This is a genomic window from Caballeronia temeraria (genome assembly GCF_001544795.2).
GTDB classification, from domain to species: domain Bacteria; phylum Pseudomonadota; class Gammaproteobacteria; order Burkholderiales; family Burkholderiaceae; genus Caballeronia; species Caballeronia temeraria.
Map to the genome: position 1 here is coordinate 55,609 of NZ_FCOI02000010.1, position 57,671 is coordinate 113,279.

Consider the following 57,671-nt stretch of genomic DNA (forward strand, 5'->3'; position numbering starts at 1 on the left):
CGCGTAACTGCGACGCGAGCGGCCAGCCGAGCGCAATGCGCCGGCCGAGCGCGGAGCGCAGCGATCTCACCACGTCGATGTTATTCGGCGTGCCTTCCGCCGCCCAGCCCGCGCGGACGTTCTTCCATGTCGGCACGGCGAGCAGTTGGGTTTTGACGAGGCGCGGCAGTTCGAGGTCGTCGAAGAAGTACTGCATGAATTCTTCGCGCGAGAGTTCGAAGACGAAATCGTCCTGCCCTTCGCCCTCGTTGCTGGCGCTCTTGCCGCCGCCGCCCGCGCCGCCGGGCGGACGCGGAATCTTGTCGCCGCGAATGTAATCGGCGTTGCCCGGATGGACGTACTCACGCTTGCCGCCCGGTCCGTGACGGAACGATGGCTCGGAGATGTCCTTCTTGGGAATGGTGATGCTCTGAGTGCTTTGAATGTCTTTGATGCTGCGATCGCGCACCGCGTCGGACACCGCGCGGCGAATGTAACTCTTGACGCGTCGCAGGAAGCGCTCGCGATTGGCGATGCTCTTGTTCTTGCCGGCTAACCTGCGGTCGATGATTTGGTGCAGCACATCCAGTCTCCCGCGTTATTGGCGAGGTTGTGAGACGCTGCGCGAGCCGACGGCTGAGCGCGGCGTCTTCCGTTCTCGCAAAGTGTCCATTGTGCGCTCCGGTTGCAATTCACGCGCCCGAAACGCACGGACATCCTGACTATCGCTTTGCGCGGGACCGGAGTCGAGCGCCGCGAGCGCCGACTCCCGTCTTGCTTACATCACGACGACTTGCGCACGCGCAGATACCAGTCGCACAGGAGCCGGACCTGCTTCGGCGTATAGCCCTTCGCGACCATGCGATTGACGAAGTCTTCGTGCTTGCGTTGCTCTTCGGCCGATCCCTTCGCGTTGAACGAAATCACCGGCAGAAGTTCTTCGGTGTTGGAGAACATCTTCTTCTCGATCACCACGCGCAGCTTCTCGTAGCTGATCCACGCGGGATTCTTGCCGCCATTGGCCGCCCGCGCGCGCAACACGAAGTTCACGATCTCGTTGCGGAAGTCCTTCGGGTTGCTGATGCCCGCGGGCTTCTCGATCTTCTCCAGCTCGGCGTTCAATGCCGCGCGGTCGAAGCTCTCGCCGGTGTCGTGATCGCGGAACTCCTGATCCTGAATCCAGAAGTCCGCGTACGTCACATAGCGGTCGAAGATGTTTTGCCCATACTCCGAATACGACTCCAGATAAGCGGTCTGAATCTCCTTCCCGATGAATTCGGCGTAGCGCGAAGCCAGTACGTCCTTGATGAACGACAGATACTTTTGCTCCGTCTCCGGCGGGAACTGCTCGCGCTCGATCTGCTGTTCGAGCACGTACATGAGATGCACAGGGTTGGCCGCGACTTCGCTCGAATCGAAGTTGAAGACGCGCGAGAGAATCTTGAACGCGAAGCGCGTCGAGACGCCCGTCATGCCTTCATCGACACCCGCATAATCGCGATACTCCTGATACGACTTCGCTTTCGGGTCCGTGTCCTTCAGGTTCTCGCCATCGTAGACCTGCATCTTCGAGAAGAGGCTCGAGTTTTCCGGCTCGTGCAGACGCGTGAGCACGGCCATCTGCGCCATCATCTTGAGCGTGCCCGGTGCGCAAACCGCCTCGGCGAGGGACGAATTGCGCAAGAGCTTCTCGTAGATCTTGATCTCTTCACCGTAACGCAGGCAGTAAGGCACCTTCACGACGAAGATACGATCGAGCAGTGCTTCGTTGTTCTTGTTGTTGCGGAACGCCTTCCACTCCGACTCGTTCGAGTGCGCGAGGATGACGCCATCGAACGGAATCGCACCGAAGCCTTCCGTGCCCTTGAAGTTGCCTTCCTGGGTCGCGGTGAGCAGCGGGTGGAGCACCTTGATCGGCGCCTTGAACATTTCGACGAATTCCAGCAAGCCCTGATTGGCGAGGCACAGGCCACCGGAATAGCTGTATGCGTCAGCGTCGTCCTGCGAATAGGTTTCGAGCTTGCGGATATCCACCTTGCCGACGAGCGACGAGATGTCCTGATTGTTCTCGTCACCCGGCTCCGTCTTCGCGATGCCGATCTGACGAAGGATGGACGGATAGCGGCGCACCACGCGGAACTTGCGGATGTCGCCGTTGTACTCGTGCAGGCGCTTCACGGCCCACGGCGAGAGGATGCTCTTCAGATAGCGGCGCGGAATGCCGTATTGCTCTTCGAGGACCGGACCGTCTTCGTCGTAGTCGAAGAGACCGAGCGGCGATTCATTGACGGGCGAGCCCTTCAACGAATAGAACGGCACGCGCTCCATGAGTTGCTTCAGCCGTTCGGCGATCGACGACTTGCCGCCGCCCACCGGACCCAGCAGATACAGGATCTGCTTCTTCTCTTCCAGACCCTGCGCCGCGTGCCGGAAGTACGACACGACATTCTCGATCACTTCCTCCATTCCGTAGAACTCGCGGAATGCGGGATACACCTTGATGACCTTGTTTGCAAACACACGCGATAAACGCGGGTCGAGGCGAGTGTCGACCATTTCCGGTTCCCCGATGGCCGTCAACATGCGTTCGCCCGCTGTTGCATATGTGGCAGGATCTTCTTTGCAGAGCGCGAGATACTCTTCGAGAGAAAACTCCTCCTCGCGAGTTTTTTCGAAGCGGGTCGCGAAACTGCTGTAGATATCCATGCTACCTCCTCGCCGAAGTCAGAAAGCTATGCCGTGCGCAACGCGCGTAATCGAAACGACATCGCTTGAATTCATCCTAAACCCTTTCGAATTTTTTTTCACGCACTTGCGTTGCTCATTTGCTTCGAAGAATTCCTAGCTTGGTGCGCTATTTTCGTTCACCTACAATGTTCATCCCAATGTCGCTATCCTCTTGCTCGACATCGTCGCTGCCTGTTCGCTTCCGCCCGCACTTGGCTACTTATTCACTGCTTCTGTCCGCCAATGCGACGTGCGCCGCACATGCGCGTTCATGCACGAATACGTGCGCACGTGCTCATGAGATGCAATACATCGAAGATGCCGATGCTCCGTGCGACATCATCAATAATCGTTCCCGATGCATCGCCTTCGCGCGTCATGCGAGCACCAGTTCCAGTTCGCCGATGCGGTCGATCGCGCCATGCAGCATGCCCGGTCCATCGACGCGATACGCGCCCGTATAGGACCCCGTGGTGATGGTCCAGAACGGCTCGACCGTCAAACCCATACGGGAACAATGGTTGACGAGCCACGGCAGCAGTTCGCGCGGATCGCCCGCCGGATTGCCGAGCGCGGCCGGCGCGATCGATACGCCGTCGAGCGTGAATTCCAGTCGCGGGGTCAGAAAGTCGAAGCCGGGCGCGACGACGTCGTAAGGTTCCATGCCCGATACGACGAGTGCGCCGTTGTTCTGCGAATCCGCGAGCTGGGCGAGCGGATCGAGATTGGGCCATTGCGCGAAACGGCTGTCGACGACTTCGAGCGCGACCGCAATGCCGCCGATCGCGTCGAACACTTCCTCGCGCGTGTATGGATCGCTGCGCGCGGGCAGCGCATAGGCGAAGCGGAACGCGACTTCGAGTTCCACCAGCACGCGGAAGAACGATTGAAAAGGCAGCCGCGCGGGCGAAACGTGGACGAGCGCGGCATCGATGGGCGCGCCCGTGGCGAGCGCATCGGGCGCGCGGGCGCCGATCTTCCAGGCGCCGATGCGCGCATCCGATTCCCTCAGCATCTCGTGCTGGATCGCGTAGGCGGTGGGCGCGTCGGCCGGAATGTCGGCGTGTTCCAGCGTTTCGATCAGCTGATGCCGGCGGCGGGCGTCCGCGAGTTTCGCGGCGAGTGTCGATCCGGTCATGTCGATATCCTCGTGTGAGCGATGACGCACCCATCAGTGTACGGGTTACCGGATCGGCGTTGGTCGCGCGCGTGTGCATTCGCGCGCATTCATGGCTCGCGCGTTGCTCAGAACGTTTCCCAGTCGCCGCCTGCATCCGCGGTCGCGGGCGCTTTCGGCGCGGGCGCGGGCGCGGCAGCCGCGCGTTTCGAAGGCGACGTCACGGCAGGCTTCGCGATAACACGCGCCGCCACCGTTGCACGCGATGCAACTTTCGCCGCCGGCGCGGATGGGACTGCACCAGCCGCACCAGCCGCACCAGCTGCTCTGGCAGCAAGCGGCGCGCCGTCCGCCACCTGAAACACCGCGACGGCTTGCCGCAGCCGCGCGGCCTGATCTTCGAGGGACTGCGCGGCCGCCGCCGCTTCCTCGACGAGCGCCGCGTTCTGCTGCGTCACTTCATCCATTTGCGTGACGGCGCGCGACACTTGTTCGATGCCGCTCGACTGCTCTTCCGACGCCGCCGCGATTTCGCCCATGATGTCGGTGACACGCTGCACCGCGCCGATGATCTCGTTCATCGTGCGGCCGGCTTCGTCGACGAGCGTCGTGCCCGTGCGCACGCGCGCCACGGAGGTATCGATCAGCTCCTTGATTTCCTTCGCCGCCGCCGACGAACGCTGCGCGAGGCTGCGCACCTCGCCCGCGACCACCGCGAAGCCGCGCCCTTCCTCGCCCGCGCGCGCCGCTTCGACCGCCGCGTTGAGCGCCAGAATGTTGGTCTGGAACGCGATGCCTTCGATGATCGAAATGATGTCCGCGATCTTCGACGAACTGCCGTCGATCTCGCGCATCGTGTCGACGACCTGCGTCACGACCGCGCTGCCCTTGCCGGCGATCTCCGAGGCGTTCGCCGCGAGCGCGCTCGCCTGGCGCGCGTTGTCGGCGTTCTGGCGGACGGTGCCGGTCAGCTCTTCCATGCTCGACGCGGTTTCCTGCAGCGCCGATGCCTGTTCTTCAGTGCGCGACGAAAGATCCGTATTGCCGGCCGCGATCTGCTGCGTCGCCGACGCGATCGATTCGCTGCCCGAGCGCACCGTGCGCACGGTCGTGAGCAGACTCGTGCGCATCCTGGCGAGCCCTTCGAGCAACAGGCCCATTTCGTCGCGCGACGTGACGACGACTTCGCGGCGCAGATCGCCCGCGGCGATCGCCTCGAAATGGCCGAGCGCGGCTTCGAGCGGCCGCCCGATCGCGCGCCTGAGCGAGAACCACGCGAACACCGCCGCCGCCATGCCGAGCGCGATCGCGCCGAGGCTCAACGCGCGGAACAATTCGAAGCGGCTCTGGGTGTCGTCGTAGCTCCTTTTCGACGCTTCGGTCAGATGCTTGCGCAGCGCGTCGTTCGCGTTGGCGAGCTCGTTGTAGGTGACCTGCATCGCCTTGGCGTTCGCGATGATGCCGTCGCGATCGTTCGCCATGACCGCTGCGACGCCCTTGTCGACGATACCCTGCAGCGCGAGGCGCTTTTCCTGCGCGGCGTCGGCGAGACGCTTTTCTTCCGGCGATTGCGGCAGCGACGCGTATTCCTTCCAGTAGCCGTCTGCGCGATCGCGCATCATGCGCGCGCGCTCGACCGTCGATGCCACTTCCGGCGTGCCGGCGAGCAGCGCCGCGCGATCGAACACGAGCCGTTCGCGCGCGGCATACATTTCCGCGTTGCCGACGGCAATCGCCGCGGGCATCTGCACCGAATACGTCGCCTGGAACGCGCCATTCGAGTGGCTCATGCCGGTGAGCCCGAGCGCACCGATCGCGATGAGCAACGCACCCAGAAACGCCATCGAGATTCCGAGGCGCGCCTTGATCGACAAAGCTTTTTTCATTGAGTTTTCCTTGATGCCGCTCGCGAGCGGGGTCGTCGTTCGTGACTGCGTGCGCGAGACATCGCGCGGCCGCTTCCGATGTAAACGGCGCGAAAGCGTGGGCACTTGAGGAAATTGTTTCGTATGAAAAGAAAACGGCGCGTCGAGCGCGCCGTTTTTCAACGATTATTGAAAACTTATGCTGAAATTTCGCTGCGGTGCGGAATCGACGGCTGCGCGCCCGCGCGCGTCACCGCGATGGCCGCCGCGCGCTGGCCGAAGGCGATGGCGTCGATGGCCGCCGCGCCGCGCGCGAGTTCCGCCGCAAAACCGCCGATGAAGGTGTCGCCGGCCGCGGTCGTATCGACGGCTTCGACGCGCGGAGACGGCAGGTGAACGCCGTCATCGTCCGCGCCGTCTAGCAATGCGAGCACGCCCTGCCCGCCGAGCGTCACGATCACATTGCGCGCGCCCTTCGCCTTGAGCGCCTGCGCGGCGCGGCGGGCGTCGTCCGGCGTCTCGATGGCAACGCCGGAGAGCGTCGCGGCTTCGAGTTCGTTCGGAATCAGATAGTCGATGAGCGGAAACCAGTCCGGCGGCAGCTTGCGCGCGGCGGGCGCGGGATTGAGGATCGTCGTGCGGCTCAGGCGCCGTCCGGTGGCGAGCGCGGCGCGCACGGTATCCGGCGGCGTTTCGAGCTGGCACACGATGACATCCGCCTGCGCGAGCAGCGCCTCCTGCGCCTCGATGCGCGCGGGCGTCACTTCGGCGTTGCTGCCCGCGACGATGACGATCGCATTCTGGCTCGCGTCATCGACGACGATGAGCGCCACGCCCGTCGGCGCGCTCGCACTCGTCGAGAGCGCCGCGCAGTCGATGCCTTCCGCTTCGAGACTGCCCTTGAGCGTCGCGCCGTTCGAATCGCCGCCGACGCAGCCGATCATCGCGACCTGCGCGCCGAGACGCGCCGCGGCGACGGCCTGATTGCCGCCCTTGCCGCCCGGCACCTGCGCGAACGCGTGTCCGGCGAGCGTTTCGCCCGGTCGCGGCAGACGCGGCGCGCGCGCGACCAGATCCATATTGAGGCTGCCGACCACGGTCACGCGGCCTTGTCTGGCGCTGTCGCCCATCTTCATGTCCTGGTTGAATTCCCTGGTTACGCCTTCGCGCCGCGCGACTCGGGCACGACCGCGGTCGATTCGCGGCGCACGAGGCGCGGTGCCACCACGCGCCGGCGCGTCGTGCCGGCAAGCTTGCCGGTGATGCGGTCGATCAGCGTCTGCGCGGCCATTTCGCCGAGCGCGCGCACCGATTGTCCCACCGTCGACAAAGCCGGATACGTATAGCGCGACAGCTCGACATCGTCAAAACCGATGATCGAGCAATCCGTCGGCACGTTGATGTGACGCTCCGCCGCCGCACGCAGCGCGCCGATGCCCATCATGTCGTTGCAGGCGAAGATCGCCGTCGGCTTCATGTTGTCGAGCAGGAGCGAGGCCGCGGCGTAACCGCCCGTCGCGGAAAAATCGCTCTGCTGGATCGCGTTCGGCTCGATTTCCATGCCGCGCTCGGCCATCGCGCGGATAAAGCCGTGAAGGCGCATCGCGGACACGGCGGTCGCGACCGGCCCGGTGATGCAGCCGATCTTCGAATGCCCGAGTTGCAGCAGATGCTTGGTCGCGAGATACGCGCCCTTTTCGTGGTCGATCTGCACGAGGTCCGACTGCAGCCCTTCGATATTGCGATCGACGATCACGAGCGGTTCGCGCGCGCCCGCGAGGCATTGCGCGAGCACGGAATCCTCGCCCGCCGATGCGATCACCAGCCCGTCGATGCGCTTTTCCTGCAGCACGCGCAGATAGTTGCGCTGCTTCGCGGGATCGTCGTCGGAATTGCAGAAGAACACGCAATAGCCGTTCTTCGCGCAGCCATCCTCGACGCCGCGCGCGAGCTCGGCGAAATACGGATTCGTTGCGTTCGGCACGAGCAGGCCGATGGTCGCCGTCGAACGCGCCTTCAGCGAGCGCGCGACCGCCGACGGCACGTAGTCGAGCTCAAGGATCGCCCGCTCGACTTTCGCCCGCACGTCGGCCGACACCGGCCGCGAATTGTTCACTACGTGGGATACCGTCGTAAACGACACCCCGGCAATGGCTGCCACGTCTTTGATCGTCGCCATACATCGTCCTTCGCTTTTCTTAGGTCTTGCTGTCTTATTGGTCGTAAGGCGTCCGGCGCGCACATCATGTCATGCGCCGCTTTGCTTTCCCCGCGCCCTGTCTGCTTCGTCGTCTGCCGCCGCTGCGGCCTGTTACCGTGGCCGGCTGCGCTCTGCCCCGTGCGGTGCGCCTGCCTGCGCCGTCCCTCAATCAAACCCGCTTTCTTCTGCTGCGGTATGTGTCCAGCACCACCGCCACCACGATCACCGCGCCGGTAATGATGCGCTTGGTCGGTTCGTTCGCGCCGATCTGCGCCAGTCCCGCCGCCAGCACGGAGATGATCAACACCCCGAAAAACGTGCTGATGACCGAGCCGCGCCCGCCCATCAGGCTCGTTCCGCCGATCACGACCGCCGCGATCACCTGCAGCTCCAGCCCCGCGCCGGCGTTCGGATCGGCGGCTTCGAGGCGCGAAATCTGGAACAGCGCCGCGAGCCCCGAGAATGCGCCCATCAACGCGAAAACGATCACCTTGTACGGCCGCGGATTCACGCCCGCGAGACGCACGGCTTCCTCGTTCGTACCGATACCTACCAGATATCGGCCAAAAACCGTCCGGGTCAAGACCAGATGCGCAATTATCATGACGGCGACCGCGATCAGGAACGCGGGCGAGATGCCGAACGCGATCGGATTCGACAGAAAATCGAACGCATCGCCGATATACGCCGTGCGCGAGTTCGTCATCTGATACGCGAGCCCGCGCGCGCCTTCCAGCACGCCGAGCGACACGATGAACGACGGAATCCGCCACGCCACCGTGACGAGTCCGGTCACCGTGCCCGTGAGCGCGGCGGCCGCGAGCCCGATCAGCGCGGCCGGAAACGCCGGCCAGTGCCACTTGAGCGCGGCCACGCTCACCACCGATGCCCCCAGCGCCAGCACCGAGCCCACCGAAAGATCGATGCTCGCGATGATCAGCACGAACGTCATGCCGACCGACATCACGACGAGATCCGGAATCTGGTTCGCGATCGTGCTGAACGTGTCGTACGTCAGAAAGTGCGAGCTCAGTACCGAAAACAGCGCGATCATCGCGGCGAGCGCGCCCGCGAGACCCAGGTAGTTCGACAATCCGAGCCGCGTGCCGACGCCTTTGGTGCTCTTCGGTGCGTCGGCGGGCAGATTCGCTTCGCTCATTCAATGCTCCACGTTGTCTTCGGGCGCCTTCGCGTCCGGGACGATGGGTTCGTGCATGATCGCCTCGCGCTTCGCGTAGCCGGAGAATGCCGCCGCGAGCAGCGCGTCCTGCGTCCAGTTCGCGCGCTCGAACACACCTGTCATGCGTCCGGCCGACATCACGCCGATGCGGTCGCAAATCAGCATCAGCTCGCGCAGATCGCTCGACACGACGACGAGCGCGCGCCCTTCGCGGGCCAGTGCGCCCATCAGCCCGTAAATGTCGAACTTGGCGCCGACGTCGATGCCGCGCGTCGGTTCGTCGAACAGCAGCACCGAGCAGTCGCGCGCGAGCCAGCGGCCGATCACGACCTTCTGCTGGTTGCCGCCCGACAGCTCCGACACGGCCTGCGCCGGCCCCGACGTGCGAATGCGCATCGCGTCGATCTGCCGCTGCGCGAGCGCCGCTTCCCGGCGGTTGTCGACCACGCCGTGCCGCGCCACCGCGCTGACGTTGCCCAGTGAAACGTTCGCGGCGATCGGCAAGGTGAGCAAGAGGCCCTCGCCCTTGCGATCCTCCGTGATGAGCGCGATGCCTTCGTTCACCGCATCCGACGGCGATTGCACCGGCACGCGCCGCAGCGCCTGTCCGTTACGCGCGACGGAAATCGTGCCCGCGTCCGCACGATCCGCGCCGTAGATGAGCCGCATGAGCTCGGTGCGGCCCGCGCCGATCAGTCCGCTCACGCCGAAAATCTCGCCTGCGCGCACTTCGAACGACACGTCGCGGACCGCGGGCAGCCGCGTCATGCCTTCGACTTTCAGCGCGATATCGCCGATCCGGCGTTCGCCCAGATCGATGCGCTCGCCGATCTCGCGCCCGACCATCAGCGTGACGAGCCGGTCGCTCGTGAGTTCGTCCATCGGGCCGAGATGCACGAGGCGCCCGTCGCGCAAGACAGCCGCGCGTTCGGCGATGCGCCGCAATTCCTCCAGCCGGTGCGAGATGTACACGAGGGCGACGCCGCGCGCCTTCAGCCGCTCGACCTGCTCGAACAGCAGATCCACTTCGCGCGCGGTGAGCATCGCGGTCGGTTCGTCGAGGATCAGCACGCGGCAATCGCCGATCAGATTGCGCGCGATCTCCACCATCTGCTGATGCCCGATGCCGAGCCCGCCGACGAGCGTGTCCGGATCGATCGCGTCGAGCCCGACCTGCGCCATCGCGTGACGCGCATCTTCCGCGAGCCGTTTCCGGTCGATCCATCCGAAGCCCTTGCGCGGCAAGCGGTTCAGAAACAGATTCTCCGCCACCGACAAGGTCGGCAGCAGATTCAGCTCCTGCATCACCATGCGCACGCCGAGCGCTTCGGCCTCCGAGCGGCTCTTCGGCGCGTAGGGCTGGCCGGCGAGCGTCATCGTGCCGGTGGTCGGATCCGTCAACCCGCCGATGATCTTCGACAGCGTGCTCTTGCCCGCGCCGTTCTCGCCGGTCAGCGCGAGCACTTCGCCCGCGACGAGCGCAAGCGACACGTCCGCCAGCACCGGCTCGACATAAGTCTTGCCGATGCCCGTCACCGTCAGCACGTTTGCATCGTTCGGTCCGGTCATGGGGCGCTTCAGGGGTTCGCTGTGCATCCTCGTGGTGGTCCCGCATGGCTGCGGAAAAGGCCGCGCGCCTCGACGCTCGCGGCTTCCGGCGTGTTCCACACCTTTCGCGCGAAAAGTCCGCTGAAGTGCGCGGATCGCGTCCGCGCCGTCTGCCTTTCGCGCTCGTCAGTCTGTTATCGGCACGCCTGCCGCGAACTTGAGGCTTCGCGACGCGCTTACTTCGTCACGAGATCGACAGGCGTTTCGACGACCTGCGACAGCTCCGACTGCTTCTTGTGGCCGGCGATCGCCTTCAGCGCCACGTCGATGCCGAATACCGCCTGCTTCGCCGCGTACTGGTCGGCGGTCGCGAGCACGCGGCCGTCCTTGAGCATCGGCTTGATCGCGCCGATGTTGTCGAAGCCGACCACCTGCACCTTGCCCGCCTTGCCCGCCGCGCGAATCGCCGACACGGCGCCGATCGCCATGTTGTCGTTGTCGCACAGGAGCGCCTTCACGTTCGGGTTCGCGTTCAGGATCTGCGAGGCGACTGCGTTGCCCTTGTCGATTTCCCATTCGCCCGACTGCAGGGCAACGACCTTCATACCGGCCGCGTCCATCGCCTCCTTGAAGCCCGCGCTGCGCGCCTGCGAGTTCGTGGTGGTCGTCACGCCTTCGATGATCGCGACTTCATCGCCCTTCTTCAGCTTCGGCGCGAGATAGTCGCCGACCTTCCTCGCGCCCTTCTTGTTGTCCGGTCCGACGAACGGCACGTTCAGATCCTTCGACTTGAGCACGTCCGGATCGAGCCGGTTGTCGATATTCACGACGATGATGCCCGCGTCCGCCGCCTTCTTGATGACCGGCACGAGCGCCTTCGAATCCGCCGGCGCGATGACGAGCGCGTCGACTTTCGACACGATCATCTGCTCGACGATGCGGATCTGCGCCGCCGTGTCGGTCTCGTCCTTGATGCCGTTGGTGATCAGGTCGAACTGGTTCTTGTTGTGCGCCTGATAGTCCTTCGCGCCGTTTTCCATCGTCAGGAAGAACTCGTTGGCGAGCGATTTCATGACGAGCGCGACCTTGGGTTTGCCCGCGGTCTGCGCGAATGCGGATGACGAGGCGAACGGCAATGCGGCGCACGCGGCGAGCGCGACGCCAGCCTTGAGGACGCGTCGGCGGATGATTCGGTTCATGCGGATCTCCAGTGCTTTTTCTGGTTTGTTGGTCTTTCGAGATGCAGCGAACACGAGCAACGCGTCTTTCGATCCGCGCCGGAGGATCACGCGCCAAAGCTTTCGATCGCTCTTTCGGGCGCGGTTTCAACGTTTGCTCGCCGTCGATTCTCGTAGCACCGGCGTCGGAGGTCAATCGGGCTAACGTGTAGTGGACATGCGACAACGCCGCCGAACGGCTGCTCGACGGCGTTGATGGTTGCCAGCAGGCAAAGCGTTGCGGCGCGAATCAGAGATCCTCGACCGACTGCCCTTCCACCTTGTTGTCGATGATGTCGCGCGCGTAGTCGATGCCCGCGCGCGTGGCGTCGATCGGGCTGTCGAACGGTTCCTGCTCGGGCACGCCGAACATGACGGAGCGGCCATTGTCACCATGTGCGCTCTTCGCGATCGTCACGACGATGTCGAAATGCCGCGGGCCGTCCTCCGGGTCGTCGCGCTCTTTCGCGCGCCGCAACGCCTGCACCTTGATTTCAAAACCTTTGTAATGGTCGGACAACGGCGTGGACATGAAGCGCCTCCTGGCTGCGTGATCGCTCGCACGATCATACGTCGAGTTTTTCGCAATGCGTGTCGTGAAAGGCGTTTGCAAGCGCCGTTCCAGGCAGTCGCAGCTTGCCTCCCGATTTCACCTTATCCCACACACCGTTGATATTCGGTTTGCCATAATGCGCGGGCGGCATGCCGCTAGCGATGCGCGCCGTCGAAAAACAACCGTTACTCAAATCAGGGATCGTCACATGAAAATTCGAGCCACTGCCCTCATTGCCGTGTTGAGCCTGACGCTCGGCGCACATGCCGCCTTCGCCGCCAACAGCCAGCAAAGCAAGATGACCGACTGCAACAAGCAGGCAGGCGACAAGAAAGGCGACGATCGCAAGGCGTTCATGAAGAGTTGCCTGTCCGCCGCACCCGCCGCCGCATCCGCACCGATGACGCAGCAACAGAAGATGACCGCGTGCAACAGCCAGGCAGGCGACAAGAAAGGCGACGACCGCAAGAGCTTCATGAAGAGCTGTCTCAGCAACAAGGGCTGATCGCGCTTTTTCCGCATCCGCGCCGCGCCGTTCGCGCGCGGCGACCCTTTCCTAATTACGCTGCCTACCAGCCGATATTGCACTGCACCCAAGCTGGTGATTCGCACCGTCGTCTTTTTCTCATAAGATGACGCGAAGGCGGCCCCCTCACGAATACAAGATACAAGCCATCGGCCGCCGCCGCATCGAGCGAGGCGAAATGCCACGCATGGAGGCATCGGATGGCATGGAGACACAAAAACCGCTGGTTCAGGCGGTGGCTCGTGATAATCACGTTCTGGTTCGTGCCGGTGCTGATCGTCGCGGTGAATGAAGTGCGGGAGGAGATGGCGTACAACACCGTCGATCTTCAGAAAGCACTGTCGACGTGGGAACTGAGCGACGCGCAACGTGCCGCCGGCGCCGCCACGCGCTGCCGCGGCACGCCCGAGGAAGCGCGCGCCGCCGGCTGTCCCGCCGATGTCCTCACGGCCAACGCGCCGAAGCATCAGGAAGCCCTCGCCGAATATGCGCATCGCAAGTCGACGCTCGCGGACTATCTCTGGCATGCGTTCGTCGGTTACTGGATCGTGCCCGCCGCGTTCCTGCTGGTGGTCGGCATGTTGATCGGCGGTGTCAGACGCGCATTGCGGCGGCCGCAGCATGCGCCGGCATCGCCTGCCGCCGAAGTAAAAACGACGACCCATCCGTGAGCGGCGCTCGGGTACGGTCGTTGCTACTTCCTTTGGCGGTTTTCACGTACGACCTTAAGGCGGCGCCACGAAAATTCTGCTTGCCTTGGGGTGCGCTTCGGGCGAAAACTCCGTTTCCATTTCGGTTTGGTCGAAGCTTCGTCTACCCTTATGAAGATGCAGCGCGCGGTCGAAAGATTTGTGTAATTTAGCGTCCCGCTTCACAGTGATAGGGACGGATTCGGAGTAAGCTAGGTTCGGTTTGTTGCCCGAATGTTGCGAAGCCTGAAAACCCAAGCCTGACAAGGCTTTCGGCGCACGGGCCGGGTTCGCATTTCATGTTGCTGTGCTATAACTTGCGTGCCTCACCCTCCCGCTCTATGGGGTTTCCTAAATTCCACGATGGAGAACAATGATGCAAAGACGAAACTTCATGCTCAAGTCGACCGCCGTTCTGGCGCTGGGAGGCCTCGCGCTTGCCGGCTGCACGGCAAACCGGAACGCCGGCAGCGAAGCGGCTGCGGGCGCCGCCGATGACCGCCGCGCCATCGACGCAGATGTCGACAGCACGATTCAGCGTCTCTATGCCACCGTCGGCGGCTCGCGTGAACTCGTCGCGAAAGCGCGCGGCGTGCTGGTGTTCCCGTCGGTACTTCAGGCCGGCTTCATCGTCGGCGCGCAATACGGCAAGGGCGCGCTGCGCGTGGGCGGCAGCAGCGTCGGCTATTACAGCACGACGTCCGGCTCGTTCGGCCTGCAGGCAGGCGCGCAGTCGAAGGCGCTGATCTTCCTGTTCATGACGCAGGACGCGCTCGACAAATTCCGCAACTCGGATGGCTGGTCGGCGGGCGCGGATGCATCCGTGGCGCTGGTCAGGATGGGCGCGAACGGCGTGATCGACACGACCACCGCGACCAAGCCGGTCGAGGCGATCGTGCTGACGAACGCCGGTCTGATGGCCGACGTGTCGCTGCAAGGCACGAAGGTGTCGCGCATCAAGTACTGAGCGCGTCGCGCTTTTCGCGCGGCGAATGCAAAACCGCCGTGTGGTGCGATCTTCCGGGTCGCGCCGCACGGCGGTTTTTTGTTGATGCCGAACTCAGGTGGACGTCGCGCGATCGATCACCTTGAAGCGCGCCCGCTTTTGCGCGCGCACGACGGACTGATACGCATCGAGATATTGCCGCGCCATGCGGTGCGACGTGAAGCGTTCCTCGAAGCGCTTGCGCACGCGCTCGCGCGACAGCGTATGCAGGCGGTTCACCGCCGCCACCGCACCGATCTCATCCTCGACGATGAAGCCCGACACGCCCTCGTCCAACACTTCCGGCACGGAGCCGCGATTGAACGCGATGACCGGCGTGCCGCACGCCATCGATTCGATCATCACGAGGCCGAAAGGCTCCGGCCAGTCGATCGGAAACAGCAGCGCGTGCGCGCCCGACAGGAACTCGGCCTTCTGGCTGTCGTTGATTTCCCCGATGTATTCGACATAAGGCAGCTTCAGGAGCGGCGCGATTTCGCGCTCGAAGTACTCGTGATCCGCGAAGTCGACCTTGGCGGCGATCTTGATCGGCAGGCCGCACCGGCCCGCGATGCGAATGGCCGTATCGACGCGCTTTTCCGGCGAGATGCGTCCGAGAAACGCCAGGTATTTCTGCTCCACCGGCTGCGGCACGAAAAGCTTTTCCGGCAGACCGTGATAGACGGTGCTGACCCACTTCGCCTGCGGCAGCGGATGGCGTTGCGCATCGGAGATGGAGACGACGGGCGCCGTGTCGAAGGTATCGAACACGGGCTGCTGCTCGGGCAGATCGAGGCGGCCGTGCATCGTCGTCAGGAAGGGCGTGTCCTGGCGCTTGAAGAGCGAGAACGAGTAATAGTCCATGTGAAAGTGCAGGACGTCGAACTCTTCGGCGCGGCGGCGCACCAGTTCCATCAGCAGCATATGAGGCGCGATGCGATCGCGGATCGCCGGGTCGAGCCGCAACGCGCGCGGCCAGACGGGCTCCAGGTTGGCGCTGGTCTGCGAATCGCCGGTGGCGAAGAGCGTCACATCGTGACCGAGCTCGACGAGCGCCTCGGTGAGATACGACACGACGCGCTCGGTCCCGCCGTAGAGCTTCGGCGGCACCGATTCGGTCAGCGGAGCAATCTGGGCAATTCTCATCGTTATCGTCTCCATGCAGGTATCGACGTGCGGCGGACGTCGTATGCCAGCCGCAACGCGCATCGAGTATGACAGCGGACCGAAAGCTCGGCCAACGAGGTTTGCCCTTAGGTGAGCCCGCCGTCCGCCGCGATGAAGGCATTATCGAGTGCAAAAGCGCCCGTCATGACCGCCTCTTGCACTTTCATCGCTCTGTTACAGGGCCGAAACAATCGTTTCGCGGGACGGTTACTTGCGGGCGTCGCCGCGCAGATCCCTGAGAAAATCGTCGCGCCATACGCCCAGATCGTGCTTGCGCAGCGCGATCATGTTGGTTTCGTAGCGCTGCTTGCGCTCGGCGAGCGGCATCGCCAGCGCGCGGCCGATCGCCTCGCTCGTGCCGACGATATCGTGCGGATTGACCATCACCGCGCCGGTCATTTCATCGGCGGCGCCGGCGAACTGCGACAGCACGAGCACGCCGGGATCATCGGGATTCTGGGCCGCGACATACTCCTTCGCGACGAGATTCATGCCGTCGCGCAGCGGCGTGACGAGCCCGATCTGCGATTCGCGAAACAGCGACATCAATTTCCAGCGGTCATAGCGCTGGTTGAGATAGCGGATCGGCGTGTAATCGAGCCCGGAATAGCGCCCGTTGATGCGCCCCGCTTCGTACTCCAGGTTCTGTCGGATCTGCTGATACGTTTCGACGTCCGAGCGCGTCGGCGGCGCGATCTGCACGAGCGTGACATTGCCGCGCCACTCCGGCGACTTCTCCAGAAAATGCTCGAACGCCCGAAAGCGCTCGACGAGCCCCTTCGAGTAATCGAGCCGGTCCACGCTCATGATGAGCTTGCGCCCTTCGAGGCTTTGCTTCAGGTCCATCACGTCCTGACGCGCCTCGCCGCGCTCGGCCTGCTCGGCGATTTCGTCGGGAAACACGCCGATGCGATACACGTTCGTGCGCAGCTTTCGGCCGAACGCTTCGACGCGGCCATCGGGCGTGGCGGTGCCGTGCGCGTGCCGGACGATGTAGTCGTGAAACGCGATGCGGTCGCTTTCCGTCTGAAATCCGACGACGTCGTAGCAGCACAGCGATTTCACCAGTTCTTCGTGCGGCGGAATGTTCAACAGAATCTGCGGCGACGGAAACGGAATATGCAGAAAGAAGCCGATGCGATTCGTGATGCCCGCCGAGCGCAGCGCTTCGGCGAACGGGATCATGTGATAGTCGTGGACCCAGATGACGTCGTCGGGCTGAAGCAGTTTGACGAGCTTGTGCGCGAGCCACGCATTCACGCGCCGGTAGCCGGCATACTCGTCGCGATCGTAGACGGCGAGATCGTTGCGATAGTGGAAAACCGGCCAGAGCATCGCGTTCGAAAAGCCGCGGTAGTACTGGTCGTAATCCTTCTTCGGCAGGCCGACGGTTGCAAACGTCACCGCGCCGTCCTGTTCGAGCTTCGGTCCCTGGTTCGCGACGGTTTCGCTCACGACGTCGCCGCTCCAGCCGAACCAGACGCCGCCGCTGTCCTTCAGCGCCCCGAAGACGCCGACGGCAAGCCCGCCCGCGGAGCCCTTGGTTTCGGTCGGCGTGGCGACCCGGTTGGATACGACGACGAGACGGCTCATATGTTTTCCTTTTCCTCTTCGAACGTTGCTTTTTTAGGATAAACCCGAAATTTACGACCGGGAAACGGCGCGCGGGTTTCCGTCATGTCTTTTCGGCGGAAGCCGGCGCGGTGGACGCCGCCGCGTGCGCGCGCGGGTCCGGCCCGGTCTGCTCGCCGCGGCTCGCGACCGGATCGGCGGCCGTGTTCGCCGTGCTGGCGGCATGCGCCGTGCCCGCTCTTTCGAGCGGCGGCGCGAAGTCGACGTGCGTGTCCTTATCCGTCGACAAATCCGCCCGCGCGCGCGGCAGATAGTGCGGATACGCCGCCTGCACGAAGCTCACGAGCCCTTCGCGCACGCGGCAGCGCAAGTCCCAGTTGAGCGCCGAATCGAACGAGCTGACGAGCACGCGAAGCTGCATCGCGCGATCGGTGGCATCGGTGACTTGCAGCACCTGCACGCGCCCGTCCCATTCCGGCGCATGCGCGAGAATGCGTTCCAGTTCCTCGCGCAGCGGCGCGAGCGGCATGCGGTAGTCGACATACAGAAACACCGTGCCGATGATCTGCGAGCTGTTGCGCGTCCAGTTCGTGAACGGATTCTCGATGAACCATTGCAACGGCACGATGAGCCGCCGCTGATCCCAGATGCGGATCGACACATACGTGCCGGTGATTTCCTCGACGCGCCCCCATTCGCCCTGAATGACGACGACATCGTCGAGACGAATGGGCTGCGACAGCGCGATCTGCAAGCCCGCGATCAGATTGCCGAGCACCGGCCGCGCGGCGATACCGGCGACCAGACCCGCGACGCCCGCCGACGCCAGCAGGCTCGCGCCGATCTGCCGCACGCTCGGAAACGCCATCAGCGCCCCGCCGAAGCCGATGATCACGATCACCACCATCACCGAGCGCGCGAGCACCCGCGCCTGCGTGTGGATGCGGCGCGCGTTGAGATTGTCGTCGGTGTCGAGCGGATGCGCCTGCACGATCGCCTCGCCCACCGCGCCCGCCGAGCGCGCCGAGAGAAACGTGATCGCGACGATCAGCGCGACCGTTTCCACATCGCGCAGCGCGCCGATGAAAGGCAGCGTATCGGGCGCCTCGAAGATCGTGAAACCGATCCCGAGCATGATGAGCAGAATGAGCGCGGGCGTGTCGATGTAGCGCAGCACGACGCTCATCAGCGGATAAGGCCGCGCGATGCGCACGAGAATGCGCGCGCCGACGCGATGCACGCCGACCGCGACCGCCACGGAAATGGCAAGCACGACGAGCGCGCCGGGCCAGGTGCCGAGCGGCCGTTCTGCGAGATCCAGGAAATGGTCGAATGAGAGCATGAGCGTCGCGGGATCAGCCTCGGGAAGGGATAAGCGGCGAGGTGGATACGGCGGTTGCATCGCATGGATGCGTGATGTTGCGTGGCGCTGGGGATTGCAGTCGCGCGATCCGTCCGGGCGCGGCCGTCGCAATGTTGTTGCAGCAAGCGTGACGCCAGCGCCCCGGCGTCACGATTCGTTCAGCGTTCCGCCTTGCAGGGAAACGCCTTGCCGAGGCCGAGCGAGACCATCGTGGTCGCGTTGAACTCGGCTTTATCGGGATTATTGGCGATGTACTTGCGCACCGCGTCCGTGAGTTGCTGCGGTTTCACGTCCGCCGGCAGGCAGAAGTACTGGCCGATCTGCGGCCCGGACGTTCCGCCGATCGCTTCGATCGTGTTGTAGATGCCGTCCGCCGCGCCTTCGATGTAGGCCGCGCAGGCGGTCCGTGAGTTGGGATCCGTTTTGGTGCAGAGCTTGTTCAGATCGTTGCCGGTAAACGCGAACGCACAAACCGGCGTTGCGAGAGCACAGGCGAGGACGAATTCCCGCAGCATGATCTTCCTTTTATGTAGAGCGGCGGTGAAATTGGAGCAACGGGTCCGGGGAAAGATGCGTTCGCCCCGGACTTTGTTTCGCGCTGCGTTATTTTGCACCGTTTGAGCCGCTTTGCGCAGCGCCTGCGCCCGCGCTCGCGCCTTGCGGCATCGAATCGAGACGCGCCTGCAGGCCTTCGGCGACATCCTTCTCGTTGTACTTGCGGGCGAAGTCCACCGCCGTCATGCCGAGCTGGTTCTTCACGCGCAGGTCGGCGCCTTCGTCGAGCAGCAGCTTGCAGGTCGAAAGATGACCGCCGCGCGCCGCCATCATGAGCGGCGTCGTGCCGTTGGGCGAACCCGCGTCGATATAGGCCGAATGGTCGACCAGAATCTTCACGATATCGTCATGGCCGTTGGTCGCGGCGTAATGCAGCGGCGTCCAGCCTTTCTTGTTCACTTCGGCGTCCTTGGCGATCAGCAGGTTCACGAAGGTCGCGTCGCCGTTGAGCGCCGCGAGCATCATCGCGTTTTCGCCGGCGGGATCGAGTTTCTCCAGATCCGTCTTCGGGTTGTCGGCGAGCAACTGGCCGACCTTGTCCGACTTCTCGCGCGCGGCGATCACGATGATCGGCGTGCCGCTGTCGTCGACCGTGTTCGGGTCCGCGCCCTGCGCGAGCTGTTTCTTCACCGCCGATATGTCGTCGAACTTGACCGCCTTGATGAGCGAGTCCACGGACGCGGCCCAGACCGGCTGAGCGATCGCGCAGGCCGCGAGCAGCGCCCCGGCGACGAGACCGCGCACGGCTACGCCCTTACGCGCGGCGCGCATCGTGTTCGGAGTGGAAACCATCGTGGAATTGTTCATAAGTGACCTTCGGATTGCCTTGAAACAGTTTTTTAAGCGCGGGCCGTCCGCCCTCAGACTGGCCGCGCGATCTTGAAGAGCCGGAAGAAGTTGTCGGTAGTCGCCTGCGCGACGGTCTCTTCCGGCTGCTCGCGCAATTGCGCGATGAAACGTCCGACATAACTCACGTACGCAGGTTCATTCGGCTTGCCGCGATACGGCACCGGCGCGAGATACGGCGAATCGGTCTCGATGAGCAGACGCTCGATCGGCACGCGCCGCGCCACGTCCTGCACATCGGTCGCCTTCTTGAAGGTGACGATGCCCGACAGCGAGATATGAAAATTCTGTGCGAGCGCGCGTTCGGCGACGTCCCACGGCTCGGTGAAACAATGCATGACGCCGCCCGGCACGCCCGCGCGCTCCTCCTCCATGATGCGCAGCGTGTCGTCCGACGACGAGCGCGTGTGGATGATGAGCGGCTTGCCCGTCGCGTGCGCGGCGCGGATATGCGTGCGAAAGCGTTCGCGCTGCCATTCCATGTCGGCGATGCTGCGCCCTTCCAGACGATAGTAGTCGAGCCCGGTCTCCCCGATCGCGCAAACTTTCGGATGCGCGGCCAGTTCGACGAGTTCGGCGACGCTCGGCTCGCGCATATCCTCGTGATCCGGATGCACGCCGACGGACGCATACACGTTCTCGTGCTGCTCCGCGATGGCGAGCACCGAGGGCAGCGTCTCCAGGTCGACGGACACGCACAGCGCGTGCGTGACCGAATGCGAGCGCATCTTGTCGAGGACGTCGGGCAAACGGTCCGCGAGCCCTTCGAAGTTGATATGACAGTGTGAATCGACGAACATCGGGTGCTCCTTCATGCATGTCCTGCGTCGCGCGCTCGATGGCTTCAGGCGGTATAGATGCCGCGATAGCCGATGAACAGTTCCTCGAACACGAGTCGCGCATTGAGCGGATGGTTTTCCACCGCGCGCTGCCGCGTGACGGTCTTCATGTAGCGTGCGAGCGCGGCCGAATCGGCGCTGTGCGCGCAACGCGCGAGCGGCTTCGCCGCGCCGGGGAAATATCGCGGCCGCCCCGCCGTGCGCTCGGCGAGCAGATCGTAGAGCCAGCGCTGCAGCCAGCCGAGCACGAGCGGCACGGGCAGCTTCTGCAGGTTCTCTCCGCACGCGAAGGCATCGCAGTTCGGTCCGGCGGCGAGTTGCGCGAGCGTGAAGTCGCGCAAGGCGCGGTGCTCGTCGTTCGCCAGCGCGAGCGCAGCAAGCGGCGCGCCGCCCGCCTGCGCGAGCACGGCCGCCGGATCGTCGACGCCTTGCGACGCGAGCCATGCGCTCGCTTCCTTCGATCGCGGCACGCTCATCGGCCATTGACGGCAGCGGCTGATGATCGTCGGCAACAGCCGGTCGATGCGCGCCGACACCATCAGGAACACGACGCCCGACGGCGGTTCTTCAAGTGTCTTCAGCAGCGCATTCGCCGCCGCGACGTTGAGCGCCTCCGCCGGATACAGCACGACGACGCGCAAGCCGCCGCGATGCGAGCCGACACCGCAGAAATCCAGCAGCGCGCGCACCTGCTCGATCTTGATTTCCTTGCTGGGCGCGCGGGTCTTCTTGCCTTCGTCGCCGTCGGCTTTGTCGGCGGGGGAATCGGCTGCGTCGCCGGCTGCGGCGGCCAGTCCCGCAAGCGCTTCAGGCAGCACCGCGCGGTAATCGGGATGATTGCCTTGCGAAAACCACAGACACGCCGGGCACGTGCCGCACGGTTCGCCATTCGCGGCGGGCGTCTCGCACAGAAGCCCTTGCGCCAGATGCTGCGCGAACTGAAGCTTGCCGATGCCCGCCTCTCCGTGCAGCAAGAGCGCATGCGGCCAGTGCGCGCGCAGTTGCTGGAGACGCTGCCAGTCGTCGGTTTGCCAGGGGTAGATCATCGCTATATTTTCGTGGAATCAGATACTTGCGAGCATTTCTTCGAGCGTTTTCCGAATCTGCTCGATGGAGCGCGTCGAATCGACGATGAAAAACCGCTGCGGCGATTCTTCCGCGCGGCGCAGATATTCGCTGCGCGTGCGCTCGAAAAACGCCTCGGATTCGCTCTCGAACTTGTCCGGCGCGCGCGCGGCCGAGCGGCGCTCGCTCGCGGTGTCGGTCGGCACGTCGAAAAGGACGGTCAGATCCGGCTGGAAACCGCCCTGCACCCAGCGTTCCAGCGCTTCGAGCTTGTCGCGCGGCAGACCGCGGCCGCCGCCCTGATAGGCAAAAGTCGCGTCGGTGAAACGGTCCGACAGCACCCAGTCGCCGCGCGAGAGCGCCGGTTCGATCACTTGCGCGAGATGTTCGCGGCGTGCGGCGAACATGAGGAGCGCTTCGGTTTCGAGGTCCATCGGCTGATTCAGCAGAATGCCGCGCAGCGTTTCGCCGAGCGGCGTGCCGCCCGGTTCGCGCGTCATGACGACCCGATGCCCGCCCGGCTCGACTTTCGACTCGAGCCGCTCGCGGAACCAGTCCAGATGCGTGGTCTTGCCCGCGCCGTCGATGCCTTCGAACGTGATGAACTTGCCGCGCGCCATTCATTGACCCCGGATGTATTTGTCGACGGCCTTGTTGTGGTCGCCGAGATTGTCGGAAAAGATGCTGCTGCCGTCGCCGCGCGACACGAAATACAGCGCGTTGCTCGCGGCGGGATTGAGCGTGGCGTTCAGTGCGGCCACGCCGGGCAGCGCGATCGGCGTCGGCGGCAGACCCATGCGCGTGTAGGTATTGTACGGAGTGTCCGTCTGCAGGTCCTTTTTCTTCAGCTTTCCGCCGTAGGCCGGGCCTAAGCCGTAGATCACGCTCGGGTCGGTCTGCAACGGCATGCCGATGCGCAGCCGGTTCGCGAACACCGCCGCGACGAGCGGCCGGTCCGAGGCGCGGCCCGTCTCCTTCTCGACGATCGACGCCATCGTGAGCGCCTCGTAAGGTGTCTTGTAAGGCAGATTCGGCGCGCGCGTGTTCCACGCTTCGGTGAGACGCGCCTGCATCAGCCGGTACGCGCGCTTGTAGACGGCGAGATCGCTCGTGCCCTTGTCGAAGAGATAGGTGTCGGGGAAAAACAGACCTTCGGCGGACGCCTTGTCGACTTCGGCCGCGCCGATCGCGCGCAGCAGGTCGGTGTCGGTCATGCCGGCGGTGTCGTGCTTGAGCGCGGGATTGCTGTCGAGCTCGCCGCGCATCTTCTGCAGCGTCCAGCCTTCGATGACCGTCGCGACATATTCGTTGACATCGCCGCGCGCGATCTTCTGCAGCACCTCGTAAGGCGTGATGCCGGTCTTGAACGCGTAGTTGCCGGATTTAAGCTGTGCGGACAGGCCGAGCACGCGTGTCATCAGCACGAAAAGCTCGGGTTCGACGGGCACGCCGCCGCGGTTCAACTGGGCGCTCACGCTGCGCAGGCTGCTGTGAGGCTTGATGGTGACGTCGAGTTCGGGCGTCGGCAATGCCAGGGGCCGGCCGGCCCACCAGTACACGCCGCCCGCGACGGCCGCCGCGAGCATGGCGGCGAGCACCGCTGCCATGACGCATTTCTTCAGAAAGGACATGCGAAACACGCTTGAGATAAGACCAATATAATAACTTGCCGCCCGCTCCAGAGCCGCATTCCCGGGCCTGCGCCCAAACGATAGGATTGACAGCCCGCCGACTCATGAATTCCCAGACCATCGCTCTCGCTGCTTCAGACTTCGCTTCCGTCAAGACCGCCGGCGCGTACATGCCGCTCACCCAGTTCGGCGTGATCGACGTCCGGGGCGAGGACGCCGCCTCCTTCCTGCACACCCAGATCACGAACGACGTCCAGCATCTCGATGCGTCGACCGCTCGTCTCGCGGGCTACTGCTCGCCGAAAGGCCGCCTCCTCGGCTCGTTCCTGATGTGGCGCACGGCCGATGCGGTGCGCCTTCTGATCGCTCACGACGTGCAGGCCGCCGTGCAGAAACGCCTGTCGATGTTCGTGCTGCGCGCGAAGGCGAAGCTCACCGACGCGACGTCCGAAGTGGCCGCGGTCGGCTTTGCGGGCGACGTGCGCGCGGCGCTCTCCGGCATTTTCGATGCGTTGCCCGACGGCGTGCACGTGAAGGTCGAAGGCCCGCACGGTTCGCTGATCCGTGTGCCGGACGCGGCCCATCGTCCGCGCTTTCTGTGGGTCGGACCGAAGGCCGATGTCGAGGCGCAGCTCGCGAAGCTCGACGGAAAACTGACGCGCGTGCCCGAACAGATGTGGGACTGGCTCGACATTCACGCCGGCGAGCCGCGCATCACGCACGCGACGGTCGAGCAGTTCGTCCCGCAAATGGTGAACTTCGACGTGCTGGGCGCGGTGAACTTCAAAAAGGGCTGCTATCCGGGACAGGAGATCGTCGCGCGCAGCCAGTATCGCGGCACGATCAAGCGGCGCACGGCGCTCGCGCACGTCGACCATGCGACGCCCGGCGCCGAGCTTTTTCATTCCGATGACCCTGGCCAGCCGTGCGGCCTCGTCATCAACGTGGCGCCCGGCGAGAACGGCGGCGTCGACTGTCTCGTCGAGATCAAGCTCGCCGCGCTCGAAAGCGGTTCGGTGCACGCCGGTTCCGCCGATGGCCCCGCGCTCACCTTCGTGCCGCTGCCGTACGCGTTTCCCGCCGACGCCTGAGGTCGCGCGCGCATGTGTCTGATCGTCTTCGACTGGCAGCCCACGGCTTCGCGGGACAACGGCCGCGCGTTGCTGACGCTTTCGGCCAATCGCGATGAATTCTTTCGCCGCGACGCCGATCCGATGCACTGGTGGCACGACGCGCCAGGCGTGCTCGCCGGCCGCGATCTGACGGGCGGCGGCACCTGGCTCGGCGTGTCGCGCGACGGGCGGTTTGCGGCATTGACCAACTATCGCGCGCCGAGCGACATGCAGCCGAATGCGCCGACGCGCGGCACGCTCGTGAGCGCGTTTCTCGCCGGCGAGCGTGTGGCGCCGCTCGACTATCTGCGCGGCGTGGCGCGGGAAGGTCATCGGTATAACGGGTTCAATCTGCTGTGCGGCGACTTCACGCGGCGCGAGCTCGGCTGGTACGGCAATCGCGCCAATGCGCCGCCCGCCTTGCTCGATGCGGGCGTGCACGGCTTGTCGAACAGCTTGCTGAATACGCCGTGGCCCAAGCTGGTTGCGCAGCGGGAAGCGCTGTGCGATCTGATTCACGCCGATGAACGCCCGTCGCTCGATGTGCTCATCGATACCTTGCGCGATCCGCGCATTGCGAACGACGAACATTTGCCCTCGACGGGCATTTCGATCGAGCGCGAGCGCGTGCTGTCGGCTGCGTTCATCGAAACGGCGGAGTACGGCACGCGCAGCACGACGGCCTTGCGCGTGAGTCCGGCGGCGCGCGGGCTGGCGCTGGAGATCAAGGAACGCAGCGACGATGACGGCTCGCATCGCATCGTCAGGCCGGGGGCGTTCGAGCGGGCGTTTGGGTTCGGGATCGAAGGCTGAAGCGAATTACCCGAACGCCTCCCGCAACGCCCTCACCGCATCCGCATGCGCCTGTGCCACTTCCGGCACGAGCCCGCCCATCTTGAAGAATTCGTGGATCATGCCTTCATAGCGCACGAGCGTGACAGGCACGCCCGCCTCTTCGAGCTTCGCGGCAAACGCGATGTCCTCGTCGTACAACGGATCGTGATCCGCCGCCGCGATCCACGCCGGCGCGACGCCTCTGAAGTCCGGCACGCCGCCCGCCGCATCGAGCGGTGCGAAGCGCCAGTCGTCGCGATCCCGGTCGTCGCGCAAATACTGCGCGAAAAGCCATTGAATCGTCTCGGCGGACAGCAGATAGCCTTCCGCGAGACGCGCATGCGATTCGGTCTTCTGCCACGCGCTCGTACCCGGATAGATCAGCAGTTGCAGCTTCAGGTCGATGCCCGCATCGCGCGCGAGCACCGCGCACACGATCGCCAGCGTGCCGCCCGCGCTGTCGCCGCCCACGGCGAGCCGCGCCGCATCGATGCCGAGCGTGCCCGCCTCGCGCGCGAGCCATTGCAGCGCATCGAAGGCATCGTTCACCGCGACGGGAAACTTGTGCTCCGGCGCGAGCCGGTAATCCACCGAGACGACCGCGCATCCCGCGTCGTGCGCGAACTTGCGGCACAGCGCGTCGTGCGTGTCGACGCTGCCGACCGTGAAGCCGCCGCCATGCAGATACATGAGCGCGGGCGAAGGCTCGGCCCAGCTCGGCTCGACCGGATGGTAGATGCGCACGCCGATCGTTTCGCCATCGCGCGTGGGAATGCGCAGATCTTCGACGCTGTGCATCGGCAACGGGGCGATATCGAGGATCTGCGCGCTCATCGCGTAGGCGGCGCGCGCCTGTTGCGCCGTGATCTTGTGATACGGCGGTCGATTGGCGCGCGCGACCATCTCCAGAATTTGCGCGATCTTGGGATTGAGCGGCATCGGCGGAAAAAGCGTCAAAGGGACACGATGATGCCACGAAGCACGCGCCGCTAACGCGGATGCTTCAGCGACATCGGATCGGTCGGGTTGCGCAGTTGCGCGATATCGTCGAGCCGCAGTTGCACCGAAGGCATGATGTTCGGATGCGTGACGACGTAGAAGCGCCCTTCGCGCACCGCATCGAAGGTCAGCTCGGCGATGTCGCGCGCCGACAGCTTGCCGCCCTCCACCGCCCGCGTGAGGCGCCGCGCCGCGAGCTTTTGCGAGGCCGTGTACGGCGCGTCGTTGGCGAGCGTCCCGGGCCGCGAGCGCTCGGCATCCGCGATGCCCGTCGGCACGAACGCGGGACACAAGAGCGACACGCCGATCCTCGACGCACCCGCGAGCCGCAAGTCGTGATGCAGCGTCTCGGTCAACGCGACGACCGCGTGCTTCGATGCGTTGTAGACGCCCATCGCGGGCGCGGCGAGCAGGCCCGCCACCGACGCCGTATTGACGATATGCGCCGGCTCGTTCTGCGCGAGCATGACCGGCACGAACGCGCGCAGGCCGTTCGCGACGCCCATCACGTTCACGCCGAAAACCCATTGCCAGTCGTTCGCGCTGTTTTCCCACACGAAGCCGCCCGCGCCGACGCCCGCGTTGTTGAAGAGCATGTGCACGCCGCCGTATTCATCGAGCGATGCTTGCGCGAGCGCCTGCACCTGAACGGCATCCGATACGTCCGTCGTGACGCCGATCGCGTCGCCGCCCGCCGCGCGCACGGCTTCGACGGTCGCGGCGAGTCCGGCGGTATCGAGATCGGCGAGCACGAGCTTCATGCCGAGCGCCGCGCCCTTTCTGGCGAACTCGCGCCCGAATCCGCTGCCCGCGCCGGTGATGACGGCGACCTTGCCTTCGAAGCGATCCATCAGACGAGCTTCACCAGTTGCTTGCCGAAGTTCTTGCCGCGCAAGAGGCCGAGAAACGCTTCGGGCGCATTTTCGAGCCCCTCCGCGATGCTTTCGCGAAAATGCAGCTTCTTCGTCGCGATGCGCTCGCCAAGTTCCTTCAGCGCCTGCGGCCAGACATCAAGATGCTCGTAGACGATGAAACCCTGCAGCTTGAGCCGCTGCGTCAGGATGAGCCGGGGCGCGTCCATCGGCAAGGGCTTGCCGTCGTAGCCGGAGATCATGCCGCACACCGCGATGCGCCCGAACGCGTTCATGCGCGCGAGCACGGCATTGAGCACTTCGCCGCCGACGTTCTCGAAGTAGCCGTCGATGCCATCGGGTGTCGCGGCCTTCAGGTCTTCGTAGAGCTTGCCCGCCTTGTAGTCGACGCACGCATCGAAGCCGAGCGTCTCCACGACATAGCGGCACTTGTCCGGCCCGCCCGCGATGCCCACCGCGCGGCATCCCGCCGCCTTCGCCAGTTGCCCGACGACGCTGCCCACCGCGCCGCTCGCCGCGGACACGACGACGGTCTCGCCCGCCTTCGGCTCGATGATGCGATTCAGTCCGTACCACGCCGTGACGCCCGGCATGCCGAGCGCGCCGAGATACGCGGAGAGCGGCACACGCGATGCATCGACCTTGGTGAGGCCGTTGCCATCGGACGTGCCGTATTCCTGCCAGCCGAGCACTCCGACGACGCTATCGCCCGCCTTGAACGCCGGATTGCGCGATTCGGTCACGACGCCCACCGTGCCCCCGATCATGACTTCGTCGAGCGGCTGCGGCGCGGCGTACGACTTCGAGTCGTCCATGCGGCCGCGCATGTACGGATCGAGCGACAGATAGTGGTTGCGCACGCGCACTTCGCCGTCCTGAAGCGGTGCGAGCGGCGTTTCAACAAGCCTGAAATTCGACACCGACGCCTCGCCTTGCGGGCGCGACACGAGCAAAATCTGGCGATTGATCTGTGCGTCTGCCATTGGAGTTTCTCCTTCTCGAACTGGATTCAGGCGTCGCTGGGTCCTGGCGTCGCCTTCGGATCGGACCGCATTTTCTGCCTGACGATGTCGCGCCCGACCGCGAGCCGCTTCATGTACTTGAACGTACCGAGCGCCTTCGCGACGAAGTGGCCTTCGCTGTCGCGAACCTCGCCTTCGCAGTAAGCCATCGTCGTCGAGCGATGCAACACACGGCCGTAACCGCGCAGCTCGCCGCGCCCGGGCTGCATGAAATTGACCTTCATCTCGACGGTGACGACACCGATGCCATCGCCCGCGACGCTGCGCGCGGCGAGCGCGAGCGATGCGTCGAGCAGGGTCATCGTGACGCCGCCGTGCGCGATGGCCCACGTGTTCATGTGCTCGTCGCGAAGCGGCAGGCGCACTTCGCTTTCGCCGTCCTGCGCCTTGACGAGCTCGACGCCGAGCGCATCGATGAACGGGCTTTCGATGGAAACGTTGCCGCCGGCGTGATCGGAAGAGGACATCGCGTTCACACTTCGTAGTCGACGCACTGGCGCGCTTCGCGGATCGCCGCGACGAAGTCCTTCAGCGCCTGGTGCTTCGGATGCACCTGATACGCTTCGAGCGCGGCCTTGTCGTCGAAGTCGGAGACGAGCACGACGTCGTACGTGCAGTCGAAGCCCGGCTGCGCCGTGCCGACTTCGAAATGTCCCTGTCCTTTCACGATGCTCCGGCAGGTTTCGAGCTTCGCCTTCAGCTTCTGCGCATTTTCGGCGCGGCTTGCGCCCTCGGCGTTTTCCTTCAGCTTCCACATGACGATGTGACGTAGCACGGCGACTCCTTCATTGCGAATGAATCTCGAAGCGTAGCAAAAATCGCTGCGCCGCAAATGCTCACACGATTTCGAAGAGCCCTGCCGCGCCCTGTCCGCCGCCGATGCACATCGTGACCACGACGAACTTCGCGCCGCGCCGCTTGCCTTCGATGAGCGCGTGCCCCGTCAGCCGCGCGCCCGACACGCCGTATGGATGCCCGACCGCGATCGCGCCGCCGTTCACGTTCAGGCGCTCGTCGGGGATGCCGAGCGTGTCGCGGCAATAGAGCACCTGCACGGCGAACGCTTCGTTCAGTTCCCACAAACCGATATCGTCGACGGACAGCCCCGCGCGCCGCAAAAGCTTCGGCACCGCGAACACCGGACCGATGCCCATTTCGTCCGGCTCGCAGCCTGCGACGGCGAAGCCGCGGAAGATGCCGAGCGGCGTCAGCCCTTCCTTCTCAGCGAGCGTCGCGTTCATCACGACGCATGCCGACGCGCCATCTGAAAACTGGCTCGCGTTGCCCGCCGTGATGACGCCGCCCGGCAGCGCGGTGCGGATAGCCGACACGCCTTCGAGCGTCGTGCCGGCGCGGATGCCTTCGTCGGCGGCGAGCGTCACTTCCTTCGTGAACATGCGGCCCGTCGCTTGGTCGGCGATGCCGGCGAGCACGGTGATCGGCACGATTTCGTCGGCGAATCTGCCCGCCGCCTGCGCCGCCGCCGCGCGCTGCTGCGAACGCACGCCGTATTCGTCCTGACGCGCCTTCGAAATCTCGTAGCGCTTCGCGACGTTCTCGGCGGTCTGCAACATCGACCAGTAGATTTCGGGTTTGTGTTGCTTGAGCCAGCCTTCGGCGAGCATGTGGCGGTTCATCTCGTTCTGCACGCACGAGATCGATTCGACGCCGCCCGCGACGAACACATCGCCCTCGCCCGCGATCACGCGTTGCGCGGCGAGCGCGATCGTCTGCAAGCCCGACGAGCAGAAGCGGTTCACCGTCATGCCCGGCACGGAAACCGGCAAGCCGGCGCGCAACGCGATCTGCCGCGCGATATTTGCGCCCGTCGCGCCTTCCGGATTCGCGCAGCCCATAATGACGTCCTCGACGCGCGCCGGATCGATGCCCGCGCGCTCGACGGCGGCCTTCGTCACGTGGCCGCCGAGCGTCGCGCCGTGCGTCATGTTGAGCGCGCCGCGCCAGGATTTGGCGAGCGCGGTGCGCGCCGTCGATACGATGACTGCATCGGTCATTTTGTCTCCTTGATGTCGTCCGCGCGAACGCGCGCGATGCCCGCCGCGTTCATCTCCCGCCATGCCTTGTCCAGCGATCCGTCGAGGTCGATCGCGCGGCACGCGTCTTCGATCACGGTCACGTCGAAGCCCGCCGCGCGCGCATCGAGCGCGGACCACGCGACGCAGTAATCCGTCGCGAGTCCGGCAATCCAGACGTGTTTCGCGCCGACGTTGCGCAGATAGCCTTCGAGACCGGTCGGCGTCGCGCGATCCGCCTCGAGAAACGCCGAATAACTGTCGACGTGCTCGTGATGCCCCTTGCGGATCACGAGCCGCGCGTGCGGCACATGCAGATCGCGATGCAGCGCCGCGCCGTGCGTGTCCTGCACGCAGTGCACCGGCCACAGCACCTGCTCGCCATACGGCAGCGTCATCGTCTCGAACGGCTGACGGCCCGCGTGATTCGCTGCGAACGAGACATGCGCGCGCGGATGCCAGTCCTGCGTCAGCACGACATGCGAAAACGCGCGCGCGAGCCGGTTGATCACCGGCACGACTTCATCGCCGCGCGCGACGGCGAGTGCGCCGCCCGGCATGAAGTCGTACTGCACGTCCACGGCGAGCAAGACATCTTCGACGGGTTTGATCTCAGCCATTGAAGCGTCCATTCGATTGCGCGAGCACAGTCACGCGCGCGGCCGGCCGCCACGCTTCGCCGTTGGCCTGCTTCGCGTACTTGCGCATCGCGCGCTCGACGTTGTAGAGACCGATGGTGTCCGCATACAGCATCGGGCCGCCGCGCCAGAGCGGAAAGCCGTAGCCCGTCAGATAGACCATGTCGATGTCCGATGCCTTCCCGGCGATGCCTTCCTCGAGAATCTTCGCGCCTTCGTTCACGAGCGAGAGCACGAGCCGCTCGACGATCTCGTCATCGCCGATCTTGCGCCGCTCGATGCCGCGTTCCTTCGAATACGCGACGATCATGTCGTCGACCACGCTCGATGGCAGCGCGTCGCGCTTGCCCGGCTGATAGTCGTACCAGCCCGCGCCGGTTTTCTGGCCGAAACGGCCCGTCTCGCACAGCCGATCCGCGACGCGCGAATAGTGCAGTTCCGGCTGCTCCTGATAACGGCGCTTTCTGATCGCCCAGCCGATGTCGTTGCCGGCGAGATCGCTCATGCGAAACGGTCCCATCGCGAAGCCGAACTTTTCGATTGCGCGATCGATCTGCGCGGGCAGCGCGCCTTCTTCCAGCATGAAGAGCGCTTGCCGGATGTACTGCTCGATCATCCGGTTGCCGATGAAGCCGTCGCACACGCCCGACACCACCGCCGTCTTCCTGATCTTCTTCGCGAGTTGCATGACGGTCGCGAGCACATCCTTTTCGGTCTTCGCGCCGCGCACGACTTCGAGCAGCTTCATCACGTTCGCGGGGCTGAAGAAGTGCATGCCGATCACGTCGCCGGGACGTTTCGTGAACGAGGCGATCGTGTCGAGATTCAACGTCGATGTATTCGATGCGAGGATCGCGCCGGGCTTCGCGATTTCATCGAGCTGGCGGAACACCTGCTCCTTCACGCTCAGTTCTTCGAACACCGCTTCGACGATCAGATCGGCCTGCGCCAGATCGCCCCAGGAAAGCGTCGGCGCAATGAGCGCCATGCGCGCCTCGACTTTCTCCTGCGTGAGCTTGCCCTTCTTCACTTGCGCTTCGTAGTTGCGCCGGATCGTCGCGAGGCCGCGATCGAGCGCATCCTGCTTCGTTTCCAGCAGCACGACGGGCAGCCCCGCGTTGAGGAAGTTCATGGCGATGCCGCCGCCCATCGTGCCCGCGCCGATCACGCCGATGCGCTCAATCTTTCTGACCGGCGTGTTCGACGGCACATCGGCGATCTTGGCCGCCGCGCGCTCGCCGAAAAACGCATGCCGCAGCGCGCGGCTCTCGGGCGTCTGCACCAGCGCGAGAAAGCATTCCCGCTCGACGGCGAGGCCCCGCCCGAAACCTTCCTTCACGCCTTTTTCGACTGCGTCGATGCACTTGTGCGGCGCCGGAAAATGCTTCGCGACTGCCGCGACGCCATTGCGCGCAAACTGGATGAAGCCTTCCGCGTTCGGATGTTCGATCTTGCGATCGCGGGCTTTCGGATGCGGACAGCCGCGCTCGGCGACGTTGCTTGCGAAGGACAACGCGTGCTCCAGCAGATCGCCGTCGGCGAGTTCATCGAAAAGCGCCGTTTGCGCGAGCGTTTCCGACAGCACCGGCGTACCCGACACGATCATGTTCAACGCCGTTTCCAGCCCGACCACGCGCGGCAGGCGCTGCGTGCCGCCCGCGCCGGGCAAAAGCCCGAGCTTCACTTCCGGCAGCGCGATCTGCGCGCCGGGCGCGGCGATGCGGTAATGCGCGCCGAGCGCGAGTTCGAGACCGCCGCCCATCGCGACTGCGTGAATCGCCGCGACCACGGGCTTCGCGCTCGCTTCGAGCGTCGCGATTACGGTCATGAGCGTCGGTTCCTGCGTGGCTTTCGGCGTGTTGAATTCCGTGATGTCCGCGCCGCCCGAAAAGGCCTTGCCCGCGCCGATGATGACGATGGCGCGCACGTCGCCATCCTCGTTCGCGCGCTCGATGCCCTCGACGATGCCAAGACGGGTCGAATGCCCCAGCCCGTTGACCGGCGGATTGTCGAGCGTGATGACGGCGACGCCGCCGCGGATCGTGTAGTCCACTGCCATGAAGGAGTCTCCTGTCGACCGGATATACCGGATCGATTGTGGGCGATCGAGGCAGAATACACAAAAAAGCACGATCGTTCAAATGAAGAGATCGCGCATGCCTGAATGATGGGAATAGAAAAACCCCGGCTGCGCGCGAGAGCGAACCGGGGCGTTGGTGAAGCGAAAAAGCGCGCTTAAACGGATTGCTCGGTCGCGTTGGGCAGCACGTAATCGCGAAACTGCTCGCGCAGGCGCACCTTTTGCAGTTTGCCCGTCGCGGTGTGCGGCAATTCCGCGGCGAACACGACATCGTCCGGAATCCACCACTTCGCGACCTTGCCCTCGAAATGCGCGAGCAGTTCCTCGCGCGTGATGGTCGCGCCCGGCTTGAGCACCGCGACGATCAACGGCCGTTCCGTCCACTTCGGATGCGCGCACGCGATGCACGCCGCTTCCGCCACCTGCGGATGCGACACCGCGATGTTTTCCAGGTCGATCGAGCTGATCCATTCGCCTCCGGACTTGATCACGTCCTTGCTGCGATCGGTGATCTGCATGAAGCCGTCCTGATCGATGGTCGCGACATCGCCCGTCGGGAACCAGCCGTCGACAAGCGGCGAATCGTCCCGTCGAAAATACCGGTCGATGACCCACGGCCCGCGCACGTAGAGATCGCCGAAGGACCTGCCGTCCCACGGCAGCTCGCGGCCGTCGTCGCCGACCACTTTCATGTCGACGCCGAAGAGCGCGTGGCCCTGCTTCTCGAGCGAGCGGCGCTGCTCGTCGAGCGGACGCTGCTTCTGCTTGAAGCTCAGGCGCGACAGGGTGCCGAGCGGCGACATCTCCGTCATGCCCCACGCGTGGATCACCTGCACGCCGTACTCCTCCTCGAAGATGCGCAGCATCGCGGGCGGGCACGCCGAACCGCCGATCACCGTGCGCTTCAAGGTCGAAAACCGCACGTTCTGCTGCTTCATGTAGGTGAGCAGGCTCATCCAGACGGTCGGCACGCCGGCCGAATACGTGACGCCTTCGGCTTCCATCAATTCATAGAGCGACTTGCCGTCGAGATCCTTGCCGGGAAACACGAGCTTCGCCCCGACGAGCGGCCCCGCGTGCGGAATGCCCCACGCGTTGACATGGAACATCGGCACGACCGGGAGGATCGCATCGCTCGATGATGCGCCCATCGCATCGGGCAACGCCGCGGCGTACGCGTGCAGCACCGTCGATCGATGCGAGTACAGCGCGCCCTTTGGATTGCCCGTCGTGCCCGACGTGTAGCAGAGAAACGATGCCTGGCGCTCGTCGAGCATCGGCCATTCGTAATCGCCGTCCTGCTCGCCGATAAGGCTCTCATAGCTCATCACCGGCACGCTCATGTTCGACAGATGTTCGGCGATGCACGCGGCATCCCCGAGCGCGATCCAGCCTTTCACGTTCGGGCACTGCGGCGCGATCAGCTCGACGAGCGGGCCGAAGGTCATGTCGAAGCAGACATACGAATCGTCCGCGTGATCGATGATGAACGCGATCTGATCGGGAAAAAGACGCGGGTTGATCGTGTGGCACACGGCGCCCATGCCACTGATGCCGTAATAGGATTCGAGATGTCTGTAGCCGTTCCATGCAAGCGTGCCGATGCGCTCGCCCTGCTCGACGCCGAGCGCGGCGAGCGCCTGCGCGAGCTGCTTCGCGCGCTTTTCGCAATCGCGATAGGTATAGCGATGGATGTCGCCTTCGATGCGGCGCGACACGATCTCGTTGTCGCCGAAGTGGCGTGAGGCATGGGACAGCAGCGACGACGCAAGCAGCGGTATCTCCATCATCTGGCCGAGGAGATGACTGTGAAGCGGCGACGACGTCATAGGCAAAGTCCTCGAATGAGTCGAATGCTGGTCGGATGGCCGGAGCGCGCTCCTGCAGGCCCGCAGGCGCGGAATTACAATATCGTTTAACTCAGAGGCGCTCAATATGTCGTTTTCCCCAAGCAATGCCGTGCGCGCGGCGCACGACGAGACGCCCGCCGACGCGCGTTCCATGAGCGAAATCGCCAGCGCGATCCGGATCGGCGAGCCGGGCTCGTTCGCCGCGCTCGGCACCGCTTTCCTGACGCGTCTGCCCGCCGCGCCGGTGCCCGATCCTTATCTGGTCGGCATCTCGCGCGAGATGGCCGAATCGCTCGGATTCGATGCGCAAGTCGCGACCGGCCCTGAAAAGGACGCCTTCGCCGCGTGGTTCGCGGGCAACCCGACGCGTGACTTGCCCGCCGATGCCCTGCCCTACGCCGCCGTGTATTCGGGCCACCAGTTCGGCGTCTGGGCGGGCCAGTTGGGCGATGGCCGCGCGCTCACGCTCGGCGAAGTCGAACACGACGGCGCACGTCTCGAAGTGCAACTCAAAGGCGCGGGCCGCACGCCCTATTCGCGCATGGGCGACGGCCGCGCGGTGCTGCGCTCGTCGATCCGCGAGTTCCTGTGCTCGGAAGCGATGCACCATCTCGGCATCCCGACGACGCGCGCGCTCGCCGTCATCGGCTCGGATCTGCCGGTGCGGCGCGAGACCATCGAGACCGCGGCGATCGTCACGCGCGTGTCGCCGAGCTTCGTGCGCTTCGGCCACTTCGAGCATTTCTATTCGAACGATCGCATCGACGAGCTGAAGATGCTCGCCGATCACGTCATCGACCGGTTCTATCCGCATTGCCGCGACGCCGGCGATCCCTATCTCGCGCTCCTCGACGAAGCCGTGCGTTCCACCGCCGATCTGATGGCGCAGTGGCAAGGCGTCGGTTTCTGCCACGGCGTGATGAACACGGACAACATGTCGATTCTCGGTCTCACGATCGATTACGGTCCATTCGGTTTCATGGACGCGTTCAACGCGCATCACGTCTGCAATCACTCGGATACGCAAGGGCGCTATTCGTATGGACGCCAGCCGCAGGTCGCGTACTGGAACCTCTTCTGTCTCGCGCAGGCGCTTGTGCCGCTCTTCGGCGCGAATCTGCCCGAGGAAGGCCGCGCCGAGCGTGTGGTCGAAGAAGCGCAAAAGGTGATGGAGCGCTACAAGGCGCGTTTCGGGCCGGCGCTCGTCGCGAAGATGCGCGCGAAGCTCGGCCTGGAAATCGAGCACGAAGGCGACGACAAGCTCGCCAACGGTCTCTTCGAAATCATGCATGCGAATCGCGCGGACTTTACGCTGACGTTCCGGAACCTGTCGAAGCTCTCGAAGTCCGACGCAAGCTGCGACGCGCCCGTGCGCGATCTGTTCCTCGATCGCGCCGCGTTCGATGCGTGGGCCGCGCAATATCGCGAACGCCTCGCGCACGAGCCGCGCGACGACGCCGCGCGCGCCACGGCGATGAATCGCGTGAACCCGAAATACGTGCTGCGCAATCATCTGGCGGAAAACGCCATCCGGCGCGCGGCCGAAAAGGACTTTTCCGAAGTGGCGCGCCTGCTGGACGTGCTGCGCCATCCGTATGACGAACAGCCCGAGAACGAGGCCTATGCCGGCTTGCCGCCCGACTGGGCGAGCGATCTCGAAGTCAGTTGTTCTTCGTAGCATCGCCCTCATATACAAGGCCTTCCCGGCCAGATCAAAGGAACGACACATGAGCCACGACGACGACACCCCGGCGAGCCATCCGCTGCAAAAGGACGACGCCACGTATCGCAGCGAACTCGACGACATGCAGTATCAGGTCACGCGCCACGCCGCGACCGAGCGCCCGTTCACCGGCAAATACTGGGATCACAAGGAACGCGGCGTCTATGACTGCGTATGCTGCGGCACGCCGCTGTTCGAATCGGACACGAAGTTCGACGCCGGTTGCGGCTGGCCCAGCTACTTCAAGCCGATCAACGGCGAAGTGATCCAGGAAAAGACCGACCGCTCGCACGGCATGCTGCGTATCGAAGTCGTGTGCAAGAACTGCGGCGCGCATCTCGGCCACGTTTTCGAGGACGGCCCCGCGCCGACCGGCCTGCGGTATTGCATCAACTCCGCTGCGCTACAATTCGAACCCAAGTAAGCGCGAGCCGGCTGGGGCGCTTGGGGCGCCCGTGTTTCCCGCCGTACCGACGCCCGCTCTGCACGACCCGAGCGGGCGTTTTCGCCTCGCGCACCTCGCATCCCTCCGATGCCCATCACGTCCGGACGCCAATGAAATTCCTGTTCGATCTGTTTCCGATCATTCTCTTTTTCGTCGCATTCAAGGTCTGGGGCATTTACACCGCGACAGCCGTCGCGATCGCCGCGACGCTCGTGCAGATCGCCTGGGTCGCGTTCCGGCATCGCAAGGTCGATCCGATGCTGTGGGTGAGTCTCGGCGTGGTCGTCGTGTTCGGCGGTGCGACGCTCGTGCTGCACAACGACACCTTCATCAAATGGAAGCCGACCGCGCTCTACTGGCTGTTCGCGTTCGCGCTGATCGTCGCGCAGATCGGCTTCAGGAAGAACCTCATCGAAGCGATGATGGGCAAGCAGATCGTGCTGCCGCATCGGGTGTGGGGGCAGTTGAATGTCGCGTGGGCGGTGTTCTTCGCGCTGCTCGGCATCGTGAATCTTTTCGTCGCGTATCACTTCACGACGGATCAGTGGGTGAACTTCAAGCTCTTCGGCGCGACGGGGTGTCTCGTCGTGTTCATCGTCGCGCAGAGTTTCTGGCTCGCGAAATACATGAAGGAGGATGAGCAATGAGCGCATCGTTCGATTTCATGAGCGCGTCGGCGGCGGACAAGATCGCGCATCTCGAAGCGCGTCTGAACGCGACGTTGCAACCGCAGTCCGTGCATATCGACGACGACAGCGCCGCGCACGCCGGCCATGCCGGTGCGGCCGCCGGCAGTCATTACACCGTGACGATCGTCGCGGAATGCTTCGCGGGCAAGGCGCGCGTGGCGCGGCATCGACTGGTGTATGATGCGCTGGCCGAGGAAATGCGGCGCGGCGTGCACGCGCTCGCGATCCGGGCTTACACGCCGCAAGAGTTCGCAGAACAATTCGAATAAACTCGCACGCGGTTCAACCATCAGCCTTGCCTATTAAATCTCGCCTTTGAGGGCGTCTGTTTGCTCAGTTAGGAACCTCCGATGACTTTGAAAAAAACCCGCGTCTGGGTGTTGCTGGCTGCATTCGCGGCGGCTCCCGCGTTTGCGCAAAACATCGCCGTCGTCAACGGCACGCCGATTCCCACGTCGCGCGCCGATGCGCTCGTGAAGCAACTCGTCGCGCAGGGTCAGCAGGATTCGCCGCAGCTTCAGCAAGCGGTGCGCGAGGAACTCATCAACCGCGAAATCCTGATGCAGGAAGCCGCACGCGAAGGCATCGCGACGCGCCCCGACGTGAAGGCGCAGATCGCCGTCGCTCAGCAGACCGTGGTGCTGCGTGCGCTGATCGAAGATTTCGTGAAGAAGAACACGCCGACCGACGCCGAGATCAAGGCGCGCTATGACCAGCTGGTCAAGCAGAACGGCGGCGGCAAGGAACTGCATCTGCATCACATTCTCGTTGCGGACGAAGCGCAGGCGAAGGAGCTGATCGCGAAGATCAAGGGCGGCGCGAGCTTCGAAGACCTCGCCAAGCAATATTCGAAGGATCCGGGATCGGGCAAGAACGGTGGCGATCTGGACTGGTCGTCGCCTTCGGCTTACGTGCCCGAATTCGGCGCCGCCGCGGAAAAGCTGAAGAAGGGTGAAGTGACGCCCGAGCCGGTGAAGACGCAGTTCGGCTGGCACATCATCCGTCTGGACGATTCGCGCGAAGTCGCGCCGCCGCCGCTCGATCAGGTGAAGGCGCAAATCGCCCAGCAGATCCAGCAGGAAAAGCTGCAGGCGTTCGAAGAAGGTCTGCGCAACAAGGCGGTGGTCAAGTAAGCGCGCTTGCTGGGTCATCCACGACAAAGCCGCCTTCGGGCGGCTTTGTCGTTTCATGCGCCCTCAACCGCCGAGCTTCGTCCTCACCACCGCGCCCGCGCGCGTCAGCTTCGGCAATTCGCGGTTCTGAACCACGCTCATGAAGCCCGCCCAGTCCGCCGCGAGCGCGGCTTTGTCGACCTTGTCGGTATCGCCGAGCTTGTAGCGTTCGCCCTGCACATACGGCCGCTCCCAAGCCGCCCGATGCCATGCGCGTTCAGCAAGCGCAAGCAGTCGCGGATACGCCATGTATTCGAACTGCTGATCCGTGCGCATCACTTCGGCCCAGGCTTGCCCCTGAATCCCTTCGATATGCGGCGCCGGCCCCGTGCTCACCACTTCGAACGGTTTGCCGTCGCGATCGGCCATGATCTCCGCGTTTTGCGGCAGATTGTCCGGCGCGAGCGAGAACGTCTTGAAGCTGTCCGTGGCGTGCGATCCCCAGTAATAGCCGCGCTCATGCTGATCGAACGCATAGGGGAAATCGAAGTACAAATAGTCCGGCAACGCGAGCACCGTCTTGTAGCCCTGGCTGCCAAGCGTCTGCACGGTGTCGGCCGCGCCCCAGAAGATCGTGTCCCACATCGTCACCATGACGCTCGACGTCGCGAAGTCCTGCGGGCCGCTCGCGTGCTTGATGCCGTCCTGCCACGCAGCCATCGTGCCGATGCCATTCGCGTTCACGATCTGACTCACCTCGCGCGCGAACATCGACGGCAATTCGTCGACGGACGCCACCTTGCCCGATCTGATCAATGCGGCGCACAGCGGCGAGCGTCCCCACGGCTTGTCCTGCAACGCGAGGTTCACGTGGCCCTTGCCGGGATCGGTGCCGTCGAGCGGCTGGAAACCCGAGCCGAGCAGGATGTTCTTCGCCTCGTCGCCGCCGAAGTGCCACACGGAGAGCGGCGCGCCGGCCTGGCGATGCATCGCCGCGATTTCGCCGATCACCTTCGACGCGAAACGCTGTGCGCCCGCCGAGCATGGATTGATGAAGCTGCGGCGATCGTAGAACTGGACGGTCGTCGTGTTCGACGTATCGGCGGGATCGAGCAGACGGTAGGCGCTCGCGCCCGACGTGTTGCCCTGCGCCGACAGACGCCGGTAGCGCGCTTCCATCGACACGACCGCGGCGCGCGCGTGCCCGGGCATGTCGATCTCCGGAATGATCTCGACGAAGCGATCCGCCGCGTAACGCACGAGCGCGACATAGTCGGCGCGGCTCAGATAGCCGCCGCCCGAGCGATTGTCCGGCCCCGACGCGAGCTGCGGCAACAGACAGCGCGTTTCGGTGAGATCGTGGCAACGCTTCGCGCCGATCTCGGTCAGCTCCGGCAGGCCGGGAATTTCGATGCGCCAGCCTTCGTCGTCCGACAGATGCAGATGCAGCCGGTTGAGCTTGTACGCGCCCATCTGGTCGATGAGACGCCGCAGCGTGGCGGGCTGACGGAAGTTGCGCGCGACATCGACGTGCATGCCGCGATGCGTGTAGCGCGGCGCGTCTTCGATGGTCATCGCGGGCACGCTGCCGCCGCCCGCGGGCGTGAGCGACAGCAAGGTCTGCACGCCGTAGAACAGCCCGGCGGCATCGAAAGCATCGATGTTCACGCCGCCCTGCGCGATCGTCAGCCGATAACCGCCCGAGCGCGCGATATCGGCCGGCAATGCGCCGCCCCCGATCTGCCCGGTCACGCGCACAGCCGCGCCGTTCAGTCCGAGCGCAGCCGCGCGCGACGTGAGCGCCGCGATGTGCGACGACGCCAGCCCCGACATCGATAAATCCAGGCCGCCGACTTGCGCCGCGCCCTGCCCGGACGCCGAACGCAACACGGCGGGCACCGCGCGCGCGGCCGTCTGCTGCACCGAAGGCAGCGCGGCTTCGGCGCGTGCGCGCTGCACCTGAGCGGGGGTTGCGGCGAATGCCGCCGCGTCGTCCGCGCCCGGCGGAATGCGATCGACGTATTGCGTTTCGTCGTCGGTATCGTTGTGCTTGAGAATGGCGGGCGTCGCGTTGCCGTCCGCCACGACATACGCGCGCGGCAACAGGTCGCTATAGCGCTGATACCAGTACTCGCCGACGAACGGCACCTCGAGGCGCTCGCCCGCGCCCAGCGTGAAAGCGCCCGCGCGCGGCGTGAGCGCGTAGAGATCGCCCGTGATGTGCTTCCACGCGAACGCGGGATGATCGACCATCAGGATGCGCCGGATGCTGTGCACATACAGTGTCCAGCCGCCCGCCGCGAGACTGCGGCTGCCGGCGTTTTCGAGAATCAGTTTGCCGCGCGCACAACTGGCCCAGTCCGCGCCGAGATCGGCGCAATGCGTGCCGGACTTCGCGGCGTCGTTGGTGTCGACTTCGACGCGCACCGTCAGGTTCTCGCCGAGCGCCGCCGCGCGCGCCGCGGGCGACAGGTTGGCCGGGCCCGAGTCCGAGCTGTCGCCGCACGCGGTGACGAGACACGATGTCGCGAGAACCGCCATTGTCAAAAAGCTTCGCATGCCTAATTGTTTTGAATGAAAACGCCTCACTTCTCCCTCCTTATCGCCCGCGCCTCACGACGACGCGTCGATGCACTATACCCGCAACTTACCGCCCGATTATTTTGAGAAAAGTGCCGAAAGGCAGCGTTGCATCGCGCGTGCAAAACAAAACACCCCGAAGGTTCAGCTTCGGGGTGTCCGTGTCGACGATGCAGCGAAACGGCGATGCGCGCGATCAGCCGAGGAAGCGTCGCGCGTTCTGGAACACGCGCAGCCACGGGCTGCCGTCGGTGGTCCAGTCGCCGGGCGTCCAGCTCATCTGCACGTTGCGGTGCACGCGCTCCATGTGCGGCATCAGCACGGTGAAGCGGCCATCGGGCGTCGTGACCGACGTGATGCCCTGCGGCGAGCCGTTCGGGTTGAACGGATACTGCTCCGTCGCATTGCCGCGATGATCGACATAACGCATCGCGACGAGCGCCTGCGCCTGATCGCCTTGCTGCGAAAAGTCAGCGAAGCCTTCGCCGTGCGCGACCGCCACCGGAATGCGCGAGCCTTCCATGCCGGCGAAGAAGATCGACGGCGAGCTCTGCACTTCGACGAGCGAGAAGCGCGCTTCGAACTGCTCGGACTTGTTGCGCGTGAACTTCGGCCAGTTTTCCGCGCCGGGGATGATCGACGCCAGGCTCGACATCATCTGGCAGCCGTTGCAGATGCCGAGCGCGAAGGTATCCGGGCGCGCGAAGAACGCCGCGAACATGTCGGCGAGTTTCGCGTTGAAGCGGATCGTCTTCGCCCAGCCCTCGCCCGCGCCGAGCACGTCGCCGTACGAGAAGCCGCCGCACGCGACCGCACCCGCGAAATCGGCGAGCGTGGCGCGCCGGTCGAGCAGGTCGCTCATGTGGACGTCGTGCGCGTCGAAGCCGGCGCGATCGAACGCGTAAGCCGTTTCCAGATGCGAGTTCACGCCCTGTTCGCGCAGAATCGCGACACGCGGACGTTTGTTCGTCGCGATGAACGGCGCAGCGACGTCTTCGGCCGGATCGAACGTCAGCACGGGCGTGATGCCGGGATCGGCGGCATCGAGCAGCGCGTCGTATTCGGCGTCGGCGCAGGCCGGATTGTCGCGCAGACGCGCGATACGCCAGCTCACCTCGCTCCACGCGCGATGCAGCTCGACGCGCGGAGCATCGAAAATCTTCTTCGCGTCGCGATAAATCTCGATTGCGCCGTTCTGGTTCGGCTTGCCGATCACATGCGAGCACGCCGACAAACCGTGTTCGCGCAGCGCGCCGAGCACCGCGTCGCGATCCGACGCGCGCACCTGCACGACCGCGCCGAGTTCTTCCGAGAACAGCGCGCGGATCGTGCGGTCGTCGCGGCGGCCGCTCGTCTGCTTCGCCCAGTCTTTCGCGTCGCCGTAATCGGATTCGTGATCGGCGTCGAGCGTCAGCATGTCGATGTTCAGCGACACGCCCACGTGGCCCGCGAACGCCATCTCGCAGACCGTCGCCCACAGGCCGCCGTCCGAGCGGTCGTGGTAGGCGAGCAGCTTGCCATCGGCGTTGAGCGCCTGAATCGCGGTGAAGAAGCGCTTCAGGTCTTCGGGATCGTCGACATCGGGCACCGCGTCGCCGACCTGCTGCGTCACCTGCGCGAGAATGCTGCCGCCCATGCGGTTGCGGCCGCGCCCCAGATCGATGGCGATCAGCACCGTATTCGTATCGTCGACGAGTTGCGGCGTCAGATGGCGGCGCACGTCCTCGACCGGCGCGAACGCCGAAATGATCAGCGACACCGGCGACACCACCTCGCGCGCGCCGCCGCGTGCGTCCTGCCATTGGGTGCGCATCGACAGCGAATCCTTGCCGACCGGAATGCTGATGCCGAGCGCGGGGCACAGCTCCATGCCGATCGCCTTCACGGTGTCGTAGAGCGCGGCGTCCTCGCCCGCGCTGCCGCACGCGGCCATCCAGTTCGCGGAGAGCTTGAGCTTGTTCAGCGATTCGATCGGCGCCGACGCGATGTTCGTCACCGCTTCGCCCACCGCCATGCGGCCGGACGCGGGCGCGTCGATGACGGCGAGCGGCGTGCGCTCGGCCATCGTCATGGCTTCGCCGCGAAAGCCCGCGTAGTCCATCGTCGTGACGGCGCAATCGGCGACGGGCACCTGCCACGGACCGACGAACTGGTCACGCGCGGTCGTGCCGCCGACCGAACGGTCGCCGATCGTGATGAGGAACGACTTGCTCGCGACCGTCGGGTGCTTCAGCACGTCGATGGCGACTTCGGAGAGCGCGAGACCGGTCACGTCGACCGGCGTGAACTGCGCGTGCTCGCGCGTCACGTCGCGATGCATCTTGGGCGGCTTGCCGAGCAGCACGTCCATCGGCATGTCGACGGGTTCCTGGCCTTCGTTGGCGTCGTCGATGAGCTTCAACTGCCGCTCTTCCGTCGCCACGCCGACGACTGCCACCGGGCAGCGCTCGCGCTCGCAGATCGCCTGGAACGCGGGCAGATCGGCGGGCGCAATGGCCAGCACGTAACGTTCTTGCGCCTCGTTCGACCAGATTTCGCGCGGCGACAGGCCGCTCTCTTCGAGCTGAACCTTGCGCAGCTCGAAGCGCGCGCCCTTGCCCGCGCCATCGACGAGCTCCGGGAACGCGTTCGAGATGCCGCCCGCGCCGACGTCGTGAATCGACAGGATCGGATTGCCGTCGCCCTGCTGCCAGCACGCGTTGATCACTTCCTGCGCGCGGCGCTGGATTTCCGGATTGCCGCGCTGGACCGAGTCGAAATCGAGCTCGGCGGTGTTCGCGCCCGTTGCCATCGACGATGCCGCGCCGCCGCCCATGCCGATGCGCATGCCCGGCCCGCCGATCTGGATCAGCAGCGTGCCCGCCGGCAGATCGTTCTTGTGCGTGTGCTGGTCCGAAATATTGCCGATGCCGCCCGCGATCATGATCGGCTTGTGATAGCCGCGCACGCGGCCCGCGACGTTCTGCTCGTACGTGCGGAAATAGCCGCCGAGGTTCGGGCGGCCAAATTCGTTGTTGAACGCGGCGGCGCCGATCGGCCCGTCGATCATGATCTGCAACGGCGACGCGATGCGGTCCGGTCGGCCATACGGCTCGTTCTTGTCGGCCGGATTGCGCGAAGTCGGCGGCACGGCGCAATCGCGGTCGTTTTCCCACTTTTCGCGCGCGTCGGGCAAGTCCAGGTTCGACACGGTGAAGCCCGCCAGACCGGCCTTCGGACGCGCGCCGCGGCCCGTTGCGCCTTCGTCGCGGATTTCGCCGCCCGAGCCCGTCGCCGCGCCCGCGAACGGGGAAATCGCGGTCGGGTGATTGTGCGTCTCGACCTTCATCAGCGTGTGGGTCATTTCCACATGACGCTGATACTGCTCGTCGGCGCCGCGCGGGAACCAGCGCTCCGCGATGCCGCCCTGCATGATCGCCGAGTTGTCCGAATACGCGACGATCGTGCCCGCGTGATTCAGCTTTTCCGTATTGCGGATCATCTGGAACAGCGACATGTCCTGCTTTTCGCCGTCGATGGTCCACTCGCCGTTGAAAATCTTGTGGCGGCAGTGTTCGCTGTTGGCCTGCGCGAACATCATCAGTTCGACGTCGGTCGGATTGCGTTGCAGGCTCTCGAACGCGTTCACGAGATAGTCGATCTCGTCGTCCGCGAGCGCGAGGCCGAGCTCGCTGTTCGCGGCTTCCAGCGCCTTACGGCCCGTGCCGATGATGTCGACGGTCTGCAAGGGCTTCGCGGGCAGCTCGTCGAAGAGATGCAGCGCCGCGTCGCGCGATGCCGCGACGCTCTCCGTCATGCGGTCGTGCAAGGCATCCGCGACGGCCGCGCGCGCTTCGTCCGACAGCGCCTTCTTGCCGCCGAGAAAGCCGCTTTTCATGATGACCGAGTACTCGACGCCGCGCTCGATGCGTCGCACTTTCTCGAGCCCGCAGTGATGCGCGATGTCGCTCGCCTTGCTCGCCCACGGCGAGACGGTGCCAAAGCGCGGCACGACCATGAAGGTCTCGACATGGCCGCGCTCCTTCGATTCCTCGAACGGCGCGCCGTAGTGCATCAGCGCCGCGATGCGGCTGTTGTCATCGTCCGTGAGCGGCTCGGATGCGTTGACGAAGTGCAGGAACTGGCCGCGCACGCCGACGATATTCGCGTCGATGCGGGCGAGCGTTTCGAGAAGGCGGGTCTGACGGAAATCGGAGAGGGCCGAAGCGCCGGGGAAACACGAGAAGTGGGCCATTGTGACGGTGCGTCGATGACGTCTGTGTGCCGCTCGCGCGACGCTCGATCGCATTTTTGCAAATCCGGAAATTTGCAAATTCGGACTCGAGCACGCTAAACGGCGTGAGGCGAAAGGAAGACCGCGATTATAACCCGGAAGCGTCTCGAAATCGGCTGGACCGGTCCGTCCGGCCGCCACGCGGCGGCGCGCGCGCGGCACGACGCGCGTCATCGCGCATCCCGAAAATGCGTCGCGCTGGCCGGCCGTCCGCGACAGAGCGTGCCGCAGGCCGCACGAGCGCCCGGTTTGCCGTCCCCCGCAACCGATTTTGGCGCTATCATGGCGCGCTTTCTTCGGGTACGGCGCGCGCCGAATCACGCCGCCGACCTGTCGTTTTACCGTCAACGCAGCAGCCGGACGCTTGCGTCCGAGCATCACGCCGCACCGCAATCTCGCGCCTTCGGGCACAAAAAGTCATGGATGTCATCGTCATCGGCGGAGGAATCGCCGGCATCGCCACCGCTTATCAGTTGCATGCGGCCGGCCATCGCGTGTGCGTGGTCGAACGGCACGCGACCGTCGCGCAAGGCGCCACCTACGGACAGGGCGGCGCGCTGCTGCCCTCGCCGCTCGATGTCTGGTTCGGACCGACTTTCATGGCGTCGAGCCGCTCTAAGCAAAGCGGCATGGTGGTCAAGACCGGCTTCGACTCGGCCGCGCGGGATTTCATCAAGCAACTCGCGACGCTGCGCAATTCCGAGACGTTCGCCGCCCAGTATGCGCATCTGCAGCCGCTCGTCGCGACGTCGCGGCGCGTGCTCGCGGAGATCGAAAGCCGCCTGGAGCTTGATTTCGAGCAACGCCGCGGCATGTTGCATGTGTTCCGGCAGCCGCGCGAGCTCGAGGAGGCGCAGCCGGCCATCGATCTGCTGAAGGGATGCGGCGTGCCGTACAAGCTCCTGACGCCCGAGGAATGCATCGCCGTCGAGCCTTCCGTGCCGGATCACTCCGATTTCGCGGGCGGCGTGCTTCTGCCCGACGAGCGCACCGCGAACTGCCCGCTCTTCACCAAGCAACTGAAGCAGGTGCTCGAAGACGACGGCGTGCAGTTCCGCATGCATCGCGCGGTCGCGTCGCTGCGTCTGGATGGCGCGCGCGCGGCGGTCGAACTCGCCGATCCGAACGATGCCAAGCGACGCAGCGCCGATGTCGAGCTGATCACGGCGGACGCGATCGTCGTCGCGGCGGGCACGGGCACGCCGGGGCTGATCGGCGGCATCGAGTCGGCGTCGTCGCTCTTCGCGCTGCGTGTGCATACGCTCACGGCGCCCGTCGCGTACGAGGAGCGCGCGCCGCATCTGACGGTCGTCGATTCGATCAAGCGCATCACCATGACGCGCATCAACCAGCGCTTGCGTGTCGGGGGCGCGGGCGTGTTCCAGAGCGCGTCCAAGGCCGACAAGCCGCTCGATGCCACCCTGTCGCGCCGCGCGCTCGACCTGCTCGGCCAGGGCACCCACGACTGGATTCCGGGCGCGGCGCGTGTCTCCGCCGCGCGTGCGTGGGAAGGGCTGCGGCTCGTCACCGCCGACGGCCTGCCGATCGTCGGTGCGACGCGGCATCCGCGGCTGTTCGTGAACGCGGCGCATGGCCCCGCCGGCTGGGGCCTCGCATGCGGGTCTGCTAAAGTGATCGCGGACCTCGTTTCCGGCGTCACCCCCGACATTTCCGCGAGCGCGCTCGCTGCGTTGAGCGTCGAGCGCTTCTGACGATGCGGCGCGCACGGCCCTGACGGGCACGACGCGTGCGGGCGAAGCCGGGTCTGCGAACGATTCGATTCCCGAAGCGCCCTTCCGTGCCCGCCATGACCGCTGCCCGCTCGCCTTATTTCACGCCCAAAGACGATCCGCTCGCGCTTCTGACGCTTGCCGAGTTGCGCACGCTCGAAGCGCGCGCCGCCGCCGCGCTGCCGCCGCATACGCTGATGGCGCGCGCGGGCGGAGCCGCCGCGCAATGCCTGATCGAAGCGCTCGAACACGATCCGCAATCGCGCGCGTTGCCGGTATGGCTCGTCGCCGGTCCCGGCAACAACGGCGGCGATGCGCTCGTGATGGCCGAGCACCTCCATCGGGCGGGCATCGCGGTGCGCGTGTGCATGCCCGTCGAAGTCAAGCCCGACGACGCGCGCTGGGCGCTCGACGCGGCGCGCGCGGCGGGCGTGGCCATCGACGACACGCCGCCCGCATCCTTCGACGATTACGGCTGGCTCGTCGACGGCATGTTCGGCATCGGCCTCACGCGGCCGCTCGAAGGCGTGTTCGCGCATATCGCCGCGCGCATGACGCGCCGCTCGCGCGCGTCGGGCCGCGTGCTCGCGCTCGATGTCGCCAGCGGCCTGAACAGCGACACCGGCGCGCCCGTGAACGGCGGCGAGGCCGTGCGCGCGACGGACACCATCACGTTCATCGGCGCGAAGCCTGGGCATTTCACGTCGCTCGGCCGCGATCTGACCGGACGCCTTTTCGTGTCGACGCTGGAGGTCGACGCGAGCGCCGCGCCTTCGATCGTGCTCAACGCGCCCGCGCTTTTCGGCGCGGCCATGCCGCCGCGCGACAACGCGACCAACAAGGGCACGTTCGGCTCGCTCGCGGTGATCGGCGGCGATACCGGCATGTGCGGCGCGCCGGTTCTCGCCGCGCGCATGGCGCTCTACGGCGGCGCGGGTAAAGTCCACATCGCGTTCCTGGGCGAAGGCTTTCCGCCTTACGATCCGCCGCATCCGGAACTGATGCTGCATCACGTCGATGGCTTCGCGCTCGACAAGATGGACGCGCTGTCCATCGGCTGCGGCATGGGCACAAGCGAGCGCGCCAAAACGGTGCTGACCGGCGTGCTGAAACTCGACGTCCCCAAACTGCTCGACGCCGATGCGCTCAATCTCATCGCGAAAGACGACGCGCTCGCTTGCGCCGTCGCGGCGCGTGGCGCGCAGGGCGATCCGTGCATCCTGACGCCGCATCCGCTCGAAGCCGCGCGTCTCCTGCAAAGCGACGCGAAAGCCGTTCAGGCCGATCGCGTCGCGGCCGCGCGCCAGCTTGCCGCGCGCTATGCGTCGATCGCGGTGCTCAAGGGCTCGGGCACGGTGATCGCCTCGCCCGATGGCCGCGTCGCCGTGAATCCGACCGGCAACGCCGGACTCGCGACCGGCGGCACCGGCGACGTGCTCGGCGGATTGATCGGAGCATTGCTCGCGCAGAAACTGCCCGCGTACGAAGCCGCGCTTGCGGGCGTCTATTTGCACGGACTGGCCGCGCAGACGCTCACCGACGACGGCATCGGCCCGGCCGGATTGACGGCGGGCGAACTCGCGCCGGCCGTGCGGAGTCTCATCAACCGGCGTTTTTACGCGGAGCACGCGCGAAGCTGACAGCGCTCGCGCACTCGCTTGCCAGGCCGTCATGACGCTTTGCAAGCATCCGGTCATGCATCGTCGCTATACTCTTTTTTGATTCGGGCAACCGCGGCCGCTCATGTGTGCGTCAGTCGCGTTCACCAGACACGACGCACAGGCAAGCCGAGCCGCAATCGCACGAACGTATTCCTCTGTCACTCTCAGACTAACGGACCGCTCATGACCCAAAACTCGATGCTCAATTCGCTTCCTGCCTGGTCGGCGCTCCAGACGCATTACGATGCCATCTCCGGCGAGCGCCTGCGCGACTGGTTCGCGCCGCAGAACGACACCGCGCCCACGCGCGCCGAGCGCCTCACGTTCGCGGGCGGCGGCCTCGCAATCGACTTCTCCAAGAATCGCGTCAAGGACGAAACGCTCAAGCTGCTCGTCGACGTCGCGCAGCAGGCCAAGGTCACCGAACGCCGCGATGCGATGTTCCGCGGCGATATCGTCAATATCACCGAACATCGCGCGGTGCTGCATACGGCGCTGCGCGCGCAATCGCCCGACGCGCCCTTCTACGAGCAGGTGCAGAAGGAAAAGGCCAAGATGGCCGCCTTCTCCGACAAGGTTCGCGACGGCTCGTGGAAAGGCTATAGCGGCAAGCGCATTCGCCATGTGGTGAACATCGGCATCGGCGGGTCGGATCTCGGGCCGAAGATGGTCGTGCACGCGCTGCATCATCTGGCGTCGAAGGATCTCGACACGCATTTCGTATCGAATGTCGACGGCGCCGATCTCTGGAACGTCCTTCAGCAAGTCGACGCCGAAGAGACGCTCGCGATCGTCGTCTCCAAGACCTTCACGACGCTCGAAACGATGACCAACGCGCACTCCATGCGCGACTGGTTCCTGAAGTCCGGCTGTCCCGAAGATCAGCTTTCGAAGCACTTTGTCGGCGTGTCGGCGAATCCGGCCGAAGTGGTCAAGTTCGGCATCGCGCAGGAAAACGTGTTCGAGATGTGGGACTGGGTCGGCGGACGCTACTCGCTGTGGTCGGCGGTCGGTCTGTCGATCATGCTGTCGGTCGGCCCGCAGAATTTCGATGCGCTGCTGCAAGGCGCCGCCGCGATGGACGAGCACTTCCGCACCGCGCCGCTCGACAAGAACCTGCCCGTGCTGATGGGCATGATCGGCATCTGGTATCGCAATTTCTTCGGCTCGCAGAGCGATCTCGTCGCGCCGTATTCGCAGGCGCTGCACTATCTGCCTTCCTATCTCCAGCAACTGGAGATGGAAAGCAACGGCAAGTCCGCGCGCCTCGACGGCAAGATGGTCGACTATCCGACCGCCGCCGTGATCTGGGGCGAGCCGGGCACGAACGGCCAGCACGCGTTCTTCCAGATGCTGCATCAAGGGCCGACGATCATCCCGATCGACTTCATCGCCGTGCTGACGCCGGAGCATCCGCTCGTCGATCATCACGCGAAGCTGCTCGCCAACTGCTTCGCGCAGAGCGAAGCGCTGATGCTCGGCCGCACGCTCGAAGAAGCGAAGAAGGTCGCGGGTCCGGGCAAGGAAGAACTGGCGACGCATCTGAGCTTCCCCGGCAACCGCCCGACCACGACCATCATGCTCGATGCGCTCACGCCGCAGTCGCTCGGCGCGCTCATCGCGCTCTACGAGCACAAGGTGCTGGTGCAAGGCACGGTGTGGGACATCAACTCGTTCGATCAGTGGGGCGTGGAGTTGGGCAAGATTCTCGGCAAAGTCGTCGAGGCCGATATCACCGCCGCGAGCGCCGATCCGGCCAAGCATGACTCGTCGACGTCTGCCTTGATCGCGCGTGCGCGCAAAGCATTGAAGCGCTGAAGCATGCGTTAGAGACGTGGCCCGCGGCGCTTTTGCGTCGCGGGTTTTTTATACGCTCAGGCCGTTGACGAGCCGCCCCGCTTCGATCGTCACCGTCGCGTCGCAACGCTCGGCGAGTTCGGCGTCATGCGTGACAAGCACGAGCGTCGCGCCGTTGCGGCGGTTCATCTCGAACATCAGATCGATGATCGCGTAGCCCGTGGCGGCATCGAGGCTGCCCGTGGGTTCGTCGGCGAAGAGTACGGCGGGATGCGTGACGAAGGCGCGCGCAAGCGCCACGCGCTGTTGCTCGCCGCCAGACAGCAGCTTCGGATAATGGCCCGTGCGCTGCGCGAGACCGACCTGATCGAGCAGCGAGCGCGCGCGCGCCGCGATCTCGCCGTGCGGCATCTCGGCGCGCAATTCGAGCGGCAGCATCACGTTTTCGAGCGCGGTCAGATGCGGCATCAACTGGAACGACTGGAACACGAAGCCGACCGCGCCGCTTCTGAGCGCCGCGCGTTCGTCTTCGTTCAGCGTCGACAACTCCTTGCCGAGCAGACGAACCGAGCCCTCGCTCGCGCTGTCCAATCCGGCGAGCAGGCCGAGCAATGTCGACTTGCCCGAGCCCGATGCCCCGACGATCGCGACGCTGCTACCCTTCGCGATCGACAGATCGATCTGATCGAGAATCGTGAGCTCGCCCGTTGCGTCCTTCACTCGCTTGCTTAATCCCCGTACTTCGATGACCGGCTCGATATTGTTTTGCATGGACACTCTGAAAAAGAACTTGCGCGGCCTCGTGCCCGCGATCGCGTTGATGGCGGCATGGCCGGCGAGCGCGCACGCCGCCGATGCGCAAGCGGCGCCACAACCGAAGCCCGCGATCGTCGTGCTCGGCGACAGCCTCTCGGCCGAATACGGTCTGCCGCGCGACACCGGCTGGGTGAATCTGTTGCGCGACAAGCTGGCGAAGGAGCGTTTCGATTATAGCGTCGCAAATTCCAGCATCAGCGGCGACACCACGAGCGGCGGACGCGCGCGCTTGACCGCGGTGCTGGCGCGCATCAAGCCAGCGGTCGTGATCGTCGAGCTTGGCGCGAACGATGCGCTGCGTGGCGTGCCCCTCGCGACGACGGAGACGAATCTGCGCAGCATCGTCGATGCATCGCAGGCCGCGCATGCGAAAGTCTTGCTCATCGGCATGTACGTCCCGCCCAATTACGGCCCCGACTACACGCAAAAGTTCCATGCGGTCTATGAGCGCATCGCCAAGGACAAGAACGTGCCGCTCGTGCCCTTCCTGCTTGCAGGCATTGCTGAGAAGCCTGCCATGTTCCAGGCCGACCAGATTCATCCGACGGTGCAGGCCCAGCCTTTGCTATTGGATAACGTCTGGCCAACCTTGAAACCCTTGCTGGGCGCCAATGCGTCGCATTAGACGACGCCGGCCGCGTCAGCCTTTGCAACCTCACGCGGAACACGGCCACGATTCAGATATCTGAGACTTTCGCGTAACTCTTATAACCCCGCTCGTTTCGTGAGCGACTCTACAAGGAGGTCACGTGAAATTTATCCCTCTTCTCGCCCTGACCGTCGCGATCTCGGCCTGTGCTGCTCAGCCGCCCGCCGGCGTACAACAAGTCGGCACGAGCCAGAAGGCGCCGAACGTCGTCGCGCAGTGCATCGCGCAAAAGTGGGCCGACAAGTCGCAGCAGCAAGTCGTATCGCAGAACACGCTGGCAAACAATCAGGGCGTCGACGTGTATGTGCCCGGTCAGCAGCCGCCTAACGGCGCGGCGGCCGTCGTGCACCCGGCATGGTCGGGTCCGGGCTCGTGGGTCGGCTTCCGCGCGTCGGGCGCGGCCGGCAGCCAGGCAAGCGGCGATATCCAGACTTGCCTGTAAGCGCCGTTCCGTGACGGCATAGCCAAACAAAAGCCCCGCCTTCTTTCGAAAGCGGGGCTTTTTTTGTGACCTCGACGCCAATCAGTTCGACGACGACGGCGGCGGCGCCTGACTCAGCTTGACCTTCGAGCGAGCCTTCAACGAATCGATGTACGCCTCCATGTCGGCCTGCGCATACACTTGCGCGACCTGCTGCTGCGCGCCCGCGAGACGATCGGCGGCGACCGGCGTGGCCTTCTCGATGCCGTTCACGCGATAGATCGCATACCCTTCCGCGCCGAGATCGACGCCGACATACGACGGCAGCTTCGATCCATCCGCCTTGAAGATCGCGCTCAGTGCGACGGGCGGCAAGCCTTGCGCGTCGTTGCGCGAGACCGTGACCGGCGACGTGAAACCTTCGGTCGACTTCGACTTCTGCAAGTCCGCGAGCTTCGCCTCGCCTTCCTTCTTCGCCATCGCCGCGGCCATGTCCGCGACGACCTTCTTGCGCACGTCGTCCTTCACGACATCGAACGCCGGAACGGTCGATGCCTTGTAGTCCGTCACGCGCGCGGCGATCAGCGTGTTGTTGCCGACGTCGATGGCCTGCGTGTTGTTGCGGTCCTTCACTGCGTCCGGCGCGAATACGGCCGTGAGGAACTTCGGATTGTTGAGCGGATTGTCCGGCGGCAATTGCGGATTCGGCTTCGGACCGACCGTCGCGGTCTGGACCGTCAGCTTGTACTTGTCCGCGGCGGGCTGCAGCGACTTCGCCTTCTCGTAGACGAGATCGGTGAAACCTTGCGCGTCGTCGGCGAAACCCTTCGTGCCTTGCTGAGCAGCGTAGTCCTTCGCGATCGCGTCTTTCACTTCATCGAACGGCTTCGTGACGGAAGGCTTCACGTCGGTCGCCTGGATGATGTGATAGCCGAAATCCGACTCGACGATATTGCTCACCTCGCCCTTCTTCAGGCCGAACGCGGCGTCGTCGAAAGCCTTGCCGCCCGCGATCTGGCCGTGGGCGAAGTAGCCGAGATCGCCGCCCTTGCTCGCGGAGCCCGGATCGTCCGAGTTCTTCTGAGCGATCTGCGCGAACTGGTCCGGATGCGCCTTGACTTGCGCGAGCAACGCTTCGGCCTTCTGCTTCGCCTTGGCCTTATCCGCGGCGCTCGCATCCTTCGGCGCGTTCACGAGGATGTGGCTCGCGCGCACTTCCGCTTCCGTGCGATAGCGCTGGATGTTGTCGTCGTAGTACTTCTTGAGACCGGCGTCGCTCGGCTTCGATGCCGCCGCAATCGTCGACGGCGACAGCAGCAGGTACTGGATCGTGGCCGTTTCGGGCGTCGCGAAGTCGTTGCGATGCGCTTCGTAGTACGCGGTGAGTTGCGCGTCGGTCGGCTGGACCTTCGCGGTGTAGTCAGCCGTGCGCAGCGACAGTCCCTGCACCGACCGCTTCTGCTCCGCAAGTTCCGTCAGGCTTTGCGCGAGCGATTTCGACGTGAACGACGTCGTCTGGATGCTGCCCGGAATCTGGCTGTTCGCGATGTTGTAGCGCATGCGCTCGTCGTACTGCGCAGGCGTCATGCCCTGCATCGCGAGCAGTTGCTTGTAACGTTCGAGGTCGATGCTGCCATCAGGCTTTTTCAGCGACGAGATCACCGGATCGTTGAGCAGTGCGCGGCGCACGGCGTCGTCGGACGCGGTCAGATGCAGACGCTGCGTCTCGTCGGCCATCGCGCGTTGCTGCACGAGGCTGTCGACCATCGCGGCACGTGCCTCGGGCGTGTCGAACATCTTGGCGTCGAACTGCGAGCCGAGCATCGAGCGGGCGCGGTCCACTTGCTGCCGGAAGGCGCTGTCGAATTCGGCGCGCGTGATCTTGTGACCATTCACGCTGGCGACATAGGTCTTTTCGTCGAAATAGTTGCTGAAGCCCTGAATCCCGACCATGCCCAGACCGGGCACGACAATCAGGATCAGCAGAGCCATCATCAGGCGCTGGTGATTACGGAAGAAGTCGAGCATGCGTAGCGCTGCGTGGTTATAACAAAACGCTCGATATTACAACAGTGGGCGAGGAAAAGGCGAAAGGCGGACGGGATTTGCTTTCCCGAATGTGAAATTGTCGCGTCCCTTTTTCGTAATGCGCGATGTTTCGGTTGAAAAGTTGCTTCCAATCGGCATTCACGGGACCGAGGCAATCATTAGCATTCTTAACGAGTGCGCGCCCAAAAAGAATCCCGAAAGCCGCGAAGCTTACGGGATTTCTTGTCGAATCTGGCGGAGCGGACGGGACTCGAACCCGCGACCCCCGGCGTGACAGGCCGGTATTCTAACCAACTGAACTACCGCTCCCGGGTAGTGCGCGATGAATTGTGACCTGGTGGGTGCTGAGAGGCTCGAACTCCCGACCTACGCCTTGTAAGGGCGCCGCTCTACCAACTGAGCTAAGCACCCAGCTCGCAATTCAACTGGTTTGCGCCGCTGGAAAGAACACTTCGTTTTGCGAAGCTCAGTATCCAGCGAGTCCACTAGTTTAGCGCATCCTTCAGCGCTTTGCCAGGGCGAAATTTCGGAACCTTCGCGGCCTCGATCTTGATCGCGTCGCCCGTGCGCGGATTGCGTCCCGTGCGCGCGGTGCGCTTGCCCACGGCGAACGTGCCGAAGCCCACGAGCGTCACGGTGCCGCCCTTCTTCAACGTCGCGCTCACCCCGCCGATGACCGCATCGAGCGCGCGGCCGGCGGCGGCCTTGGAAATATCGGCATGCTGCGCGATATGGTCGATCAGTTCCGTCTTGTTCATTGTGATCCCCGAATCAGTATTGGCACGTTGTCATCGATGTGGTCCGGCATCGAAGCGGATGGCATCTCGATAAGTTTGGATGCGGCGCTTATTTAACTTAGCCGAAAGAACCGTGTCAACGGGGGTTGAGCCTTATTCAGCGCGGGTTTCGGGCGATTTAGAAGGTCCATTCGAAACGCTGCGCACAAAAAGAAAACCCGCGGGCGAACCCGCGGGTTTTTTAGCTTCGACCACGCAACACGGCATGAAACCGTGCCGCAAGACGCGCTTAGTGCTTCACGACCTCACCCGAACCGGGCGCGTCCTTCTGCTGTTCGGCCGCGACCGGCGTGGCCTTCGCTTCGTCTTCAGGCAACGACTCGGGCGCGCGTTCGAGCGCCAGTTCCAGCACGCGATCGATCCAGCGAACCGGCACGATCTCGATGGCGTTCTTCACGTTGTCGGGGATGTCGGCCAGATCCTTCGTGTTTTCCTCAGGAATCAGCACGAGCTTGATGCCGCCGCGATGCGCCGCCAGCAGCTTCTCCTTCAATCCGCCGATCGGCAGTACTTCGCCGCGCAGCGTGATTTCGCCCGTCATCGCGACATCCGCGCGAACCGGAATGCCCGTCAGCACCGACACCAGCGCCGTGGTCATCGCGATACCGGCGGACGGACCGTCCTTCGGCGTCGCGCCTTCCGGCACGTGAATGTGGATGTCCTTCTTCTCGAAGGACTCGTCCGCGATGCCGAGACGGCGCGAACGCGAACGCACCACCGAACGCGCCGCTTCGACGGATTCCTTCATCACGTCGCCGAGCGAACCCGTGCGGATCACGCCGCCCTTGCCGGGCATCACCGCCGCTTCGATCGTCAGCAGATCGCCGCCGACTTCCGTCCACGCGAGACCCGTCACCTGACCGATCTGGTTCTCCTTCGCGGCCAGACCGAAGTCGTACTTGCGTACGCCGAGGAAGGTGTCGAGATTCGAGCCGTCCACCTTCACCGCGCCTTCGGCCTTCTTCAGCAGCAGCATCTTCACGACCTTGCGGCAGATCTTCGACACTTCACGCTCGAGCGAACGCACGCCCGCTTCACGCGTGTAGTAACGAATGATGTCGCGAATGGCTTGCTCCGTGACGTCGATTTCGCCGTCCTTCAGGCCGTTGTTGCGCTTTTGCTTCGGCAGCAGGTAACGCGTCGCGATGCTGACCTTCTCGTCTTCCGTGTAACCCGACAGGCGGATGACTTCCATCCGGTCGAGCAACGGCGGCGGAATGTTCAGCGAGTTCGACGTCGCGACGAACATCACGTCGGACAGGTCGAAGTCCACTTCGATGTAGTGGTCCGCGAACGTGTGGTTCTGCTCCGGATCGAGCACTTCGAGCAGCGCGGAAGCCGGGTCGCCACGGAAATCCATGCCCATCTTGTCGACTTCGTCGAGCAGGAAGAGCGGATTGCGCACGCCGACCTTCGAGAGGCTTTGCAAAATCTTGCCGGGCATGGAACCGATATACGTGCGGCGGTGACCGCGAATCTCGGACTCGTCATGCACGCCGCCGAGCGCCATGCGCACGAACTTGCGATTCGTCGCGCGGGCGATCGACTGCCCGAGCGAGGTCTTGCCGACGCCCGGAGGCCCGACGAGGCACAGGATCGGCGCTTTCACCTTCTCGACGCGTTGTTGAACCGCGAGATATTCGAGAATGCGTTCCTTGACCTTTTCGAGGCCGAAGTGGTCTTCGTCGAGCACGCGCTCGGCGTTCGAGAGGTCGTTGTTGACCTTGCTCTTCTTGCGCCACGGCAAGCCGATCAGCGTGTCGATGTAGTTGCGCACGACCGTCGCTTCCGCGGACATCGGCGACATCAGCTTGAGCTTCTTGAGCTCGGCATCGGCCTTCTTCTTGGCTTCCTTCGGCATGCGC

Annotated in this window: 50 protein-coding genes and 2 tRNA genes (2 of these 52 only partly in view); 15 read left to right on the forward strand and 37 right to left on the reverse strand. The window is 64.7% G+C overall.

Translation table 11 applies throughout. The features are described from left to right. The 11 genes from AWB76_RS16365 to AWB76_RS40965 all read right to left on the reverse strand — a co-directional run. On the reverse strand, positions 1–562 hold the 5' portion of the coding sequence (locus tag AWB76_RS16365; RefSeq protein ID WP_061161189.1) for a YeaH/YhbH family protein. The gene continues 704 nt to the left of window position 1, outside the view; only the first 562 of its 1,266 coding nucleotides appear in the window; the start codon lies at positions 560–562; its stop codon lies beyond the left edge, outside the window. A 200-nt stretch (positions 563–762) separates the two neighbouring features. Then, on the reverse strand, positions 763–2,685 hold the full coding sequence (locus AWB76_RS16370; protein ID WP_008349646.1) for a PrkA family serine protein kinase: 1,923 nt from the start codon (positions 2,683–2,685) through the stop codon (positions 763–765). Positions 2,686–3,082: 397 nt separating this feature from the next. Continuing rightward, positions 3,083–3,844 (reverse strand): hydratase, encoded by a 762-nt coding sequence (locus AWB76_RS16375; protein ID WP_061161190.1) that lies wholly within the window; start codon positions 3,842–3,844, stop codon positions 3,083–3,085. Positions 3,845–3,951: 107 nt separating this feature from the next. Continuing rightward, on the reverse strand, positions 3,952–5,709 hold the full coding sequence (locus AWB76_RS16380; protein ID WP_061161317.1) for a methyl-accepting chemotaxis protein: 1,758 nt from the start codon (positions 5,707–5,709) through the stop codon (positions 3,952–3,954). Between the two features lie 176 nt (positions 5,710–5,885). Then, complete coding sequence (rbsK, locus tag AWB76_RS16385; protein WP_096031311.1) at positions 5,886–6,824, reverse strand: ribokinase; 939 nt, start codon at positions 6,822–6,824, stop codon at positions 5,886–5,888. A gap of 20 nt (positions 6,825–6,844) precedes the next feature. Then, positions 6,845–7,867, reverse strand: coding sequence for a LacI family DNA-binding transcriptional regulator (locus AWB76_RS16390; protein ID WP_061161191.1), 1,023 nt, complete (start codon positions 7,865–7,867; stop codon positions 6,845–6,847). A 190-nt stretch (positions 7,868–8,057) separates the two neighbouring features. Continuing rightward, complete coding sequence (locus tag AWB76_RS16395; RefSeq protein ID WP_061161192.1) at positions 8,058–9,047, reverse strand: ABC transporter permease; 990 nt, start codon at positions 9,045–9,047, stop codon at positions 8,058–8,060. Continuing rightward, a complete protein-coding gene (locus AWB76_RS16400; RefSeq protein WP_061161319.1) occupies positions 9,048–10,637 on the reverse strand; it encodes a sugar ABC transporter ATP-binding protein in 1,590 nt (529 codons plus the stop codon). It abuts the gene before it with no gap. A gap of 215 nt (positions 10,638–10,852) precedes the next feature. Beyond that, positions 10,853–11,815 (reverse strand): sugar ABC transporter substrate-binding protein, encoded by a 963-nt coding sequence (locus AWB76_RS16405; protein ID WP_061161320.1) that lies wholly within the window; start codon positions 11,813–11,815, stop codon positions 10,853–10,855. A 268-nt stretch (positions 11,816–12,083) separates the two neighbouring features. Beyond that, positions 12,084–12,365 (reverse strand): hypothetical protein, encoded by a 282-nt coding sequence (locus tag AWB76_RS16410; RefSeq protein ID WP_061161193.1) that lies wholly within the window; start codon positions 12,363–12,365, stop codon positions 12,084–12,086. Between the two features lie 34 nt (positions 12,366–12,399). Then, positions 12,400–12,594: a hypothetical protein gene (locus AWB76_RS40965; RefSeq protein ID WP_157696156.1), complete on the reverse strand. Its 195-nt coding sequence runs from the start codon at positions 12,592–12,594 to the stop codon at positions 12,400–12,402. Here AWB76_RS40965 and AWB76_RS16415 point away from each other — a divergent pair, their 5' ends adjacent. The 3 genes from AWB76_RS16415 to AWB76_RS16425 all read left to right on the forward strand — a co-directional run bounded on the left by AWB76_RS16415 (position 12,595) and on the right by AWB76_RS16425 (position 14,568). Continuing rightward, the gene (locus AWB76_RS16415) at positions 12,595–12,891 is read left to right on the forward strand and encodes a PsiF family protein (protein ID WP_061161194.1); all 297 of its coding nucleotides are present in this window, start codon (positions 12,595–12,597) and stop codon (positions 12,889–12,891) included. Between the two features lie 221 nt (positions 12,892–13,112). Then, positions 13,113–13,583 (forward strand): hypothetical protein, encoded by a 471-nt coding sequence (locus AWB76_RS16420; RefSeq protein WP_061161195.1) that lies wholly within the window; start codon positions 13,113–13,115, stop codon positions 13,581–13,583. Between the two features lie 394 nt (positions 13,584–13,977). After that, the gene (locus AWB76_RS16425; RefSeq protein WP_061161321.1) at positions 13,978–14,568 is read left to right on the forward strand and encodes a BPSL1445 family SYLF domain-containing lipoprotein; all 591 of its coding nucleotides are present in this window, start codon (positions 13,978–13,980) and stop codon (positions 14,566–14,568) included. Between the two features lie 93 nt (positions 14,569–14,661). On the opposite strand, the gene AWB76_RS16430 is transcribed toward AWB76_RS16425, so the two are convergent. The 9 genes from AWB76_RS16430 to mltG form a co-directional block, all read right to left on the reverse strand. Further along, positions 14,662–15,732: a glycosyltransferase family 4 protein gene (locus AWB76_RS16430; RefSeq protein ID WP_061161322.1), complete on the reverse strand. Its 1,071-nt coding sequence runs from the start codon at positions 15,730–15,732 to the stop codon at positions 14,662–14,664. A 228-nt stretch (positions 15,733–15,960) separates the two neighbouring features. After that, positions 15,961–17,346, reverse strand: a complete 1,386-nt coding sequence (gene otsA / locus AWB76_RS16435; RefSeq protein ID WP_061161196.1) for an alpha,alpha-trehalose-phosphate synthase (UDP-forming) — start codon at positions 17,344–17,346, stop codon at positions 15,961–15,963. An 82-nt stretch (positions 17,347–17,428) separates the two neighbouring features. After that, positions 17,429–18,667: a mechanosensitive ion channel family protein gene (locus AWB76_RS16440; RefSeq protein ID WP_061161197.1), complete on the reverse strand. Its 1,239-nt coding sequence runs from the start codon at positions 18,665–18,667 to the stop codon at positions 17,429–17,431. Between the two features lie 179 nt (positions 18,668–18,846). Then, on the reverse strand, positions 18,847–19,203 hold the full coding sequence (locus AWB76_RS16445; protein ID WP_061161198.1) for a Rap1a/Tai family immunity protein: 357 nt from the start codon (positions 19,201–19,203) through the stop codon (positions 18,847–18,849). 88 nt (positions 19,204–19,291) lie between these two features. Then, on the reverse strand, positions 19,292–20,050 hold the full coding sequence (locus tag AWB76_RS16450; protein WP_061161199.1) for an ankyrin repeat domain-containing protein: 759 nt from the start codon (positions 20,048–20,050) through the stop codon (positions 19,292–19,294). A gap of 53 nt (positions 20,051–20,103) precedes the next feature. Beyond that, a complete protein-coding gene (locus tag AWB76_RS16455) occupies positions 20,104–20,889 on the reverse strand; it encodes a TatD family hydrolase (protein WP_061161323.1) in 786 nt (261 codons plus the stop codon). A gap of 44 nt (positions 20,890–20,933) precedes the next feature. Beyond that, positions 20,934–21,974: a DNA polymerase III subunit delta' gene (locus AWB76_RS16460; RefSeq protein ID WP_061161200.1), complete on the reverse strand. Its 1,041-nt coding sequence runs from the start codon at positions 21,972–21,974 to the stop codon at positions 20,934–20,936. Between the two features lie 18 nt (positions 21,975–21,992). After that, complete coding sequence (tmk, locus tag AWB76_RS16465; RefSeq protein WP_061161201.1) at positions 21,993–22,613, reverse strand: dTMP kinase; 621 nt, start codon at positions 22,611–22,613, stop codon at positions 21,993–21,995. Beyond that, positions 22,614–23,624, reverse strand: a complete 1,011-nt coding sequence (gene mltG / locus AWB76_RS16470) for an endolytic transglycosylase MltG (RefSeq protein ID WP_061161202.1) — start codon at positions 23,622–23,624, stop codon at positions 22,614–22,616. It lies immediately after the preceding gene. 104 nt (positions 23,625–23,728) lie between these two features. On the opposite strand from mltG, the gene ygfZ reads away from it, so the two are divergent. Further along, a complete protein-coding gene (ygfZ, locus tag AWB76_RS16475) occupies positions 23,729–24,715 on the forward strand; it encodes a CAF17-like 4Fe-4S cluster assembly/insertion protein YgfZ (RefSeq protein WP_061161203.1) in 987 nt (328 codons plus the stop codon). Between the two features lie 12 nt (positions 24,716–24,727). Further along, entirely contained in the window at positions 24,728–25,549 is an 822-nt protein-coding gene (locus AWB76_RS16480; protein WP_061161204.1) for an NRDE family protein, read from the forward strand. 6 nt (positions 25,550–25,555) lie between these two features. On the opposite strand, the gene AWB76_RS16485 is transcribed toward AWB76_RS16480, so the two are convergent. From AWB76_RS16485 to AWB76_RS16525, 9 genes are all read right to left on the reverse strand, one after another. Beyond that, positions 25,556–26,509: an alpha/beta hydrolase gene (locus AWB76_RS16485; RefSeq protein WP_061161324.1), complete on the reverse strand. Its 954-nt coding sequence runs from the start codon at positions 26,507–26,509 to the stop codon at positions 25,556–25,558. A 50-nt stretch (positions 26,510–26,559) separates the two neighbouring features. After that, complete coding sequence (locus tag AWB76_RS16490) at positions 26,560–27,420, reverse strand: SDR family oxidoreductase (RefSeq protein WP_061161205.1); 861 nt, start codon at positions 27,418–27,420, stop codon at positions 26,560–26,562. After that, the gene (locus AWB76_RS16495; RefSeq protein ID WP_061161206.1) at positions 27,420–28,424 is read right to left on the reverse strand and encodes an NADP-dependent oxidoreductase; all 1,005 of its coding nucleotides are present in this window, start codon (positions 28,422–28,424) and stop codon (positions 27,420–27,422) included. Before AWB76_RS16495 ends, AWB76_RS16490 begins: the two co-directional genes overlap by 1 nt. Positions 28,425–28,450: 26 nt before the next feature. After that, positions 28,451–28,930: a PaaI family thioesterase gene (locus AWB76_RS16500; protein ID WP_061161326.1), complete on the reverse strand. Its 480-nt coding sequence runs from the start codon at positions 28,928–28,930 to the stop codon at positions 28,451–28,453. Positions 28,931–28,935: 5 nt separating this feature from the next. Further along, entirely contained in the window at positions 28,936–29,238 is a 303-nt protein-coding gene (locus AWB76_RS16505) for a Dabb family protein (protein WP_061161325.1), read from the reverse strand. Positions 29,239–29,299: 61 nt separating this feature from the next. Next, the gene (locus tag AWB76_RS16510; RefSeq protein ID WP_061161207.1) at positions 29,300–30,478 is read right to left on the reverse strand and encodes an acetyl-CoA C-acyltransferase; all 1,179 of its coding nucleotides are present in this window, start codon (positions 30,476–30,478) and stop codon (positions 29,300–29,302) included. Beyond that, positions 30,475–31,116 (reverse strand): bifunctional nicotinamidase/pyrazinamidase, encoded by a 642-nt coding sequence (pncA, locus tag AWB76_RS16515; RefSeq protein ID WP_061161208.1) that lies wholly within the window; start codon positions 31,114–31,116, stop codon positions 30,475–30,477. Before pncA ends, AWB76_RS16510 begins: the two co-directional genes overlap by 4 nt. After that, positions 31,109–33,193: a 3-hydroxyacyl-CoA dehydrogenase NAD-binding domain-containing protein gene (locus AWB76_RS16520; RefSeq protein WP_061161209.1), complete on the reverse strand. Its 2,085-nt coding sequence runs from the start codon at positions 33,191–33,193 to the stop codon at positions 31,109–31,111. Before AWB76_RS16520 ends, pncA begins: the two co-directional genes overlap by 8 nt. A gap of 176 nt (positions 33,194–33,369) precedes the next feature. After that, positions 33,370–35,043 (reverse strand): 3-(methylthio)propionyl-CoA ligase, encoded by a 1,674-nt coding sequence (locus AWB76_RS16525; protein ID WP_061161210.1) that lies wholly within the window; start codon positions 35,041–35,043, stop codon positions 33,370–33,372. A 106-nt stretch (positions 35,044–35,149) separates the two neighbouring features. On the opposite strand from AWB76_RS16525, the gene AWB76_RS16530 reads away from it, so the two are divergent. From AWB76_RS16530 to AWB76_RS16550, 5 genes are all read left to right on the forward strand, one after another. Beyond that, complete coding sequence (locus AWB76_RS16530) at positions 35,150–36,742, forward strand: protein adenylyltransferase SelO (RefSeq protein WP_061161211.1); 1,593 nt, start codon at positions 35,150–35,152, stop codon at positions 36,740–36,742. 49 nt (positions 36,743–36,791) lie between these two features. Continuing rightward, positions 36,792–37,211 carry a peptide-methionine (R)-S-oxide reductase MsrB gene (msrB, locus tag AWB76_RS16535; RefSeq protein WP_061161212.1) on the forward strand — a complete coding sequence of 140 codons (420 nt, stop codon included), beginning with the start codon at positions 36,792–36,794 and terminating at the stop codon, positions 37,209–37,211. Between the two features lie 131 nt (positions 37,212–37,342). Next, positions 37,343–37,879: a septation protein A gene (locus AWB76_RS16540; RefSeq protein WP_061161213.1), complete on the forward strand. Its 537-nt coding sequence runs from the start codon at positions 37,343–37,345 to the stop codon at positions 37,877–37,879. Then, complete coding sequence (locus AWB76_RS16545) at positions 37,876–38,190, forward strand: BolA family protein (RefSeq protein ID WP_061161214.1); 315 nt, start codon at positions 37,876–37,878, stop codon at positions 38,188–38,190. Before AWB76_RS16540 ends, AWB76_RS16545 begins: the two co-directional genes overlap by 4 nt. An 81-nt stretch (positions 38,191–38,271) precedes the next feature. Further along, positions 38,272–39,054, forward strand: a complete 783-nt coding sequence (locus tag AWB76_RS16550; RefSeq protein WP_061161215.1) for a peptidylprolyl isomerase — start codon at positions 38,272–38,274, stop codon at positions 39,052–39,054. A gap of 63 nt (positions 39,055–39,117) precedes the next feature. Here the strand turns inward: AWB76_RS16550 and AWB76_RS16555 are convergent, their stop codons facing one another. Together AWB76_RS16555 and purL are read right to left on the reverse strand one after the other, a co-directional pair. Continuing rightward, positions 39,118–41,574: a family 20 glycosylhydrolase gene (locus AWB76_RS16555; protein WP_096031312.1), complete on the reverse strand. Its 2,457-nt coding sequence runs from the start codon at positions 41,572–41,574 to the stop codon at positions 39,118–39,120. Between the two features lie 235 nt (positions 41,575–41,809). Next, positions 41,810–45,847 (reverse strand): phosphoribosylformylglycinamidine synthase, encoded by a 4,038-nt coding sequence (gene purL / locus AWB76_RS16560; RefSeq protein WP_061161327.1) that lies wholly within the window; start codon positions 45,845–45,847, stop codon positions 41,810–41,812. A 458-nt stretch (positions 45,848–46,305) separates the two neighbouring features. On the opposite strand from purL, the gene AWB76_RS16565 reads away from it, so the two are divergent. From AWB76_RS16565 to pgi, 3 genes are all read left to right on the forward strand, one after another. Beyond that, entirely contained in the window at positions 46,306–47,598 is a 1,293-nt protein-coding gene (locus AWB76_RS16565) for an FAD-dependent oxidoreductase (protein WP_061161217.1), read from the forward strand. A gap of 95 nt (positions 47,599–47,693) precedes the next feature. Beyond that, the gene (locus AWB76_RS16570) at positions 47,694–49,256 is read left to right on the forward strand and encodes an NAD(P)H-hydrate dehydratase (protein WP_061161218.1); all 1,563 of its coding nucleotides are present in this window, start codon (positions 47,694–47,696) and stop codon (positions 49,254–49,256) included. Between the two features lie 204 nt (positions 49,257–49,460). Beyond that, on the forward strand, positions 49,461–51,095 hold the full coding sequence (gene pgi / locus AWB76_RS16575) for a glucose-6-phosphate isomerase (RefSeq protein ID WP_061161219.1): 1,635 nt from the start codon (positions 49,461–49,463) through the stop codon (positions 51,093–51,095). 48 nt (positions 51,096–51,143) lie between these two features. On the opposite strand, the gene AWB76_RS16580 is transcribed toward pgi, so the two are convergent. After that, positions 51,144–51,845 (reverse strand): ABC transporter ATP-binding protein, encoded by a 702-nt coding sequence (locus AWB76_RS16580; protein ID WP_061161220.1) that lies wholly within the window; start codon positions 51,843–51,845, stop codon positions 51,144–51,146. Between AWB76_RS16580 and AWB76_RS16585 the strand changes: the two genes are divergently transcribed. Continuing rightward, positions 51,844–52,515 carry an arylesterase gene (locus AWB76_RS16585; protein WP_061161221.1) on the forward strand — a complete coding sequence of 224 codons (672 nt, stop codon included), beginning with the start codon at positions 51,844–51,846 and terminating at the stop codon, positions 52,513–52,515. The two genes, AWB76_RS16580 and AWB76_RS16585, sit on opposite strands and share 2 nt — an antisense overlap. A gap of 124 nt (positions 52,516–52,639) precedes the next feature. After that, positions 52,640–52,981: a hypothetical protein gene (locus AWB76_RS16590; RefSeq protein WP_061161222.1), complete on the forward strand. Its 342-nt coding sequence runs from the start codon at positions 52,640–52,642 to the stop codon at positions 52,979–52,981. 81 nt (positions 52,982–53,062) lie between these two features. Here the strand turns inward: AWB76_RS16590 and AWB76_RS16595 are convergent, their stop codons facing one another. The 5 genes from AWB76_RS16595 to lon all read right to left on the reverse strand — a co-directional run. Continuing rightward, positions 53,063–54,988 (reverse strand): SurA N-terminal domain-containing protein, encoded by a 1,926-nt coding sequence (locus AWB76_RS16595; RefSeq protein WP_061161223.1) that lies wholly within the window; start codon positions 54,986–54,988, stop codon positions 53,063–53,065. A gap of 253 nt (positions 54,989–55,241) precedes the next feature. After that, positions 55,242–55,318, reverse strand: a tRNA-Asp gene (locus AWB76_RS16600). 26 nt (positions 55,319–55,344) lie between these two features. Continuing rightward, a tRNA-Val gene (locus tag AWB76_RS16605) sits at positions 55,345–55,420 on the reverse strand. A gap of 74 nt (positions 55,421–55,494) precedes the next feature. Next, on the reverse strand, positions 55,495–55,773 hold the full coding sequence (locus tag AWB76_RS16610) for an HU family DNA-binding protein (RefSeq protein ID WP_279616420.1): 279 nt from the start codon (positions 55,771–55,773) through the stop codon (positions 55,495–55,497). 262 nt (positions 55,774–56,035) lie between these two features. Beyond that, positions 56,036–57,671, reverse strand: partial view of an endopeptidase La gene (lon, locus tag AWB76_RS16615; RefSeq protein WP_061161225.1) — the 3' portion only. The gene runs 788 nt beyond the window's last position; the window shows 1,636 of its 2,424 coding nt (coding positions 789–2,424); its start codon lies off the right edge, out of view; it ends in the stop codon at positions 56,036–56,038.

Bases quoted from the DNA above. Each gene is read 5' to 3' on its own strand.
- AWB76_RS16370 (WP_008349646.1), bottom strand. From the start codon at position 2,685: ATGGATATCTACAGCAGTTTCGCGACCCGCTTCGAAAAAACTCGCGAG.
- AWB76_RS16375 (WP_061161190.1), bottom strand. From the start codon at position 3,844: ATGACCGGATCGACACTCGCCGCGAAACTCGCGGACGCCCGCCGCCGG.
- AWB76_RS16380 (WP_061161317.1), bottom strand. From the start codon at position 5,709: ATGAAAAAAGCTTTGTCGATCAAGGCGCGCCTCGGAATCTCGATGGCG.
- rbsK (WP_096031311.1), bottom strand. From the start codon at position 6,824: ATGAAGATGGGCGACAGCGCCAGACAAGGCCGCGTGACCGTGGTCGGC.
- AWB76_RS16390 (WP_061161191.1), bottom strand. From the start codon at position 7,867: ATGGCGACGATCAAAGACGTGGCAGCCATTGCCGGGGTGTCGTTTACG.
- AWB76_RS16395 (WP_061161192.1), bottom strand. From the start codon at position 9,047: ATGAGCGAAGCGAATCTGCCCGCCGACGCACCGAAGAGCACCAAAGGC.
- AWB76_RS16400 (WP_061161319.1), bottom strand. From the start codon at position 10,637: ATGACCGGACCGAACGATGCAAACGTGCTGACGGTGACGGGCATCGGC.
- AWB76_RS16405 (WP_061161320.1), bottom strand. From the start codon at position 11,815: ATGAACCGAATCATCCGCCGACGCGTCCTCAAGGCTGGCGTCGCGCTC.
- AWB76_RS16410 (WP_061161193.1), bottom strand. From the start codon at position 12,365: ATGTCCACGCCGTTGTCCGACCATTACAAAGGTTTTGAAATCAAGGTG.
- AWB76_RS16415 (WP_061161194.1), top strand. From the start codon at position 12,595: ATGAAAATTCGAGCCACTGCCCTCATTGCCGTGTTGAGCCTGACGCTC.
- AWB76_RS16420 (WP_061161195.1), top strand. From the start codon at position 13,113: ATGGCATGGAGACACAAAAACCGCTGGTTCAGGCGGTGGCTCGTGATA.
- AWB76_RS16425 (WP_061161321.1), top strand. From the start codon at position 13,978: ATGCAAAGACGAAACTTCATGCTCAAGTCGACCGCCGTTCTGGCGCTG.
- AWB76_RS16430 (WP_061161322.1), bottom strand. From the start codon at position 15,732: ATGAGAATTGCCCAGATTGCTCCGCTGACCGAATCGGTGCCGCCGAAG.
- otsA (WP_061161196.1), bottom strand. From the start codon at position 17,346: ATGAGCCGTCTCGTCGTCGTATCCAACCGGGTCGCCACGCCGACCGAA.
- AWB76_RS16440 (WP_061161197.1), bottom strand. From the start codon at position 18,667: ATGCTCTCATTCGACCATTTCCTGGATCTCGCAGAACGGCCGCTCGGC.
- AWB76_RS16445 (WP_061161198.1), bottom strand. From the start codon at position 19,203: ATGCTGCGGGAATTCGTCCTCGCCTGTGCTCTCGCAACGCCGGTTTGT.
- AWB76_RS16450 (WP_061161199.1), bottom strand. From the start codon at position 20,050: ATGAACAATTCCACGATGGTTTCCACTCCGAACACGATGCGCGCCGCG.
- AWB76_RS16455 (WP_061161323.1), bottom strand. From the start codon at position 20,889: ATGTTCGTCGATTCACACTGTCATATCAACTTCGAAGGGCTCGCGGAC.
- AWB76_RS16460 (WP_061161200.1), bottom strand. From the start codon at position 21,974: ATGATCTACCCCTGGCAAACCGACGACTGGCAGCGTCTCCAGCAACTG.
- tmk (WP_061161201.1), bottom strand. From the start codon at position 22,613: ATGGCGCGCGGCAAGTTCATCACGTTCGAAGGCATCGACGGCGCGGGC.
- mltG (WP_061161202.1), bottom strand. From the start codon at position 23,624: ATGTCCTTTCTGAAGAAATGCGTCATGGCAGCGGTGCTCGCCGCCATG.
- ygfZ (WP_061161203.1), top strand. From the start codon at position 23,729: ATGAATTCCCAGACCATCGCTCTCGCTGCTTCAGACTTCGCTTCCGTC.
- AWB76_RS16480 (WP_061161204.1), top strand. From the start codon at position 24,728: ATGTGTCTGATCGTCTTCGACTGGCAGCCCACGGCTTCGCGGGACAAC.
- AWB76_RS16485 (WP_061161324.1), bottom strand. From the start codon at position 26,509: ATGCCGCTCAATCCCAAGATCGCGCAAATTCTGGAGATGGTCGCGCGC.
- AWB76_RS16490 (WP_061161205.1), bottom strand. From the start codon at position 27,420: ATGGATCGCTTCGAAGGCAAGGTCGCCGTCATCACCGGCGCGGGCAGC.
- AWB76_RS16495 (WP_061161206.1), bottom strand. From the start codon at position 28,424: ATGGCAGACGCACAGATCAATCGCCAGATTTTGCTCGTGTCGCGCCCG.
- AWB76_RS16500 (WP_061161326.1), bottom strand. From the start codon at position 28,930: ATGTCCTCTTCCGATCACGCCGGCGGCAACGTTTCCATCGAAAGCCCG.
- AWB76_RS16510 (WP_061161207.1), bottom strand. From the start codon at position 30,478: ATGACCGATGCAGTCATCGTATCGACGGCGCGCACCGCGCTCGCCAAA.
- pncA (WP_061161208.1), bottom strand. From the start codon at position 31,116: ATGGCTGAGATCAAACCCGTCGAAGATGTCTTGCTCGCCGTGGACGTG.
- AWB76_RS16520 (WP_061161209.1), bottom strand. From the start codon at position 33,193: ATGGCAGTGGACTACACGATCCGCGGCGGCGTCGCCGTCATCACGCTC.
- AWB76_RS16525 (WP_061161210.1), bottom strand. From the start codon at position 35,043: ATGACGTCGTCGCCGCTTCACAGTCATCTCCTCGGCCAGATGATGGAG.
- AWB76_RS16530 (WP_061161211.1), top strand. From the start codon at position 35,150: ATGTCGTTTTCCCCAAGCAATGCCGTGCGCGCGGCGCACGACGAGACG.
- msrB (WP_061161212.1), top strand. From the start codon at position 36,792: ATGAGCCACGACGACGACACCCCGGCGAGCCATCCGCTGCAAAAGGAC.
- AWB76_RS16540 (WP_061161213.1), top strand. From the start codon at position 37,343: ATGAAATTCCTGTTCGATCTGTTTCCGATCATTCTCTTTTTCGTCGCA.
- AWB76_RS16545 (WP_061161214.1), top strand. From the start codon at position 37,876: ATGAGCGCATCGTTCGATTTCATGAGCGCGTCGGCGGCGGACAAGATC.
- AWB76_RS16550 (WP_061161215.1), top strand. From the start codon at position 38,272: ATGACTTTGAAAAAAACCCGCGTCTGGGTGTTGCTGGCTGCATTCGCG.
- AWB76_RS16555 (WP_096031312.1), bottom strand. From the start codon at position 41,574: ATGGCGGTTCTCGCGACATCGTGTCTCGTCACCGCGTGCGGCGACAGC.
- purL (WP_061161327.1), bottom strand. From the start codon at position 45,847: ATGGCCCACTTCTCGTGTTTCCCCGGCGCTTCGGCCCTCTCCGATTTC.
- AWB76_RS16565 (WP_061161217.1), top strand. From the start codon at position 46,306: ATGGATGTCATCGTCATCGGCGGAGGAATCGCCGGCATCGCCACCGCT.
- AWB76_RS16570 (WP_061161218.1), top strand. From the start codon at position 47,694: ATGACCGCTGCCCGCTCGCCTTATTTCACGCCCAAAGACGATCCGCTC.
- pgi (WP_061161219.1), top strand. From the start codon at position 49,461: ATGACCCAAAACTCGATGCTCAATTCGCTTCCTGCCTGGTCGGCGCTC.
- AWB76_RS16585 (WP_061161221.1), top strand. From the start codon at position 51,844: ATGGACACTCTGAAAAAGAACTTGCGCGGCCTCGTGCCCGCGATCGCG.
- AWB76_RS16580 (WP_061161220.1), bottom strand. From the start codon at position 51,845: ATGCAAAACAATATCGAGCCGGTCATCGAAGTACGGGGATTAAGCAAG.
- AWB76_RS16595 (WP_061161223.1), bottom strand. From the start codon at position 54,988: ATGCTCGACTTCTTCCGTAATCACCAGCGCCTGATGATGGCTCTGCTG.